We start from the raw sequence: 57,671 nt of genomic DNA on the forward strand, positions 1-57,671 counted from the left end.
TCCTGCCCCCGCAACCAAAATCCAAAACACAAATTCAATCATCATATCAAATACAAGATATGAAAATAAATCCCGGCGCTCAAAACGCCCGGGCGATCAATCCGTCTGCAAACGCGGAATGCCACGATCACCGCTAATCTAGAGCGCGACCTCGTCAAACAACCAACGGTTTATGGCAGGCCTTCCCTTGCATGCCGGAACAAACTGTCCAGCCTACCGTTCCTCGATTCGGATGGATGGCACAAACGTACAGCCGTACGACCGCCACATCCGCTTTCATTACCGATAGGAGCGCGACATGGCAAAAAACAAAGTGGGCAAGCTGGACACCGTCGCCATTGGCGATCAGAAAATATTGCGCGGAACGGGTGGTGAGCTTCACCAGACAGCCGGCGGTGACATTCCGACATTGACCACCCAGCAGGGCACGCCGGTCGCAGATGACCAGAACTCGCTTCGGGCCGGCCAGCGCGGTCCTACACTTCTCGAAGACCAGCATTTCAGAGAGAAAATCTTCCACTTCGATCACGAGCGCATTCCAGAACGCGTCGTCCATGCCCGCGGTTTCGGTGCCCATGGCTATTTTGAAGCCTATGAATCGCTCTCGGATCTCACCAAGGCTGACATCTTTCAGCGCAAGGGCGAAAAGACCGAATTGTTTGCCCGTTTCTCAACTGTTGCCGGCAACAAGGGGTCGCCGGATCTGGCGCGCGATGTGCGCGGCTTTGCCGTCAAGTTCTACACCAAGGAAGGGAACTGGGATCTGGTCGGCAATAATATCCCGGTCTTCTTCATCCAGGACGCGATCAAATTCCCCGACCTCATCCATTCCGCCAAGCAGGAGCCGGATCGTGGCTTCCCGCAGGCGCAGACCGCACACGATAATTTCTGGGACTTCATTTCGCTGACGCCTGAATCGATCAACATGGCGTTGTGGATCATGTCCGACCGCACCATTCCGCGCTCGCTGCGGTTCATGGAAGGCTTTGGCGTTCATACCTTCCGCTTGATCAATGCCGAGGGCAAGTCCAGCTTCGTCAAGTTTCACTGGAAACCGAAGCAGGGTCTGCAGTCGGTGGTGTGGAACGAGGCCGTGAAACTGAACGGTGCCGATCCCGATTTCCATCGTCGCGACATGTGGAACTCCATCAAGATGGGAAATTATCCCGAATGGGAACTTGGCCTTCAGGTGTTCGACGAAAAATTTGCAGACGAGTTCGAATTCGATGTCCTCGACCCGACCAAGATCATTCCGGAGGAACAGGTGCCGGTGAGGATTGTCGGCCGAATGGTCCTGGATCGCTGCGTCGACAATTTTTTTGCCGAAACGGAGCAGGTGGCTTTCCAGACCGGAAATCTGGTGCCCGGCATCGACTTTACCAATGACCCGCTGCTTCAGGGACGGAACTTCTCCTACCTCGACACCCAATTGAGCCGTTTGGGATCGACCAATTTCAACCACCTGCCGGTCAACGCTCCGCGTTGTCCCTTCCACCATTTCCAGCAGGACGGTCACATGGCGTTCCACAACCCGACCGGGCGTGCGAACTACGAACCCAATTCCTGGGGCAAGCAGGGGGGACCGCGCGAAAACCCGGAAAAGGGCTTCCAGTCTTATGGCGAAGACATGGAAGGCGCAAAGGGCCGCTACCGGTCCGAGACATTTGCCGATCATTACAGCCAGGCGCGACAATTCTACGTCTCGCAGACGCCGGTCGAACAGGGACACATTGCCGATGCCTTTGTCTTCGAACTTTCGAAGGTCGAAACCATGGCCATCCGGGAGCGCATCGTCGCACATCTGTTGAACGTGGATGAGGATCTTGCCGGCAAAGTGGCCGACGGTCTCGGGTTGAAATCAATGCCGAAGCCGGCCGATGCGGCTCGCCCGACGATTACCGATCTCAAGACCTCGGACACGCTGTCCATTATCCTCAACGGGCCCAAGAGCTTCAAGGGCCGCAAGCTTGGCGCGCTGGTTACCGATGGTGTCGATATCGATCTCGTCGATGCACTCAAGACGGCGGTTGAAAAAGAAGGCGGCCAGATCGAGTTCGTCGCTCCGAAGATCGGTGGCGTGAAGGCCAGCGACGGTACGCTGATCGAGGCGGGCCAGAAGATCGATGGTGGTCCGTCAATCCTTTACGACGCGGTTGCGATACTCGTCTCCAAGGATGGCGCTGCGGCTCTTGCCAAGCAGCCCGCTGCCCGTGATTTTGCCGCAGATGCTTTCGCGCATTGCAAGTTCATTGGCTACAGTGAAGAGGCCAGGGCCTTGCTCGAGAAGGCCGGAATCTGGAGCGATATCGATGACGGATGCAAGATGCTGTCGAAGAAAAGTGACGGGGCCGCCTTCATCGATATGTGCCGAGACCTTCGCTTCTGGGACCGCGAGGCAAAGCTCGCGTAACGTGGAGTTCGAAAAAGACCAATCCCGGCCGCTCCAATATTGGAAGGCTAAAGGGCCTTGGCGAATTGCGCGGCGCAGTTCGGGCAATCACGCTTCGGATGGATTGTAAGGAGATGAAGCTACCAAGTCCCGCACACTCGAAACAACTAGGCTGGAATTTTCGGCGTGGTCGTTCGGGCTGCGGGAACTGACAAGTTTTGCCGCGAAGTATCGCGCCAGGATGTCATGGCGACGCTCTATGTCGCCTGGTGTGCGGGAATACTGTAATTCGGCGCGGCACCGCATTAAAGTCATGGCCTGTCCGAGCGCCGCAAAGCGTTGATCGGACAGGCCATGACTTGGTGCCTGACGGGGACGTCGAGTTGTTCGATCAACCCCAACCGGACACATTGTGTGCGGACCTCGAACATCCCGCTTGAGACATTTCGCTAGCTTACTGGTTCAAAAAGCTTGCCATAGGTCTCGCGCAGGACATTTTTCTGCACTTTCCCCATCGTATTGCGTGGAAGATCGGGGACGAAGATGACGCGTTTCGGCTGCTTGTAACGGGCAAGCCTTTCCTGCAATGCCGCCAGAATATCCTTCTCCTCGACTGTCTCGCCGGGCTTGCGCACCACAACGGCAGTCACGCCCTCGCCGAAATCGGGATGGGGAACACCGATAACGGCGCTTTCAAAGACGCCCGGCAGTTGATCGATCTCGGTTTCGACTTCCTTCGGATAGATATTGTATCCGCCTGAGATCACGAGATCCTTGCCGCGACCGACAATGTGGACATAGCCTGCCTTATCGACCATGCCGAGGTCGCCGGTGATGAAGAACCCGTCGGCACGGAATTCGGCAGCGGTCTTCTCGGGCATGCGCCAATAGCCCTTGAACACGTTCGGACCGCTCACTTCGATCATACCGGTCTCGCCATCGGGGACCGGCTTGCCGTCCTCCGGATCGGAAACCCTCAGTGAAACGCCTGGCAGCGGAAAGCCCACTGTGCCCGCCACCCGCTCGCCCTCATAGGGGTTTGAGGTATTCATGTTGGTTTCGGTCATACCGTAGCGCTCCAGAATACGATGGCCTGTCATGGCCTCGAACTGGCGATGGGTTTCCGCCAGGAGGGGTGCGGAGCCGGAGATGAAGAGACGCATATTGGCGGTGCGCTCTTTGGTCAGTGCCGAACTCTGGATGAGGCGGACATAGAATGTCGGAACGCCCATCATGCAGGTCGCCTTTGGCATCAGCGCGAGAACCTGCTCGGCATCGAATTTCGGCAGGAACACCATGGATGCGCCTGCGAGCAGGATGACGTTGGAGGCGACGAAGAGACCGTGGGTGTGGAAGATCGGCAAGGCATGGATCAGCTTGTCGTCGCTGGTGAAACGCCAGTAATCGCGCAGCGTCGCCGCATTCGACAGAAGGTTGTCGTGGCTGAGCATGGCACCCTTCGATCGTCCCGTGGTGCCGGACGTATAAAGGATGGCAGCAAGATCGTCGGCACCGCGTGAAACATCGTCGAAACTGTCCGGCTCTGAGCGGGCCAGATCGATCAGGCTGCCGCCACCATTGTCATCCATTGTTTCGACGACTGCACCTTTTGGCACTGCAATCGACTGCAAGCCTTCTTTTGCGCCCGGCGCGCAGACCACCAGGCGCGGTTCCGCGTCGCCGATAAAGTAGTCAAGTTCAGCCAGCGTGTAGGCCGTGTTGAGCGGCAGATAAACGGCACCGGCCCGCACGCAAGCGAGGTAAAGCATCAGCGCTTCCGGGCTCTTTTCCACCTGCACCGCGACCCGGTCGCCCGGTTTTACGCCGAGTTTCGTAAGCGCGCCGGCAAAGCGGGCGGAGAGGGCGAGCATGTCACCATAGGTCCAGCGCTGACCGGGTGCCGTCTCGATGAACGAGGCCTCGGGGCGGATGCCTTTGCGGATCGCGTCAAAAAGGTGATTGCTCATGCGCTGAACTCCTTGCTGCCTTTTTCATTCTGGCTGTTTGCCGGGGTGGTGCCGCCCATCGGAAGAGGGTTTTTCGGGCCCTTGTCCGCCGGCACCAGCTTGCGCACCGGACCAGCGGCCACGACCTCGCTTCGTGCTGCAAAGGCCTCGTGATTTTTCTCGATGTCGTCGAATTTGTAGAGATAGTTGACCATAAGCCCGTGGGACTGGCGCATGGCGCGCGGCGAGCGGTCCGCCAGGACGTTAATCCGCTCCAGCCGCGCGCCATTGCCGAGGTGGAAACGGGCGACCGGATCGATCACCCTTCCACGGGAATTGCGCGCTTTCAGGAAATACCAGGCAGCCGCAGCCGTCAGCACAGGCTGAACGCGGGCCTTCAGTTCCTCGTTATCAGCCCAGCCACTTTCATCGAGAGCTTCGAGCTTTGTCTTATCGGCTGCCGTCAGGGCGTCGGATGTGTCGGCACGTCGTTCCTCAGCCAGCCAGGCGGCAAAGCCTGGGACCGGGGAGAGCGTGACGAAAGTGTCCAGCCCCGGCAAGTCGCGCTTCAGATCCTCCACCACCTGCTTGATCAGGAAATTGCCGAAGGAAATGCCGCGCAGGCCATCCTGACAATTGGAGATCGAGTAAAAGACGGCAGTGGTCGCGTCAGCTTCCGCGATCGGTACGCGATCCTCGCGCAGCAGGTCGCCGATATTGTCCGGGATATCGCGGGTGAGCGCCACTTCCACAAAGATCAGCGGATCATCGGCAAGCTGTGGATGGAAAAATGCGAAACAGCGCCGATCCTTCGGCGCCAGCCGAAGCCGCAATTCCTCCCAACCGCCAATATGGTGCACGGCCTCGTAGCGAATGATCCTTTCCAGGATATCAGCCGGTGTCGACCAGCTGATCGGCTTCAACATCAGGAAGCCACGGTTGAACCAGGAGCCGAACAGATGGGCAAAATCGGAATCCACGGCCTCCAGATCGGGCCGCTCGCTCTTCATCTTGAGGAGCGCTTCACGCATCCGCACAAGGCTCTCGATGCCATGGGGTGCCAGATTGAAGCGGCGGATAAGCTCCTGCCGGCGAGGTTCTGCCGCTTCATGAAGCGTCAGCAGAGCTGAAGGCGTCGGGTCGTTTCGATAAGCGTCTATCGCTTGTTCCAGCTGTTCGGTTCTCGGGCCAAAGCGGGACAGCAGGCGCTGCATGAAATCCAGTTGCTCACTTGGGTTCAGTCGGCGCCAGGATGTCAGAATATCGTTGGCGAGCGCCATGCCGGAGGCTTCGCCGCGCCCTGACAGCAACGCCTCGCAAAGGGCCTCCATCGTGTCGACCGGATTATTGCCGTCGACGCGCGGGCTTGAGGACAGCAGTTTGCGGCCGCGATCGGCAATGGCCTGAAGCATGTCACCAAGGAAGGATGTCGTGTTCATTAGATACCTCCGAGCATTCGATTTGGTAGCCAGGTGGCGATGCCGGGGAAAATGCAGAGGATGAGGATCGCCAGAAACATCACGAGCACGTAAGGAAGCGCGCCCCAGAGGATATCCCTGGTCGGGATTTTGGGTGCGATGGCGTTGATCACAAAGAGGTTGAGGCCAATCGGCGGCGTAATCAATCCGACCTCCATATTGATGGTCAGCACGATTGCAAACCAGTAGGGGTCGAAGCCTGCCTGGGTGACGATCGGAAAGAGCATAGGCGCGGTCATCACGATCACAGCGACTGGCGGCAGGAACATGCCGCAAACCAGCAGAAAGACATTGATGATGGCCAGCAGTACCCAGCGATTGACGTCGAGGTCTGCAATGAACGCCGCAACCGACTGGGTGATGTAGAGCGAAGACAGGGCGAAAGCGAAGAGTTCGGCTGCCGCCATGATCATCATGATCATCACGCTTTCGCGCATGGCAGAGGAAAAGATGTGCGCAACCGGTTTGAAGCGGAAAAGACGGTAGGCAATGATGACGACGAGCAGCGTTAAAAGCGCGCCGGCGCCGGCGGCTTCGGATGGCGTGGCCACGCCGCCATAGAGCACATAAAGCGTGCCTGCGATGATGAGCAGAAAGGGCAGAATGCGCGGAAGGGCGGAGAAACGCTGCTTCATGGTATAGCGTATACCGGCACCATCGAAGACGTAACCCTTGCGCTTGCAGTCGATGATGGCCCAGGTCATGAACATGGCAGTCAGCATGACGCCGGGAATGACACCTGCCATGAACAGGCGGCCAATAGAGGTTTCGGTGGCGATGCCGTAGACGATCAGAGTCACCGAAGGCGGGATCAGGATGCCCAGCGTGCCGCCAGCCGCGATGGATCCTGTGGCGACGGAATTCGGGTATCCACGGTTCACCATTTCCGGAATGCCCATCTTGCCGATCGCAGCGCAGGTGGCGGGCGATGAGCCGGTCATGCCGGAAAAGATAGCGCAGGCACCGATATTGGACAGAACGAGGCCGCCCGGCACACGGTTCAGCCAGCGGTCGAGTGCTGTGTAGAGGTCGGAGCCCGCCGGCGATGACGCGACAGCGGCCCCCATCAGCACGAACATCGGGATGGATACATATGCGAGATTGGCGATGCCGGAGAACATGGTGTCACCGAGCACGTAGAAGATATCGAATCCGCTCTGAAAATAGAGCGCTGTGACAGCGGCAAGTCCGAGCGCAAAGGCAATCGGCATGCCGGTGCCCAGAAGCACGAAGAGCGAAAGGATCAGCAGTGATCCGGCGACGGTCGGGCTCATCGAATGGCCTCCTTGGACGTGGTGGCTTGCGCGGGGATCTCGGCGTCGGACATCATATGCGGTCCGCTGACAGGGATTGTGCCCTGCGTATCGAAGACGAGGCCAAGGATACGTGCCACATATTGCAGACACAGCAATCCAAAGCCGATGGGCAGGGCCATCAGCGGGATCCAGAGCGGCGGTGCCCAAATACTGGAATGCTTCCAATTTCCAGCCCAGGCATCATGGAACTGTATCCACCCGGCGACAAACATGATCGCGCAGAAAAGAAGCCCGAAGACGCTGCCGACGATTTGCAGGCGGGACCTGGTCTTTCGGGACACCATGACCTCAACCACATCGACGCCGACATGACCTCCGGTCAAAAGCACGTATGGTGCCCCCAGGAAGATCGCCACCGTTGCCGAAAAGACGACGAAGTCGGTTTGCCAGATCGTTGGCCAGGCGAAGACATAGCGCATCAGGATCATCTGGCAGACGACCAGCATGGCAGCGATGATCAATGCGGTGGAGATCAGCGCGAACAGACGCGAGATCTGGCTGATGGCCCAGATATAGGCCTTTACCATGGCAGTTTCCTCAGAAGTGTCGGGATCGTGGGCGGCAGAAGGCTGCCGCCCCGCAGGTTTGCCATCACTCGACAGCGAGCGCCTTTTCGATCAGCTTGTCGCCGCCTTCGACCTTTTCGGCGAATTTCTTGTAGGCCGACTGCTTGGCGATCTCGAGCCAGGCGTCATAGTCGCTCTTGGACATTTCGACGACCTCGACACCTGCATTCTTGTAGGCATCGATCATAACCTGATCGCCCTTGCGCACTTCCTCGTTAAAAAACGCTTCCGCTTTTTCACCGGCTGCGAGCAGCGCCTTCTGCTGTTCAGGCGTGAGCTTGTCATAGGTCTGCTTGGACAAGAGCACCGGCTCATACATGAACCAGAGTGCGTTTTCGCCCGGCGCAGTCAGGCACTTGGCCTGCTCGAACAGGCGGTAGGACACGAAGCTTGCCGACGATGTGTTGGCGGCATCCAGAACGCCGGTCTGCATGCCGGAATAGATTTCCGAGGATGGCATCGAGGCAATCGAGGCCCCGGCTTCGGCCAACATTTCCTCGAAGGCAGGACCTGCAGCTCGGATGACCTGACCCTTGATCGTGTCGGGCGAGGTAATACAGTTCTTCTTCGATGCAAAAGCCCCGGAAAGCCAGGCATCTGAAATCACCATGGCGCCCTGATCTTCGATGATCTTCTTGATATCAGCCATGAACGGTGAATCATTGAGCCGCATGGCACGGTCGAAATTGCCAACGAGACCCGGCATCAGCGTTGCCGAAAATTCCGGATGGCGACCGGACGCATAGTCCAGCGGGAACGATGTGAGGTCGAGCAGACCGCGGGTGAGGGCGTTCCACTGATCATTGGGCTTGTACAGTGACGAGCCCGGAAAGACCTGAATCTTCAGATCGACATTGGCCGCTTCGACTTCCTTGGCAATGAGCTGAACCATCTCGTCGCGAATATCGCCCTTGCCACCGGGAAACTGGTGCGAGGCCTTGAGAATGGTTTCCGCCTGGGCCGAGACGGCACCGAACGTAATTGCGGCCATGGCAACGCCAAGACCCAGCATGCGTGTGAGCTTCTTCATAGGTTTCCTCCCTTGAACCGGCCTCCCCGCCGGATTGGGGCAATGTTGAAACCATCTTGCGCACGATGTCAATCGTCTTGTATACGAGAAGAGTAAATCTTGTACGCGAGGCTGGGCGTGAGCGAACAAAGCACTTTTCACAAACTACGGGACGATATCGAGAATGGTATCGTGACGGGCGAGTTCGAACCGGGCGACCGTCTGGATGAGACGCAACTCGCCACACGCTTCGGCGTGTCCCGCACACCCATTCGCGAAGCATTGATGCAATTGAGCGCCATCGGTCTGGTCGAGATCAGGCCGCGCCGCGGTGCCATCGTTGTCGATCCAGGCCCCCATTATGTCTTTGAGATGTTTGATGTGATGGCAGAGCTCGAGGGAATGGCCGGAGCCCATGCGGCGCGCCGTCACTCGGCGGACGATGCGCACGTGCTGCGCGCGGCCCATGCCCGATGCAGGGACGCGGCGCTCAGCGATGACACGGACAGCTATTACTACGAGAACGAAGTGTTCCACCACGCGATCTATGATGCCAGCCATAGCGGGTTTCTCAGGGAGCAGTGTGTCGCCCTTCACCGGCGCCTTCGCCCTTACCGGCGTCTGCAGTTGCGCGTGCGCAACCGCATGAAGGTTTCCCTCGAGGAGCACGGCAAGATCGTCGATGCCATTCTCGAGGGCAATGACGAATTGGCGCGCACGCTTTTGCGCGGTCATATTGCCGTTCAGGGGGATCGCTTCAGTGACCTTGTCGCCAATATCGAGCGGCTGAAAAGCCGAACGGCAACGGATCCAGCGTCGACCGGCAGGACACAGGGCGGCTGAAGCGGCATAGACCGTCAACGCCAAATGACACAAGGCCATTGCATCGAAACAGATGCGTCCTGCCTGGGCCGCCGGATCGACAATTGTCGCTGACTGGTAAACTGAACGTGACAACACGGACGGGTCATATCTGTCTTGCCTCCCACAGCAGAAGCGCTACACTCGCTGTGCGAATGGACGGAAAGCTTTGGGAGGAGCGGTACGTGAAACGGATGTGGCCAGACGAATATGCCTTTCTGCTGGACGATGCAGAGGAAGTTGACCTTCATATTCCCCCGGTGGAACAAAGCGATGGTCCAACCGAAAAGGCAATAACCAGAAAGGCCTTGAAAGTTCGCATCAGCCAACAGGATTTCGAGAAAATCTGGCCCCTTTCAGAGGCTCGCTATCGACTTTCCGGACGTTTTTCGAGCAAAGCGATCACGTTGATCACCAACAACCCGCACTATCAGAAATGGCATCCGTCCGAGGGTGGCAGTGTCGAGAGCGTGTCCGACAGCGGTCAGAAATATACGACCCATTATGTGATGGTGCATTTTCTTCTGGATGATGTCAGGGAGAGCGTCGCCGCTTGAAATCGGCGCGGTTGTGTCTTGCCCTGCCGCAGGCCTGCATTGGCTCTCACGAGCCAGTGCCGGATGATCCGGGATGACTAGCGTTTGACTGGCCGGCGTTCCACTATCCACTGCTCAACGTCAGTATCGTGCGCAGGCGTGACATGGGAAGCCCGGCGTGGCATAGGGAGCCTCCTTTTTTCATCAGGCCCCCTTCATGATCCGCATTGAGAACATCAGTAAGTCCAACAGCCACCGCATCCTTTTCATTGAAGCTTCGGCAGCACTGAACAGGGGTGAGAAGATCGGACTTGTCGGGCCGAATGGCGCGGGCAAGACGACGCTCTTTCGCATGATCACCGGTGAGGAACAGCCGGATGAAGGCCAGGTCTCCATCGATAAAGGCGTAACCATCGGTTATTTCAACCAGGATGTCGGCGAAATGTCCGGCATGAGCGCCGTGGCCGAAGTCATGGAAGGGGCGGGGCCGGTCAGTGTGGTGGCAGCCGAGCTGCGCTCGCTGGAGGCCGCCATGTCGGACCCCGACCGCATGGATGAGATGGATGCCATCATAGAGCGCTATGGCGAGGTCCAGTCGCGTTACGAGGAGCTGGATGGTTACGCCCTGGAAGGCCGGGCGCGCGAAGTGCTGGCCGGCCTGTCCTTCAGCCAGGAGATGATGGACGGCGATGTTGGCAAGCTCTCGGGTGGCTGGAAGATGCGCGTTGCGCTGGCCCGCATCCTTCTCATGCGCCCCGACGTGATGTTGCTCGACGAGCCGAGCAACCATCTCGATCTTGAAAGCCTGATCTGGCTCGAGGATTTTCTGAAAGGATATGACGGGGCGCTTTTGATGACTTCGCACGACCGCGAATTCATGAATCGTATCATTGGCAAGATCATCGAAATCGATGGCGGATCGCTCAATTCCTATTCCGGCGACTATGCCTTTTACGAAGCGCAGAGGGCGCAGAACGAGCGCCAGCAGGAAGCCCAGTTCGAGCGCCAGCAGGCAATGCTTGCCAAGGAGATCAAGTTCATCGAACGGTTCAAGGCGCGCGCTTCGCATGCAGCCCAGGTTCAAAGCCGCGTCAAGAAACTGGACAAGATTGACCGCATCGAGCCACCGCGAAGACGCCAGACTGTGGCCTTCGACTTCCTACCCGCACCTCGGTCCGGCGAGGACGTGGTCAACCTCAAAAGCGTGCACAAGGCCTATGGTAGCCGAAGTATTTATGAGGGGCTGGATTTCATGGTGCGCCGGCGTGAGCGCTGGTGCATTCTGGGGGTGAACGGTGCCGGAAAATCGACGCTGCTGAAGCTTGCCACCGGCACAACCGAGCCGGATGATGGATCGGTAAACCTCGGGGCGAGCGTGAAGCTCGGCTATTTCGCGCAGCATTCGATGGACCTTCTCGATGGCGATCTCACCATTCTGCAATGGCTGGAGCAGCGGTTCCCCCGGGCGGGGCAGGCACCGCTTCGCGCCCTTTCGGGCTGTTTCGGTTTTTCCGGTGATGATGTCGAAAAGCGCTGCCGCGTGCTGTCCGGCGGCGAGAAGGCCCGTCTTGTCATGGCGGCCATGCTGTTTGATCCGCCGAACTTTCTCGTGCTCGACGAGCCGACCAACCACCTCGATGTCGATACCAAGCAGATGCTGATCAAGGCGCTTTCGGCTTACGAGGGCACGATGCTTTTTGTATCCCATGACCGCCATTTTCTGGCAGCGCTTTCCAATCGCGTTCTGGAACTGACGCCGGATGGTGTTCACCAGTATGGCGGTGGCTATACCGAATATGTGGAACGCACCGGGCAGGAAGCTCCGGGGCTACGCGCCGCAGGCGGTTAGGCTGATTGCCTGTTTGGCTGCAGGTATTGTCTCGTTATATGGGCCGAGCATCATGTCCGGATTCGCGGTGAACGGAGGCATGCACGAATCATCGTGAATGGCGTTCGAAGAGCGCTAGTCAGCTGTGAATGGGGTGATGGCACAAATCGACGGCGATACAGCAAGGCTCACCGTGCAGGAAGCGTCGGCGGCATCTCCAATTCCGGATAAGTCGGATGACGGAGAGCTTCGACGATGAGCCGGTGGTCGATAATATTGTCGGAGCTGCGGCGATGTGTGCCGACGAGGGCGTGTTCGCCAACTAGTGACGTGGGGTTCGGTGAGACGATCGTTGATGACGCCAACATCGCCTGAGCGTATGACAGTGTGGATGCCGTAGCCTTATCGGATGGTTCCATAATTCGTATTACGCGAGCGGATAGTGTAGCGGGGGTACATTCCATTTTCAAATGCAACGAAGACAATAATGGCCATGGTTTCAGGAGGATGGAATGGCCCGCTCTTTTGTTCAGTTGAGTTTGGACGAACGTCGCATCATTGCGCGGATGCATGAGAAGAAGATCAGTCAGGCTGAGATCGCACGAGCCCTTCGTCGCGACCGTTCGACGATCTGCCGGGAGCTGCGACGCAATTTCTGGCACGACCGTGAGGCTCCGATTGCCGAAGGATACTGGCACGTCACGGCACATGGGATGGCGGTCGACCGGCGTCGTAAATACCGCAAGCTACTGCGCGATCCTAGTCTGTGCGCTGCCGTAATAGATCGGCTCAAGGACGGCTGGTCGCCAGAACAGATTGCCGGTCGGCTACGGCTTGCCGGTGGTGTCGCCACGCGGCTGTGCCATGAGACAATCTATCAATACGTCTATTCACAGGAAGGCCAGGATCAGCAATTGGCGCGTCACCTGCCCGAACGACGGCGCAGACGGCGACCGAGATATGCACGCAAACCCAGAAGCCTCATCTTTCCAATGGAATGCGCCATTCGCAACAGACCTGACAGCATCAATTCCCGAAGTGAGTTCGGTCACTGGGAAGCGGATCTGATGATCTTCAGAAAGGAATATGGCGCCGCAAACATCGCCACCGTCGTGGAGCGCAAGAGCCGTTACACTCTGCTGTTTCGCAACAATGACCGGCGCTCGAAGCCGATCATGAACCAGTTGATACGGCATCTGGCACCCCTGCCCGTTCAAGCCAGGCAAAGTCTGACATTTGATCGAGGGTTGGAGTTCGTATCATGGCGTGAGCTCGAGCACGGCATGGGAACGGCCGCCTGGTTCTGCGACCCCCAAGCTCCATGGCAGAAAGGCACGGTCGAAAACACAAACAAGCGTGTTCGACGTTACCTGCCGCCGGAAACGATCGTGCTGGATGTCAGCAATCAGGAGATCCGCTCCTTGTGTGACACGCTGAATAACACGCCGCGCAAATGCCTGGGGTTTCACACGCCGAAGGAGATGTTCAGCCAGCATCTATTGGCTCTCCAACGGTGATGCGTGTAGATTTCCAACAAGTGTTGCATTCAAGATGGAACCAACAAAAGTTAGAATGTCCTGTTTCTGCAAAGTTGGAATGTCACACTCCCCGGGTTTCAATGATGCCTGGGAGATAGCAGATGGGAATGATAGCGATGAGCGATCGCGACCCGCAGCGGTTCGTGATCTTGTCAAAATCGAAAAGCCGTTGCTGCGGGCTGAAATTGGCCGACCGCAGCCCTGCCCGTTTTCGTGCTACCCACTCTTTACCGTAGCAACCCGAAAACGAATGCTTGGCAGACTTTCGTTTTCTCGTAAAATGATGGCGAAACGCATCTGCAAGGAAAGTATCGCCATGTTGCTGAGCAGCCGACAGACGGAAATCGTGGCGCTTGCCAAGGAACAGGGCCGGGTTCTGGTCGATGACCTCGCGACATTGTTTCAGGTGACGCCCCAAACCATCCGCAAGGATCTCAACGACCTGTGCGATGGAAAGGCACTGACCCGCATCCATGGCGGCGCGCTGTTTCCAAGCGGCAACGAGAACGTCAAATACGAGGCGCGCCGCTCCATTGCCGCTACGCAAAAGCAGGCCATCGGCGAGGCCGCCGCAGCCCTCATTCCCGACAACTCCTCTCTCTTTATCAATATTGGCACCACGACAGAGGCGGTTGGCGAGGCTTTAGCAGACCACAAGGAACTGATGGTCATTACCAACAACATCAATGTTGCCAACAGGTTGCGTGTCTTTCCATCCATCGAAGTGGTCATTGCAGGCGGTGTTGTGCGCGGATCGGATGGCGGCATCGTCGGCGAAGCGGCAGTTGATTTCATCAAGCAGTTCAAGGTCGATTTTGCGGTTATCGGGGTGTCGGCGATCGACAGCGATGGCGCACTTCTGGATTTCGACTATCGCGAAGTGAAGGTCGCGCAGGCGATCATTGCCAACGCCCGCCACGTCATTCTGGTCTCCGATGCGTCGAAGTTCGAGCGCACAGCGCCCGTCCGCATCGGTCACTTAAGCCAGGTCCACACCTTTATCACCGATTTCTGTCCCGTGGCATCGGTTCGGCGGGTCTGTGTGGATAATGAAGTACGGCTGATCGAGACCAGCGGCGTCGATTCCACAGCTGATTGAAACTTTCATTTTATGTTTCGTTTGACATTCGTTTTCATTTCAAATTAAATATAAATATGTTCGCAAGCGCAATAGAATGCTGCAATGCGAAAGTGGGTGGGGAATGTCCAGCGATACTGAATTCGATCTTTTCGTCATAGGCGGCGGCATCAATGGCTGCGGTATTGCGCGTGACGCGGCCGGTCGCGGCTACAAGGTCGCGCTTGCCGAAATGAACGATTTCGCATCGGGCACATCGTCCGGTGCCACCAAGCTGATCCATGGCGGTCTGCGCTATCTCGAACATTTTGAATTTCGACTGGTCCGCGAAGCGTTGATGGAGCGAGAAGTGCTGTGGGCCATGGCGCCACATGTCATCTGGCCGCTGCGTTTCGTGCTGCCCTTCCAGAAGGGCGGTATCCGTCCGGCCTGGTTGATCCGGCTCGGTCTGTTTTTGTACGATCATCTGGGCGGCCGTAAACTTTTACCCGCAACCAAGACGCTGGACCTGCGCCACGATGCGGCAGGAAAGCCGTTGAAACCCCTGTTCAGCAAGGCATTCGAGTATTCCGATGGCTGGGTCGATGATGCCCGCATGGTGGTGCTCAATGCCCGCGATGCAGCGGATCGCGGTGCAACCATTCTCAATCGCACAAAGGTCGTGTCGGCCCGCCGTGAGGGCGCTGTCTGGCAGGTCACGGTGCGCAATGAGCATAGTGGTGAAACGACGGTTCACACGGCGCGCATGCTGGTGAATGCGGCGGGTCCGTGGGTGGATAATGTTCTCGCCGGCACATTCGGGCGCAACAATGTCCATAATGTCCGCCTGGTGCAGGGCAGTCATATCGTCGTGAAGAAGAAATTCTCCGATCCGCGCGCTTACTTTTTTCAGAACCCCGACAATCGCATCATCTTTGCCATCCCCTATGAAAAGGATTTCACCCTGATCGGCACCACGGATCGTGACTATACAGGCGATCCGAAAGATGTGAAAATCAGTGGAGAAGAGGTGAGCTATCTCTGCAATGCAGCAAGCGAGTATTTTGCCGAACCGGTTCGCCCTGACGATATCGTCTGGAGCTATTCGGCAGTGCGCCCGCTTTACGACGACGGTGCTTCGAAAGCCCAGGAAGCGACGCGGGATTATGTGCTGAAGCTCGACGCACCCGCAGAGGGTGCGGCCCTTCTCAACGTATTCGGCGGCAAGCTGACAACCTATCGTCGGCTGTCCGAACACGCGATCGAGAAGATCGCCGAGATGATCGGCACCAAGGGCTCGCCGTGGACAGAGGGAAGCGCGCTTCCAGGTGGCGATTTCCCTGCAACGGGCTATCGCCAGCAGGTCGACAAATTGATGAAGGCGCATCCGTTTGTTGGTGAGCTTTACGCCGAACGACTGGTGCGATGCTACGGAACGAAGGCACGGGAGATCCTGGGAGATGCGGCCAGTGCCGCAGATCTCGGTCGGCATTTCGGGGGCACGCTCTACGAGGCAGAAGTCCGATATCTGATGGACAAGGAGTGGGCGCGCACGGCGGAGGATATTCTCTGGCGGCGCACCAAACAGGGATTGTTCCTGTCGGCTGAACAGGCCGCGGAACTGGGAGACTATATGAAGGCGCAACACGCTGCCTGACCGGCTCTGCCGGTAACCTTGAAATAGACCGACGGTTTGGAGGAGGCCCGAGGAAAACATGCTTGAATTGCGCAATGTGTCGAAGATGGCAGGCGGTGGATATCATATCCACCCAACCGACCTGACGTTTCAGCGGGGTACGCTGAACGTGTTGCTCGGGCCAACGCTGTCCGGCAAGACCTCGCTGATGCGACTGATGGCGGGGCTGGACAAGCCGACCGACGGCAGCATCCATTTCGACGGCGAGGATGTCACCGGCATGCCGGTTCAAAAGCGCAATGTCGCGATGGTGTACCAGCAGTTCATCAACTACCCGGCGCTCAGCGTTTATGAGAACATTGCCTCGCCGATGCGTATTGCCGGGGCCGACAAGGCAACCATCGATCAGGAGGTTCGCAAGGCCGCCGAACTGCTGCGGCTTACACCTTATCTGGATCGCACGCCTCTCAATCTGTCCGGCGGCCAGCAGCAGCGCACAGCGCTTGCCCGCGCTATCGTCAAGAAAGCCAATCTGGTGCTGCTCGACGAGCCTCTTGCCAATCTGGACTACAAGCTCCGTGAAGAATTGCGCGAAGAGCTGCCCAAGCTGTTTGCCGAATCCGGCGCGATCTTCGTCTATGCGACAACGGAACCGTCCGAGGCTCTTTTGCTGGGCGGGCACACGGCGACCCTCAGCGAGGGGCGGGTGACGCAGTTCGACGAAACCATCAAGATCTATCGCAATCCGGTCGACCTGCTGACGGCCAAGACCTTTGCCGATCCACCGCTCAACACCCTGGAACTGGTCAAGTCCGGCGATGTGTTGACGCTGAATGGCGCAACCGTCATGCCCCTGCCCGTCCATCTGACGGGTATTCCGGACGGACCGGTGACGGTTGCGTTTCAACCGCATCACCTGTTCCTGAAACCGCGTGACGGCTTATCCACCGCCTTGAGCGCGCGCACGCTGGTCTCGGAAATTGCCGGTTCGGAAAGCTTCATTCACCTGGAATATGCCGGCGCCCGCTGGGTGATGCTGGCGCACGGCATTCACGACATCGACGCGGACCAGACCATCGAGGTCTATCTCGATACACGCCACCTGATGGCATTCGACCAGCGGACAGGCCGTTCGCTGGCCGGTGCCGGTCACGAAGCGGATTAAGGGAGAGAACCATGGCTCGCATCAATCTCGACCACATCCGCCACGCTTACAGCGCCCAGGCAAAAGCTGCCGGCGATTATGCGCTGAAGGAAGTTCATCACGAATGGGACGATGGCGGCGCCTATGCGCTGCTCGGTCCCTCCGGCTGCGGCAAGACCACCTTGCTCAACATCATTTCCGGGCTGTTGCAACCCTCGGACGGCCGCATTGAGTTCAACGGTGTGGACGTCACCCATCTGTCCACCCAGCAGCGCAATATCGCTCAGGTCTTCCAGTTCCCGGTGGTCTACGACACCATGAGCGTGTTCGACAATCTCGCCTTTCCCCTGCGCAATCGTCAGGTTCCGGAAGCGGATGTGACCAAACGCGTCAATGAAATTCTGACGATGATCGATCTGGCGGACATGGCAAAGCAGAAGGCGCAAGGGCTGACTGCAGACCAGAAGCAGAAGATCTCGCTTGGTCGCGGTCTGGTGCGCGCCGACGTCAATGCCATCCTGTTCGACGAGCCGCTGACTGTGATCGACCCGCATATGAAATGGGTTTTGCGTTCGCAATTGAAGCGCCTGCATCGGCAATCGGGCTTCACCATGGTCTATGTGACCCATGACCAGACGGAGGCGCTCACCTTCGCCGACAAGGTGGTGGTGATGTATGATGGCGAGATCGTGCAGATCGGCACGCCGGCGGAGCTGTTTGAGCGGCCAAGCCACACCTTTGTCGGCTACTTCATCGGGTCGCCCGGCATGAACTTGATGCCTGCCCGAATTGATGGCGCAAGCGCCGTCGTCGGCGACCAGACGATCGCCCTGCCCTCAAGGCCGAAAATAACCGGCAAACCCAAGACAGAGCTGGGCATTCGCCCGGAATTCATCAGGCTCGGTCATGAAGGCATGCCAGTGACGATCCGCAAGGTTGAAGACATCGGTCGACAGAAGATCGTGCGCGCAGAATTCTGCGGCGAGCCGCTCGCCATTGTTCTTAGCGAAGACAGCGACATACCGGTAGACGCGAGGGTGACCTTCGACACCGATGCAATCGGAATCTACGCCGATAGCTGGCGCACTGGGATGGAGGGCTGATCATGGAAAAGACCTGGAACAACAAGGCCTGGTTCATGGTGCTGCCGGTGCTGGTGCTGGTGGCATTTTCGGCGGTCATTCCGCTGATGACAGTTGTCAACTATTCGGTTCAGGACACGTTCGGCAATAATCAGTTCTTCTGGGCCGGCACGGACTGGTTCGTCGATCTTCTGCACTCCGATCGTTTCTGGCAGGCGCTGGCGCGCAACCTGTTTTTCTCGATCGTCATCCTGGCAATCGAAATACCGCTTGGCATTCTCATTGCCCTCAACATGCCGAAGAAGGGCTTGGGCGTGCCAGTCTGCCTGGTGCTGATGGCGTTACCGCTTTTGATCCCGTGGAATGTGGTCGGTACCATCTGGCAGGTTTTCGGTCGCGTCGATATCGGCCTTTTAGGCTACACGCTCTATTCGCTCGGCATCGACTACAACTATGTCGGCAATGTCGGAGATGCCTGGGTCACGCTGATCGTCATGGATATCTGGCACTGGACGAGCCTTGTCGTTCTGCTCTGCTATGCCGGACTGGTCTCCATTCCGGATGCCTATTTCCAGGCGGCCAAGATCGACGGCGCCTCGCGCTGGTCCGTCTTCCGTTACATCCAGTTGCCGAAGATGAAGCGCGTGTTGCTGATCGCGGTACTGCTGCGCTTCATGGACTCCTTCATGATCTATACCGAGCCATTCGTGGTGACCGGCGGCGGGCCTGGCAATTCGACCACCTTCCTGTCCATCGATCTGGTCAAGATGGCCGTTGGACAGTTCGACCTTGGACCGGCTGCTGCCATGTCGCTTGTCTACTTCCTCATCATCCTCCTGCTGTCATGGGTCTTCTATACGATCATGACCAGCAGTGACGAACAGTCTTGAAGGGAGGCGAGATCATGAGTGCTCACGTGCAACAGACCCAAGCCGGCCAGACGCAGGGACGGAACCTGTCCTGGCTCATCCCGACAATCTATATCCTGTTCCTTTTGCTGCCGATCTACTGGCTCCTCAACATGAGCTTCAAGACCAATACCGAGATTACCGGATCGTTTTCGCTTTATCCGCACAATCCGACGCTCGGCAACTACGTGGTGATTTTCACTGATCCGTCCTGGTACAAGGGCTACATCAATTCGATCATCTATGTGGTGATGAACACGGTGATCTCCGTGGCCGCCGCCTTGCCTGCAGCCTATGCCTTCTCGCGCTACCGCTTTCTCGGTGACAAGCATCTTTTCTTCTGGCTGCTGACCAACCGCATGGCACCGCCGGCCGTGTTTGCCCTGCCCTTCTTCCAGCTCTATTCAGCCTTCGGACTGATCGACACCCATATTGCTGTTGCCCTGGCGCACTGCCTGTTCAACGTACCTCTGGCGGTTTGGATCCTCGAAGGCTTCATGTCGGGCGTGCCGAAGGAGATCGATGAGACGGCCTATATCGACGGCTACTCGTTCCCGCGCTTCTTTGCCCGCATCTTCGTGCCGCTGATCGCATCGGGCATCGGGGTCGCAGCCTTCTTCTGCTTCATGTTCTCCTGGGTAGAACTCCTGATCGCCCGTACGCTGACGACGACGGATGCCAAGCCGATTGCCGCGATCATGACCCGTACGGTTTCTGCATCGGGCATGGACTGGGGCGTGCTGGCTGCTGCCGGTGTGCTGACCATCATTCCCGGCGCCATCGTCATCTATTTCGTCCGCAACTACATCGCCAAGGGCTTTGCCCTCGGGCGGGTGTGAAGAAGGGAGGCTCTTATGGATTTTTCATGGATGGCCTGGACGCTGCCCACGGCCCTGTTCTTCATCGGCATCTTCTCGCTGATCGCCGGCATGGCGGTCTGGGAATATGTCTCGCCGGGCGGCAATCCGCGCGTCGGTATCTTGCGCTTCGAGACGACGCGGGGCGACCGCCTGTTCGTGTCGCTGCTCGGCGCCGCATTCATTCATCTCGCATGGCTGGGCCTGGGAGGCCCCAGCCTGTGGTGGGCTCTCGCCTTGTCGGTGGTTTACGCGATCGGCGTTTTCCGCTTCGTCTGAGGCAAGCCAAGGCTGCTGGCGGCATCTTCCGCCATCCAGAACTTAAGAAATGGCAATCGCACACTTTGGGAGGAAACCTATGCGAAAGCACCTACTCACATCGACAGCAGCCATGCTGCTGGCCCTTACCGGCTCGGCCTTTGCCGGCATGGACGAGGCAAAACAATTCCTGGACGCCGAGATCGGCGATCTGTCGACGCTCTCGCGCGCCGACCAGGAAAAGGAAATGCAGTGGTTTATCGATGCCGCGAAGCCATTTGCCGGCATGGATATCAAGGTCGCATCCGAAACGCTGACCACGCATGAATATGAATCCAAGACACTGGCCGCCGCATTTACTGCCATCACCGGCATCAAGGTCACCCATGACCTGATCGGTGAAGGCGATGTGGTCGAGAAGCTGCAGACGCAGATGCAGACCGGCGAGAACATCTATGACGCCTATGTCAACGATAGTGACCTGATCGGTACCCATTGGCGCTACCAGCAGGCCCGCTCGCTCACCAAGTGGATGGCCAATGAGGGCAAGGATGTCACCAATCCGATGCTCGATCTCGACGATTTCATTGGCCTGAGCTTTACCACGGCACCGGATGGCGATCTCTACCAGCTGCCCGACCAGCAGTTCGCCAACCTCTACTGGTTCCGGTATGACTGGTTCAACGACGAGAAGAACAAGGCCGACTTCAAGGCCAAATATGGCTACGACCTCGGTGTACCGGTCAACTGGTCGGCTTATGAAGACATCGCCGAATTCTTTACCGGACGCGAGATCGACGGCAAAAAAGTCTATGGCCACATGGACTACGGCAAGAAGGACCCGTCGCTTGGCTGGCGCTTCACCGATGCCTGGCTCTCCATGGCTGGTAATGGCGACAAGGGCCTGCCGAACGGCTTGCCGGTCGACGAATGGGGTATCAAGGTGGACGAGAACTCCCGTCCGGTCGGCTCCTGCGTTGCCCGTGGTGGTGACACCAATGGCCCTGCAGCTGTCTACTCCATCCAGAAATATCTCCACTGGATCAAGGCCTATGCTCCGGCAGCAGCCGAAGGCATGACCTTCTCTGAATCCGGTCCGGTTCCGGCCCAGGGCGAGATTGCCCAGCAGATGTTCATGTACACGGCGTTTACCGCAGACATGGTCAAGGATGGCCTGCCAGTGGTCAACGAGGACGGCACTCCGAAGTGGCGCTTCGCTCCAAGCCCACACGGCGTCTATTGGAAGGACGGTATGAAGCTCGGCTATCAGGATGTGGGTTCCTGGACACTGATGAAGTCCACCCCGGACGACCGCGCCAAGGCCGCATGGCTCTATGCGCAGTTCGTGACATCCAAGACGGTCGATGTGAAGAAGAGCCATGTCGGCCTGACACTGACACGTGAATCGACGATCCAGGACAAGAGCTTCACCGAGCGCGCACCAAAGCTCGGCGGCCTGATCGAGTTCTATCGTTCGCCAGCTCGTGTTCAGTGGTCGCCAACCGGCACCAACGTGCCTGACTATCCGAAGCTGGCTCAGCTTTGGTGGCAGGCCATCGGCGATGCATCCTCCGGGGCAAAGACCGCGCAGGAAGCCATGAACTCGCTCTGCGAAGAGCAGGAAAAGGTCATGGCGCGTATCGAACGCTCCGGTATTCAGGGTGATATCGGGCCGAAGCTCGCCGAAGAGCATGATCTGGAATACTGGAACAAGGATGCGGTCGCCAAGGGCAATCTTGCACCGCAGCTGAAGATCGAGAACGAGAAAGAAAAGCCTTTGACTGTCAATTATGACGAATTGGTCAAGAGCTGGCAGAAGTAATTCCACTCAAATTGTGAGTGAGAATGGACCGGGGCGCTTCGCTGAAGCGCCCCGGTTTGCGTTTGGCGACAACCCGCTTCACGACGGAAGCGTGGGCAGAAAGGCAACATCTTTGGATGTGGAGCCACTGCGATCGCGTCGCTCCAATTTGCGTCGCATACACTTTGTTGCCATCACAGCTTTGTTACCTTATCTTCAGATTGAAATATTCGAATTCTGCAAACAAGCAGGTATGCAGGCTTGGAATTCCATGTGGTACCGCGAGCTTGATACTGCAGTGGGTCCAAATGTGACGCCGCAAATATCAGCAACGGCACAACCACTTTTTACAGCGATGAAGTGTGCAACTCGCCGTGCGCGATCGGATGCAACTGTCCGTCAGCCAACTATTCTCACTAAACGAATTTGCGACAAAGCCGTATTTTATGCCCCATCTGAGAAAACATATCATCGAATCAAACAGTACAATTGACGCGCAGACCGTTGTCGAAAAAGTGTTCAGGCCAATCAATCTGGATCTTCACCAACCCTCGGACACGTTCGACCTGAAGGTGGAATTGGCAATTGTTCAGAACATGACGTTCTGGCGTTCAGCTTCACAGTCTGGCTACGGCGTCCGTTACGGATGCCCAAACCAGTATCATTTCGAAATTCACTTCATCGAAGCCGGCAAATTCACGTTCCGCGCCAACGGTGAAGAAATTCACGCATCTGCCAACAGCGCTGTGCTCCTAAAGGATACCAAAAATGTCGAAGTGATCGCGAGCCAGGGCTCCAGCAAGATCGGAATTGCCGTTCCCTTCAATCGTTTGACCGCTCTTTTAGGGAGCAAGCACTCCAGTAAAGCGGCACTACTTGGCAACTTTCTCTCCCAAGTCGGGATCAGCGTTGCCGGCATTGAGGTCATCTTGCAAATCGCCATGCTGCTGATCGGCGATATCGACCAATCGCATCCTTTTCTCGAAGCCCCGACTGGCGCGCTTCTGCTTCGAGATGCGTTGATCATGACTTTTGCAAGCTTTTGGCCTCGACGCGAAGATTCACTGGCCCCCACGGTTGCATTGCCACGACATCTCGAGCGTGCCGTCGATTGGCTCGACCAACATGCAGGCGAGGAATTTTCGATCGAACAACTTGCTCGGCGGTCAGGCGCCAGCATCCGCACTTTGCAGAATTCGTTCCGGCAGTATCTGTCCACAAGCCCCAATGCCTATATCCAGCAAATTCGGCTGAACCGCGTGCGCCACGAACTCCTGTATGGGAATGAGAGCCAAACGATCGAACAGATCGCATCGCGCTGGGGCTTCAGCCATATGGGATATTTCGCGGCCCGTTATCGCGGCATGTTTGGCGAATCGCCATCTGCCACCCGCAGAGAACGCGCGAACGACCAGTAAGCACGCTTATCGGCATCACAAAAACGCAAGCTTATCACGAACGCGCATATTCTTGGTGTGAAGCTCAAAAACAATATAGGCTTAAGTCTGCGTTAAGATGCAGTGCCGCCTATTGTTGCATATTCCAGCCTTCATCATGAAGGCTTTCCCCGCATGACGCGGAAATAATCACATTTCTCATAATAAATCTGTCCTGCCCTGCAGTTAATCCTGCCTGGCCCAGGAGAAGCTATGCATATATTCGCAATAGACGATAGCCCATCAGTTCTTTCATTTATGCAGATATGCATCGAGGCTATTGATGCGTGCAAAGTCCTCACATTTCTGGACCCCAATCATGCGCTCAATGTCCTGAGAACGCAGCAGGCGGATCTTATTCTAGTCGACTACAATATGCCGGGACTGAACGGTATCGAACTGATTTCACAGGTTCGCCTGCTGCCACGCTACAGTGACATTCCGATCATCATGCTGACGTCGGAAACCGATCCGGCCATCAAGCTTGCAGCGATCGAAGCCGGTGCAACGGAATTCCTGACCAAGCCGATCGACAAGGCGGAGCTGACTATCCGTGTGCGCAATCTTCTCGGCCTGCGGATTGCCCAGCGGGCACTCGCGCGCCGCGCAGAAGATCTGGAAACTGAAATCGATGCTGCCAAGAAGCGGATCGCCGACCAGGAAAGGGAGATCATCTGGCGGCTGTCGAAAGCCATGGCATGCCGTGACGGCGAGACGGCCCTCCATCTCGAACGGGTCGCAGTCATTACAAAGATGATCGCAGAGGAACTTGGGATCGATGCAGACGCCGCTGAGAAAATCTATGTGGCAAGCCCGCTGCACGACGTCGGCAAGATCGGTGTCTCGGATGCGGTGCTGCAGAAACCTGGTCCTCTTGATGACGACGAGATGGCTCAGATGCGCGAGCACGCCGCCTTCGGAGCAGAGATCCTCGGCGGTAGCGCCTCCGACATTATCCGTACGGCAGCCACCATCGCCGAAAGCCACCACGAGAAATGGGACGGTACGGGATATCCGCACAAGCTGTCGGGGGAAGAGATTCCCTTGGAGGGACGTATCGTTGCCATCGCCGATGTCTTCGACGCTCTCTGCTCTGAACGTCCCTACAAGAAGGCGTGGCCGATAGACGAAGCCCATCGCGAGATCCTGAGATGCAGCGGAACCCATTTTGATCCGGTCTGTGTCGCTGCCTTCGATCGCAGATGGGAACAGATACGTCCTCTCTACAGCAAGTCTGCGGGTGTCGAGCAAGCTGAATTGCTGATCAAAGATGCCCGTCACGACACCCCTTCAAAAAGCCAGAAACTGGGAACTGCAGCATGACCGAAGCCATTACGACGCTCCGTCTCGAAGGGGCATTGACGATTAAGACGGTTGCTGAAACGCGCGATCGGCTGATCGCCGCTTTTAGCGAAGCCCGCACAGCCAAGCAGCCGTTGGAAATCGATATTTCCGCGGATTGCGAATGCGATCTCACACTCCCGCAGCTTCTGCTGTCAGCAGAAAAAACGGCTGAGAAAGAGGGCATCGCACTTCGAATCCGCACAGCCGTCAACGGCGCATTTGCTGCCACTCTCGAACGGGCGGGCATTACCGCTGCCATCGACAGTGGCTCACTATTGACCATGAATGGAGACCAGAGATGAGTGCAAACATTCTCACAGTAGACGATTCCGCCAGCATTCGAATGACCACGCGGATCGCACTCACAAACGCCGGCTATTCCGTCACCGAGGCGGTTGATGGCGCGGACGGCTTGGAGAAAATGAAGGCTGGCAGCTTTGATCTGATCGTCACCGATCTGAACATGCCCAACATGGATGGCCTGACGATGATCCGGAACCTGCGGCAGCTCCCTGCCTATATGGGTACGCCGGTGATCTTCCTCACCACCGAATCCGACGGGGAAATCAAGCAGCAGGCAAAGGCTGCCGGCGCGACCGGTTGGCTGACCAAGCCATTCGACGCTGAAAGCCTCACCAAGATTGCGCGCAAGGTTCTCGGCCGATGAACAATCTCGACCCCATTGCGGTTTTCCGGACGGAAGCTGCCGAACAGCTGGAGGTGATCGAGGCGGGTCTATTGGACCTTACGCGTAACCTCGGCGACAAGGCGCAGATAGACGCGGTGTTCCGCGGTCTGCACACCCTCAAGGGATCGGGCTCGATGTTCGGTTTCGACCAGCTTGCAGCCTTCACCCATCATTGCGAAACGGCATTTGACCGAGTGCGCAAGGGCGAAGCCCCGGCAACGCATGAACTCATCTCCGCGGTGCTCGACGCCCAGGGCCATATGCAGGCATTGCTCGACCAACCCAATGGCGAGCATGATGCAACGAGCTCGCGACTTCTCGAGCAATTGCAGCAGGCAGTCGGTCGCGAGGTCACAGGCTCCAGGCAGCCATCTGTCTCCGTTCAAAACAAGGCTGACACGCCCGAGCAGGCGTCGACGCGCACCTGGCAACTGGACTTCCGGCTGCCCGCCGATTCCATGATCAACGGCACCAATCCGCTGGGGCTGCTCGACGAATTGCGTGACCTTGGCGAATGCACGCTGAGTGTGAGCGCCGAAGCGCTACCGCTTTTGGAAGCGCTCGATCCGAGAGAACTTCATCTCGGCTGGAGCGCAACCATCGTCACCGACAAGCCGCGCTCCGACATCGAGGATGTCTTCATCTTCGTCATGGACGACATGGTCATGGAGCTGAAGGACGTCACGCCGGAAGCCGTAGCCGCAACACGCGTTGTTGAAGATGCTCAGCCGGTGACAGCGCAGGCCGACACCAGCGGCATGTCCCCGAACGAGCAGCGCATGCCGGCAAACGATGCCAAGTCCCAGAGGCAGGCTGACAATGTTCGTGTTCCGGCACTTCGTCTCGATGAGATGATGGACCGGGTCGGCGAGTTGGTCATCGCCCAGTCGCGTCTCAGCCAGATGGCAGGCTCGGTTGTTGATCTGGGCCTCCGCTCCGTTTCTGAAGAAATCGAGCGACTGGCCGGTGAACTGCGCGACACGATGATGGTCCTGCGCATGATGCCGGTCGCCAGCCTCTTCAGTCGCTTCCGCCGCCTGGTGCACGATCTTGCGCGCGAAACCGGCAAGGAGATCGAGCTTGTGACCACCGGTGAAAGTACCGAGGTCGATAAGACTGTGATCGACAGGCTGGCCGATCCGTTGGTCCATCTTGTGCGCAACTCCATCGATCACGGACTGGAATTGCCAGAAGACCGTATTGCCGCCGGCAAGCCTGCAGCCGGGAAAGTCACGCTCTCGGCTCATCAGACCGGCAGCGAAGTGGTCATCACCATCAAGGATGATGGCCGCGGTATCGATCGGGCGCGCGTGCGGACCAAGGCGGAAACCAGCGGACTTATCCAACCCGGTCAGACGCTGTCGGATCAGGAATTGCTGCAGCAGATCTTCCAGCCGGGTTTCTCGACAGCCGAGAAGGTGACCAATCTTTCCGGGCGCGGCGTGGGCATGGACGTGGTCAAGAAGACCATCGAAGCCCTGCGCGGTTCCATCGACGTCAAGAGCGAACAGGGTGCAGGCTCCGAAATTGCCCTACGCATCCCGCTGACACTGGCCATTATCGACGGACTGCTGGTGCGGGTTGGTAACGGAAACTACGTCATTCCACTGTCTGCGGTTGAGGAATGCCTCGAGCTTTCCATCGAAGAAGATCTCCGTTCGCGCGGCCGCAGCTTCATCTCGCTTCGAGACGACCTCGTGCCGTTTCTGCGTCTGCGGGAATTGTTCCGGACCGGCAGCCAGCCGGACCAGTACCAGAAGGTCGTGGTCATCTCGACCGGCCGCGAACGCGTCGGTCTGGTCGTCGACCAGATCATCGGCGACCACCAGACGGTGATCAAATCCATGTCGAAGCTGCATGATCAGGTGTCGTCATTCTCAGGCGCAACCATCCTTGGCGATGGCAATGTCGCGCTTATCCTGGATGTCGCGCATCTGATCGCAGCCGGCCAGCAACAGGAGGCGCAAATGCGTGCAGCAGGATGAGTGAGAAACAGATCCAGACAGACCACCGCGCAGTCTTCATGGGCGCAGACGACCTATCGGTTCTCACCTTCACCCTCAACGGCGAAACCTTCGCCATCGAGGCGACAGTGGTTCAGGAAATCCTCGATCTTCTGCCGGAAACCAGTGTGCCCGGCAGCCTGCCCTTCGTTGGCAGCGTGATCAACTTCCGCGGCAAGGTCATTCCGCTGGCCGATATCCGTGTTGCCTTCGGAATGGAGGCCGGCGACGTGACGATCGACAGCCGGATCGTTGTAACCGAACTCGACCTCGACGGCGAACTGGCTCTGATCGGCATTCGCACCGACAAGGTGCACGAGGTCACAAGGCTTCCGGTATCGGCAAGCGAACCACCACCAATCGTGGGGATGCGGTGGCGGCCCGATTACATTCATGCCCTCGTGAAGAGGGACGGCGAATTCATCATTCTTCCAAACCTGCAGGCGATTTTCTCGTCGCAGCGCGGATCCAACATCAAAGCGACAGCTTGATAGAACGCGAGGGGACTATGCGCTTCACAATCAAACTCAAACTCTTCCTGGCCTTTGGCTTCATCGTCACAATGCTGGTCGGCACGGCCATCTACAGCGTGTCGAGCCTGGCCAACGTCAATGATCATTGGAGCGATACGTTGCATGGGCCGGCAGAACGCCTGAGCGCTGCTCAGGATCTCAACATCGCTCAGCTGCAGCAGATCCGGCAGCAGAAAAATATGCTGTCGTCGAATTCCACGGCCGAGACGGAAAAATATATCGCCAATAGCGATAGTGCGCGCACAGAATTTGACGAGACATTTGAGGTCATCCTTAGCAAGGCCACAGACAAGGGTATGGTTCTCTGGAACAAGCTCAAGGGGCTCACCTCTGACTTCCGCAAGCAGGACGATCAGATCCGCAATTACATGCTGGCCGGCAATCCGGAGGCTGCCCTTCGTGTGTCCTCCACGACGGCCCGCGCAACGACCTCGGAGATTGACGCACTCCTGACGGAGGTCTTCGACCTTGAACGAGATCGCCTGATCGCTGCAGATAAAAATGCAACCGACGAGTATACGAATATCCGTTCGATCGTCGTCGGTGTTGCAGTCGTTGCATCGCTTGCAGCGCTGGGGGCCGCGATCTGGATCATCATTTCCATCAGCAAGGGCATCAATACTGCGGTTACGACGGTGCAGCGTGTTGCGGATGGCGATCTCACAAGCTTTGCAGAGATCAGGACCAGTGATGAAATCGGCATGCTGCTGGGGCACGTCAATTCCATGATCGAACGTCTGCGCGGCGTCGTCGGCGATGCTCTGTCGGCTTCGGACAATGTTTCTGCCGGTAGCCAGCAGCTCTCATCGGGTTCCGAGCAGCTCTCGCAAGGGGCAACGGAACAGGCATCGTCTGCCGAAGAGGCATCCGCCTCGATGGAAGAAATGGCGGCCAACATCAAGCAGAATGCTGACAATGCTGCCCAGACCGAGAAGATCGCCCGCCAGTCTGCAATCGATGCAGAAGAGAGCGGTCAGGCCGTCGACAAGGCCGTCACTGCAATGCGCACGATCGCCGAAAAGATCTCTATCGTTCAGGAAATTGCCCGTCAGACCGACCTGCTTGCCCTGAATGCGGCTGTCGAGGCTGCCCGTGCCGGCGAACATGGCAAGGGCTTTGCCGTGGTGGCTTCTGAAGTGCGCAAGCTTGCCGAGCGCAGCCAGTCGGCCGCAGCGGAAATCTCCGGCCTGTCCGGTGAGACCGTGACGGTTGCCACCCAGGCCGGCGAAATGCTGACGCGTCTGGTGCCGGATATCCGCAAGACCGCGGAACTGATTTCCGAAATCTCGGCGGCCTGCCGTGAGCAGGACATCGGTTCCAGCCAGATCAACGAGGCGATCCAGCAGCTCGACAAGGTGACCCAGCAGAATGCCGGTGCATCCGAGGAGATGTCTGCGACTTCGGAAGAACTGGCGGCACAGGCAGAAGAGCTTCAGGCATCGATTGCCTTCTTCAGGGTCGATGGTGCGTCCAAGCAGGCGACCGGCAAACAGGTCAAGCAGTTGAAGACGGTTGCGGCCAAGATGGCTAGCCATCAGCCAGCCAGACGCCCGGCTTCTAAGCCGAGCGTATCGAACGCCAAGCCGCAGGGCTTCGCTCTCGACATGGCCATGGGTGGCCCCGACAGCGACGACGACGACTTTCGCCAGAGCGCGTGAGGCGGGGTCCAGTCTTTGAAAACGTTCGGCGCCACCAAGAGGCGTCGAACACCCCGGCACATGATGTTGCTGGGTTAGAGGCCTCATAAGGCCTTCAGAAGAGTGAGTGTCTTAGTCTTCAGACGTGCGACGACGATCCGTCGAATGAAACCTAGCCAAACTACTGTCATCAAATCTCAGGATTTAGTTCCATGCGCTTTACTATCAAGCTTAAACTGGCACTCGCTTTTGGTCTTCTGATCGTCATGTCGACAATCATGTCGGTTATGGCAATCACAAACCTCTCGTCGCTCAACACAGCGATTACCGACATCATCCAAGGTCCCGCAACAAATCTCCGTAATTCCAGTGACCTGTCAGATGCAGTCCTGAATGCGATTCGCAACGAAAAGAATGCAGTCCTCAATACGGATCCTAAGTTGATCGAGGTCTTCGTTCAGGAAGTTGCTGCGAACCAAGAGAAAATTCAAACCTTGGCTGCCGAAATCGGCAAGGATCGCGACCCAGGCATCAAAGAAAAAATACAGCAATTTCTTGGGCTCGTCCCAGCATGGAAAAAACTGCAAGACAGCGTGATCGCATTGGCAGTTGAAAACACCGAATTCAGCAATCGGCGAGCTTCAGACATAACGATGAGCGAAGGACGAGATGCCGCAGCTGCTGTGCTGGCGTCCCTCGGCGCGTTGAATGAACAAATTGCCGCTGACCTGCGCTCGACGGATAATGCGACCAACGAACAATATTCTTGGTCCCGCAATCTCTTGATCGGCTCTCTCGCTTTGATGTTCGTTATGTCTACTGCTATCGCTCTGTGGATCGCACTGGGCATTAACAGCGGTCTGAAAAAGATCCAGGCCGTTATTAACGGCGTTGCTATCGGCGATCTCGACCAGAATATCGAGATCAAGACGAACGACGAAATCAAGGATCTCGTCGATACGGTCAATATCATGACCGGCAATCTGCGCGTTACCGCTAATCTTGCCGATGAAATTGCCAACGGCAATCTGACTGTTGCCCCCAAGCCTTTGTCGGACAAGGATACGCTTGGTCTGGCACTGGAAAGCATGGTTGAGCGTCTGCGTGGGGTTGTTGCTGACGCGCTGTCGGCTTCGGACAATGTTTCTGCCGGTAGCCAGCAGCTTTCCTCGGGTTCCGAGCAGCTCTCGCAAGGGGCAACGGAACAGGCATCGTCTGCCGAAGAAGCGTCTGCTTCGATGGAAGAAATGGCGGCCAACATCAAGCAGAATGCTGACAACGCTGCCCAGACCGAGAAGATCGCCCGTCAGTCGGCGGCAGATGCTGAAGAAAGTGGTAAGGCCGTCGACAAGGCCGTCACTGCCATGCGCACGATTGCCGAAAAGATCTCCATCGTTCAGGAAATTGCCCGTCAGACCGACCTGCTTGCCCTGAATGCGGCTGTCGAGGCTGCCCGTGCCGGCGAACATGGCAAGGGCTTTGCAGTCGTTGCTTCTGAAGTGCGCAAGCTTGCCGAGCGCAGCCAGTCGGCCGCAGCGGAAATTTCCGGCCTGTCCGGTGAGACCGTGACGGTTGCCACCCAGGCCGGCGAAATGCTGACGCGTCTGGTGCCGGATATCCGCAAGACCGCCGAACTGATTTCCGAAATCTCGGCGGCCTGCCGCGAGCAGGATATCGGCTCCAACCAGATCAACGAGGCCATCCAGCAGCTCGACAAGGTGACCCAGCAGAATGCCGGTGCATCCGAAGAGATGTCGGCGACTTCAGAAGAACTGGCGGCACAGGCAGAAGAGCTTCAGGCATCCATCGCCTTCTTCAAGGTCGATACCGGCACCAACAAGGACAGCAGCCATCAGGCGAAACAGCTGAAAAACGTCGCGCAAAAGATGGCTTCAAACCCGACTGCAAAGCGTCCGACGCCCAAGCCCGCTCAGATGCAAAAATCCTCGGGCTTTGCGCTGGACATGAACATGGGTGGTCCAGACAGCGACGACGCCGACTTCCGCCAGACGGCATAACCGCGCCGCAGAAACAAAATCAGATAACCGGCCCACGTCAACTTTCAAGACGTGGGCCGGAGCCCAACCGCCACCGATCGGTGTCCTGCTATTCGTCATAGTTGCGACAACCGATCTCACAGCGGAGCCGATCTCAAGGAGAGCGCCTCATGGCCAATGCAGCATCTGAATCGCAATATGTGACCTTCAGCCTCGAAAATGAATGCTTCGCCGTTCCAGTCGAGGTGGTACGGGAAATTCTCGATCACGAGGACCCTTTCAAGATCCCCCACGGCCCCGATTATCTTCTCGGCCTGCGCGAAGTGCGCGGTCAGGGCGTGCCGGTGATCGATCTTCGCCTTCGTCTTGGCATGTCGCAGACACAGAAGACACCCCATACGCGGATCCTCGTCATTGACGTGACAATAGACGGACGTTCGCTGACGCTCGGCCTTGTGGCCGACAGGGTGTTCGAAGTCACCTCATTCCGCTGTGACGCGATCGAGGCGGCACCCGATATCGGCGTGCGCTGGCCGTCAGACTATATTGCCGGCGTTGTTCGCCGCAGCAGCGATTTTGTCGTGATCGTCAACCTGACGAAACTGTTTGCGGGAACAGATGCACACTCATTGGGTTCGGTTGCTGCAAACCCGATGGAACCCGCATGAGCACTATGGCTTCGAGAATGTCATCTGCTGCCGCATCGGTCCGAGAGTCAAACCACGTTTCCTTGCGAGATCCGGCCATCGAAGGGCTAAGTGCGCGCAATTTCGAGCTCCTCTCGCGCTATATCTATGACTATAGCGGGATCAAGATGCCGATCGGCAAGAAGACGATGCTGGAAGGCCGCCTGCGCCGTCGGTTGCGCGTGGTCGGCATCGATAGCCTCGACCGTTATTGCGACTATCTGTTCAAGCATGACGGCATCCAGAGCGAGGCCATTCACCTTATCGATGTGGTCACGACCAACAAGACCGACTTCTTTCGGGAGCCGAAACACTTCGAGCATCTGATCGATAACGCGCTACCCAATCTCGTATCCAAGGGACACCGCCGCTTGCGTGTGTGGAGTTCGGCCTGCTCGATCGGTGCCGAGCCCTACACACTTGCCATGGTGATTGAGGATTTCATCAAGGCCAAGGGCGGACCGGATTATTCGATCCTTGCCACCGACCTCTCCACCGATGTGTTGCAGGTCGCCCGGCGCGGTGTCTTCTCGACCGCCATGATCGACCCCGTCGATACCGAGCGACGAAAACGGTATGTGATGGAGCCGCTAGACCGCAATCGCGGCGAAGTACGCATCCATCCCAAGCTGCGGTCGAAGGTGGGCTTTGCCCGGCTGAACCTCATGGATTCGTCCTATGTCGTGGGCGATGCCATGCATGTGATCTTCTGCCGCAACGTGCTCATCTATTTCGACAAGCCGACGCAGGAAAAAGTGCTTCAGCGGCTTTGCGACAAGCTTCTGCCCGGCGGCTATCTCTATGTCGGTCACTCCGAAACCATCACCGGCTTTGATCTGCCCGTAAAGCAGGTTGCCAATACGGTTTTCCAGAAAGTCTGAGCGCTCAAATGGCGAAAAAGATACGTGTGTTGATCGTCGATGATTCCGCGAGCGTCCGCCAGGCGCTGACGCGTGTCTTGGAAGCCGATGGCGATATAGAGGTGATGGGGGTTGCCTCGGATCCCTTTGTTGCAGCGCGCCGCATTCAGGAAGAAGTGCCCGATGTGGTAACGCTGGATGTGGAAATGCCGAAAATGGATGGCATCACCTTCCTGCGTAAACTGATGGCGCAGCATCCGATCCCTGTCGTGATGTGCTCGTCTCTGACAGAGGCTGGATCGCAGACGCTGATGCAGGCGCTGGAAGCCGGTGCGGTGGACATCATTCTCAAGCCGAAGATCGGTGCAGCGGATCACCTTGCCGAAGCCGGCGAGATGATCCGCCAGACGGTCAAGGGGGCAGCTCTTGCCAGAGTGAAATCCGATCGCCGGCGAGTGGCCTTTGCCGGTGCCACGGAAGCCAAGCTGACGGCCGATGCCGTTCTGCCGCCGCCAACCGGACGGGCAATGGCAAAAACCACCGAAATGGTCATCTGCGTCGGTGCCTCCACTGGTGGGACCGAGGCGCTGCGTGAGCTTCTGATGGCGCTTCCGGCCAACGCGCCGGGTATCGTGATTGTTCAGCACATGCCGGAAAAGTTCACATCCGCATTCGCCTCACGGCTCAACACGCTCTGCCAGGTCGAGGTCAAAGAGGCCGAGCACGGCGATCCCGTCTTGCGCGGCCATGTGCTCATTGCCCCCGGCGGACAGCACATGCTGCTGGAGCGGCAAGGGGCCCGCTACATGGTGGCAATCAAGGAAGGCCCCCTTGTGTCGCGCCACCGTCCTTCGGTGGACGTGCTGTTTCGCTCTGCCGCCCGCTCTGCCGGTTCGAATTCCATGGGCGTGATCATGACCGGGATGGGCGATGACGGCGCGCGCGGCATGGACGAAATGCACAAGGCCGGTGCCTTTACGCTGGCGCAGGACGAGGCGACATCCGTGGTCTTTGGCATGCCCAAGGAAGCGATTGCCCGGGGTGGCGTCGACCGGGTGGTGCCCTTGGAACAGATCGCGCGGGAAATCCTGGCCGCCGATCGCCGCCATCTCGCCTGAACAACAATCAGCCGGACGGACGTTCCGGCCGGGAACGCATTAGTAAGAGTAACGAGGGTTCAAGATGAACACCAAGAGATCGCACAAGGCAGCAGAGATATTCGCGCCGACGGCACATATCAGCGCCAAGCTGCAAGAAGCACTGGTCCAGATCGAACAGCGCTTCCTCGATGGCGGAACTGTGCTCGTCTCCGTGCTCGATGTCTTTACCGATCTGTTAGGTGCGCTTGAAGGCATTTCGAATGCGTTGAAGGAGGACGAGGCAGCCGAAGCCACCGGCGAACTCATGCGCACCGGCGAACTGATCGCCGCCCTGCCGGCGCAACAGTTGGAACGGCATCAGCGTTTTGCCCATATCAGCGAACACGGCCAGTCACTGGCAGACGAAGTGGTGGCAATGGAAGATACCCTGCGCTATCTGCGCACCTTTGCCGTCACCGCAAAGATCACGGGCGCCGGAATTGCCGATTTCGCCGGCTTTGCCGAAGAAATTGTCGAGCGCATCCAGTTTGCAAGCTCTGAGGTTAAGGGCTTTGCCGAGCGGATCCATGCGTTGCAGGAACTAATCAGTCACGTCCATATCGGCACCGGGGCGATCGCATCGCCCCGGCACGACATCTCCGCCATCGTCGGTGATCTCAGGCAAAATGCGGAAGCCATCCAGACCCAGCGCACCGCACTTGCCGATATGGCCCGCCAGGTGACGGGTCTTGCCATGAAGGTTCAGGGCCGGCTTGCAAGCACTCTGTCCTCTCTGCAGATCGGAGACGTGACGCGCCAGCGGATCGAACACTGCCAGGCAGCCTTTGAGATCGCGAACGACCATCTTGCCCGCGACGGTGCTGCCTATCTTTCGTCCGATGATCGCAATCGGGTTGTCTTGCTGGCGATCCGGCTCGTGCGCGATCAGCTTGAGGCGATTTCCGTCGACTTCAAGGCGCAGTGCGCGGCGATCGTTCAAAATATCGGTGCCTTTACCAATGACGTGACGGCTTTGATGAACCTGCAGCAAGCCATGCTGCCCGGCAACACAAACACGTCCAAACGTTCGGCCATGGGGCGCGTGCAGGAAAGCCTCGAGACCGCGCGCACTGTCGTGGGGACCATCGAGCAATCCGCAGGTGAAGCCTCACGGCTGAGCGGTGCAGCCAGTTCCATGGTCAAGCACCTGGTGGAAAGTGTGGAAACGATCCAGATCGTCAGAACCGACATCCAGTATATGGCCCTCAATACCAATCTGCGCTGTAGCAAACTGGGCGAAGAAAGCCGTGCCATCAATGTGGTGACAAACGAGTTGCGAGCCTATTCGGCAAGGCTCGATGATGTGACCGACCGCGCCCTGGAAAATCTGAAACAGCTCAACGAGCAGGCGCTGGGTCTGCGCCAGATGCAAGGCGACGACGATGGCGATGCGGGTCCGGATCTCGTGGCGCGCATTGAGATCGCGCTCGCCCATGTCACACTGGCCGGAGAGACCCTCGATGCGAAAGTCGGCGATCTTGTCGATCGTGGTCAGGACGTCGCCATCAAGGTGGCGGCAGCGACCGCGGGGATGGATTTCCATCAGGAGCTGACGACAATCTTGCGCGATTGCTCATCGCTTGCCGCAGCGGCGCTCCCCTATGAGCCGCATTGCGACGGTCTGGAAGACATCTTGGCAGGTGTCTCTGCCGAGATCTTCTCCACCTATACGATGAAGTCGGAGCGCGATGTCCACTCGGTCATCTTCGGCACGCCATCCGGGACTGAAGACAAGGCGGCTCCTGCCGCAGCCCAGAGCATGTCGGACGACGATCTGTTCGACGATGCCCTTTTTTGAGAGCATCGGTTAGGCTTCAGTATTGAATTGACTGTGGTTCAGGCAACCAGTCGAGCGGCCTCGGCCAGATGGGCCTCGTTCGTGCAATATCTGAGCACGCGGGCCAGCACTTCGCGACCGAGAAGCTGGGCATTTTCCTGCGCACGCGGGAGATTGCTGACCTTGTCTGGATCCATCGTGTAAAGCGTTTCGCCGCAGCTGAAGACATCGCGGAAGGCCGCACGCTCGACAATCGGCGTGCCGATCAGATGAACGCGTTTCTCTTTCAGCAGAGCTTTCACACCCTGCAAGGCGCGCGTGGTGATGATCGGATTGATACGTGTCAGCACCACTGAATGCGGAATTCGGATTCCTGCCTTGTCTTCCAGATAATGCAGCAGATCGATCACGTTGGCAGCGCCTTGTGCATCCATGGCCGAGCCCTGAGCCGGGATGAGTACATAATCGGAATAACCGAGTGCCTGGGCCAGAAGCGGGCTTCTGGCGCCCGGGAGATCGAGCAGAACGAAGTCGACATTGTCGCGGTAGTTGCGAATATGCCGTTCCAGATTGGCGCCGGAGACATAGGGAACAACCTCAAGCCGTTCGGGGCAGTTCTTGCCCAACTGCTCATGCCAGCGCGAGATCCAGTGTTGCGGATCGACATCGAGTACTGCGACGCGCAAGCCCATCCGTGCCAGTTCCGTGGCGATCAGAAGAACCGCCGTCGTCTTGCCTGCGCCACCTTTGGTGTTGGCGAAAGTCACTATGGCCATATCCGGTTCCATTCCTGGGGCTGGCTGCGCGCGCAGCCGTTACGTATTCTAAGACCCCTGAATCATGCAGGAAATATGGTTAACCAATGGTGAAACGGGCAGGCCAGAATACGGAATTACCGCGGGGAACTCAGCACGCTAATGCTATTCGAAAGTGTCGGGGCGGACTTCAATTCGACAGTGCGGTATTTCAGGCAGAGACGCCCCTGCCCTTCTCGGCTCGCAGAAGAATGAATCCACCGACCAGCGAGAGAAGCGCCATGCCGAACCAGGTGATGGCATAGGACAGATGGCTGTTGGGGAACTGAATGACCGTCAGTCCCCCAATGGGTGATCCATCGGCTTTGACGCGTGGGCTGGCATCTGCATCGATGAAGAAAGGCGCGACGTTGGTCACATCCAGATGTCCTGCCATTGCCACCACATCGCGCGAATACCAGCGATCGTCATCCGGATTGTTGGATCTGAGCAAGGTCCCGTTCGGCTCGTTCAGGCGCAGGAGCCCGGTTACGGTCACGGGGTCTTGCGCGACGGGCCGGCGCGACTGCGCATCCTTGTCGTCTAGCGGGACAAAGCCGCGATTGACGAACACGGCAGCACCGTCTTCCCTAATCAGCGGCGCAAGGACCCAGTATCCTGGACCGATAGCCGTCGATGCATAGACCAGGGCTTCCTTGCCTTGGGCAAATCGACCGGTCACGCTGACATGGCGATATTCGTCATCGGCCGCAGTGATCGAGGCCCAGTTCGACGGGTCGGGCAATGCTGATGCAGGCGCATGAACGCGGGCATCGACACGGGCGATGAGATCACGCTTCCACTGAAGGCGCTCCACCTGCCAGATGCCAAGCGCCACAAAGATCGCAACGAAGAAAAGCGAAAGACCAGCCAGAACAAGCATGCGCGATCTACGCGGGCGCGTTGGCGATGCTGTTGGCTGATCGGGAGTGTCTGTCATGGTTGTCTCGCGACCTCTTCCCGTCATTTGCAGACGGGAAGAGCGTTGATGCGAATAGCTATGGCCCTTTAGGGAAGGTTTTTCATCATCTCGGGCGACATGGGCATCATGTTGGTGTTGAGGTGATGCATGACCCAGAGCGATCCGGTCAGGCCGATCAGAACCAGCACGACCGTGAACATCAGCGCCATCATGTTCCATCCACCTTCGGACTTGGTGTCCAGGTGCAGGAAGTAGACCATGTGCACGACGATCTGAACGAGCGCGAAGGCCATGACCAGAGTGGCCGTCAGTGTGCTGCTGGCAAAGACCTCGCCCATGACCAGCCAGAAGGGGATGGCCGTCAAGATGACCGACAGCACGAAGCCTGTCATGTAGGACTTGAACGAACCATGGCTGGCATGATCGCCGTGATGATGATCGTGGCTGTGATCAGCGGCAGTATCTGAATGGGTTGGTGCGCTCATCACAGGACTCCCATGAGGTAGACGAAGGAAAAGACGCCGATCCAGATGACGTCAAGGAAGTGCCAGAACATCGAAAGGCACATCAAGCGACGCTTGTTCTCCGGGATCAGGCCATAACGGGATACCTGAACCATCAGAGTGACCATCCAGACGAGGCCGGTGGTGACGTGAAGACCGTGGGTACCCACCAGTGTGAAGAAGGCTGACAGGAAGGCGCTGCGGCCAGGCCCTGCCCCTTCATGGATCAAGGTCGAGAACTCGTAGAGTTCGATGCACAGGAAGGCCAGACCAAACAGACCGGTTAGAGCCAACCAACCCAGAACCGCATTCTTTGCACCCTTTTCCATCTGCAGCATGGCAAAGCCGTAGGTGATGGACGAGAACAACAGCATGGCAGTGTTGACGGCCACCAATGGAAGCTCGAACAATTCCTTTGGATTCGGGCCTCCGGCATAACTGTGGCCGAGCACGGCATAGGTTGCAAACAGCATCGCAAAGATGAGGCAGTCGCTCATCAGATAGATCCAGAACCCGACCATCGTGCCGGATTCCGGGTGATGCTCGGTGGTCATGTAGAAGTCCGGCTTCTTGCCGTTTTCAACGATCACGTCAGTCATGGATCAAGCCTCCGCCGCAAGGATGCGGGTGCGTTCTCTTTCAACGCGATCCACTTCCTCTGCAGGAATGTAGAAATCGCGCTTGTAGTTGAAGGTGTGGGCGATGGTAACGCCGACGATGGCAACGAAGGACAGAACTGCCAGCCACCAGATATGCCAGACCATGGCAAAGCCGAAGGCAACGCTCAGACCGCCGATAATCACACCTGTTGCCGTGCTCTTCGGCATATGGATCGGAATGAAACCTTCCTCAGGGCGTTTATAGCCGTGCTTCTTCATGAACCACCATTCATCGTGATCGTGAACGATCGGTGTGAATGCATAGTTGTAGGAAGGCGGTGGCGATGATGTCGACCATTCCAGCGTCCGGGCACCCCATGGGTCGCCGCTCACATCCTTCAGCTGCTCGCGATTTTTGACGCTGACAACAATCTGGATGAGGAAGGCAGCGATGCCGAGTGCGATCAGGAAGGCACCAAAGGCTGCGATAATGAACCAGATCTGCAAGGACGGGTCGTCAAACTGGTTCATACGGCGGGTCACGCCCATCAGCCCCAGAACATAGAGCGGCATGAAGGCGAAGTAGAAGCCGGTCAGCCAGAACCAGAAGGACATCTTGCCCCAGAACGCATCGAGCTTGAAGCCGAACGCCTTGGGGAACCAGAAGTTGATGCCGGCGAAGACGCCGAAGACAACGCCACCGATGATCACGTTATGGAAGTGGGCGATCAGGAACAGCGAGTTGTGCAGCACGAAGTCGGCCGGTGGAACGGCCAGCAGAACGCCGGTCATACCGCCGATGACGAAGGTCACCATGAAGCCGATGGTCCACAGCATGGGCACTTCATAGCGAATGCGCCCGTGATACATGGTGAAAAGCCAGTTGAACATCTTCGCGCCCGTGGGGATCGAGATGATCATGGTGGTGATGCCGAAGAAGGCGTTGACGCTGGCACCCGATCCCATGGTGAAGAAGTGGTGCAGCCAGACCATGTAGGACAACAGCGTGATAACCACCGTCGCGTAGACCATGGATGTGTAGCCGAACAGGCGCTTGCCCGAGAAGGTCGAGACCACTTCGGAAAAGACGCCAAACAGGGGAAGAATGAGGATGTAGACTTCCGGGTGGCCCCAGATCCAGATCAAGTTCACATACATCATGGCGTTGCCGCCCATGTCATTTGTGAAGAAGTGCATGTCCGCATAGCGATCAAGGGTCAGGAGCGCCAGAACGGCTGTCAGAACGGGGAATGCGGCAACGATCAGAACGTTGGTGCAAAATGCAGTCCAGGTGAAGATTGGCATCTTCATCATGGACATGCCGGGAGCGCGCATCTTCAAGATGGTGGCGATCAGATTGACCCCGGACAACAGCGTTCCGATACCGGCGATCTGCAGACCCCAGATATAATAATCGACCCCGACATCCGGACTATAGATGATGCCCGACAGCGGAGGATAGGCCAGCCAGCCGGTCTTTGCGAACTCGCCGATAAACAGCGAAATCATCACAACCACGCCGCCAGCCACGGTCATCCAGAAGCTGAAATTGTTGAGGAACGGAAACGACACGTCGCGGGCACCGATCTGCAACGGCACGACGAAGTTCATCAGGCCGGTAACGAAAGGCATGGCCACGAAGAAGATCATGATCACGCCATGGGCGGTGAAGATCTGGTCGTAGTGATGCGGCGGCAAAAAGCCTTCGGAACCATTGAAGGCAATGGCCTGCTGCAAACGCATCATCAGCGCGTCGGCAAAACCGCGCAACAGCATGATGATGGCGAAGAAGATATACATGATGCCGATCTTCTTGTGGTCGATCGACGTGAACCATTCGTTCCAGAGGTAACCCCAGAGACGAAAATAGGTAAGCGCGCCCAGGACCGCGATACCGCCGAGAGCCACCACCGCAAAGGTGACGACAAGAATTGGCTCGTGCAGCGGGATCACATCCCATGTCAGCTTGCCAAATATAAATTTCATCAAATCCGGATCTGATAGCATCGGATTTCCTTAATGCTGAACGTCTTTTCCATATCCGGGCGGTGATGCACCGGACGCCATTTTTTCCGCATGGGCCGAAACCCACAAGGCTTCGCCATCGTGTCAGGGCAGGTAACGCTTCCGTTCATCGATGGCTGCCGATTGCTGAGGCAAGTTTTCCGGTGCGCGGCAAATCATGCCCGCATCGATCATCGCCATTTCACTCATGCACATGTTGGATGGATCTGCGCACATGTTGAGGATGGCGGTGTAAAGCTCGGGATCGGTGCCGCCATAGTAATGGACCGGCTCCTTCTCGCTCGGCTTTTCGAGTTCCAGATAGACATCGCGTGTCAGTTTCTGGTCGTCGTTTCTGACCTTGTCGACCCATTGATCGAAATCGGCCTGCTCAAGCCCTTTGAATTTGAAACGCATGTTGGAAAAGCCTGCGCCGCTATAGTTTGCGGAGAAGCCGTCATAATCGCCCGGTTTGTTGATGACCGCATGCAGCTTCGTTTCCATACCCGCCATGGCATAGATCTGTCCGGCAAGGGCGGGCACATAAAACGAGTTCATGACCGAGGATGCCGTGATCTTGAAGTTGATCGGAACATCGACCGGAGCCGCGAGTTCATTCACGGTAGCAATACCGAGATCGGGATAGATGAACAGCCACTTCCAGTCGAGCGCGACAACTTCCACCGTCAGCGGCTTCACATCGGCCGGGATTTCCTTTGTCGCGGAAATACGGTCGAGCGGCCGGTAGGGATCAAGCGTATGCGTGCTGATCCAGGTGATGGCGCCAAGGGCAATGATGATGGCCAGCGGAGCAGACCAGATGATCACCTCGAGCTTCGTGGAGTGACTCCACTCGGGATCGTATTTGGCTTCCGTGTTCGACTGTCGATAACGCCAGGCAAAGAACAGCGTGAGGAATATGACCGGGACGACCACAATGAGCATGAGGATTGTCGATACGACAATCAGATCACGCTGCTGCGAGGCGATATCGCCAGATGGCGCCATGACGACGAGATTGCACGAGGAGAGAATCGCCGCGAGGGACGCTACAACTGCCAATCTGCAAAGATTTTTGAACGGAGTGCGCAAGCTTTCATTTCCAAGTTGTCTGCCCTCCCAGGAACCAGATCATAATTGATCGCAATCAAATTACGATGAGGTAAGATGCCGCGCCCCCAAAAAAATGCCGGGACCAAGTTGGAAGATCAGCGAGACACGAATGCAGAAGGCATTTTTCAACACGTATGATAATTTTCTTATAAGCGATTTGACGGCCATTGGCCACCGGCGCATACTACGCAATCAAATGCTGCGGTTAACGGGATGTGTGGTATCGGGTTCGCCACAACTGCTTTCACACCGATAATGGCAGCGCCGAAATAACGGAGACGACATGAGCGCAGGAATTTTTACGATGGATCAACCCACATCGTCCGATATGGAACGCGATGCCCGCTCAATGCATGCGGATACCGGCTCGAATCCGGGCAATATTGCGCTTGGCGTCATCATCGGACGGTCCTCCGAGTTTTTTGACTTCTTCGTTTACGCAATCGCCTCGGTGCTTGTGTTTCCAGCGCATTTCTTTCCCATGTATGACCGCCTCACCGGGATTTTGCTGTCTTTTGCAATCTTCTCGCTGGCCTTCATTGCACGACCTATCGGCACGGTTGTCTTCACAGCGATCGACCGGGTCTATGGACGCGGCACCAAACTGATCGTGGCACTCTTCGTTCTGGGCGGTTCCACGGCCGCCATAAGCTTTCTGCCAAGCTATGATGTCATCGGCAGCCTGGCGATTATTCTCCTCATCATCTTCAGGCTCGGCCAGGGCTTCGCACTTGGCGGCGCCTGGGATGGACTTGCCTCGCTTCTGGCGCTCAATGCACCGCATAACCGGCGCGGCTGGTATGCCATGATGCCGCAGCTCGGAGCCCCGCTCGGCTTCATTCTTGCCAGTGGCCTGTTTGCCTTCTTCTATGCCTCTTTGAGCTCGGCAGACTTCCTCGACTGGGGCTGGCGCTATCCGTTCTTCGTCGCCTTTGCCATCAACGTGGTCGCTCTCTTCGCTCGCTTGCGGCTGGTGGCGACAACGGAATTCGGCTCCATGCTCGACCGTCTGGAACTGGCACCCGTGCGCACCATAGACCTTCTGCGCAACCATGGTCTGGACGTGCTGATCGGTACGTTTACGCCGCTTGCAAGTTTTGCCATGTTCCATCTGGTCACTGTGTTTCCGCTCAGCTGGATCAGTCTTTACTCCCAGCACGAGATCACCAGCTTCCTGTTGGTTGAAATGGTTGGTGCGTTGATCTGTACCGGTACGATCATCTTTTCCGGCGTTCTTGCCGACCGTATCGGCAGACGTGGCCAGTTGGCGGTTGCCGCCGTCATCATCGCCATCTTCAGCGTCACTGCACCCTTCATGCTGGCGGCCGGCACCTGGGGTGAAGATGCCTTCGTGCTGATCGGCTTTGCTGTTCTCGGCCTGTCCTTCGGTCAGGCGGCCGGTGCCGTGTCGTCGCGGTTCGGACGGGAGTATCGCTATTCCGGTGCCGCCCTCACATCCAATCTGGCATGGGTGATCGGCGCCGGCTTCGCACCGCTTGTGGCCCTGGGCGTCGCCAGCACATTTGGCGTCCAATATGTCGGCATCTATCTTCTGTCGGGTGCGCTCTGTACGCTCGGCGCACTGGCTGTCAGCCGCAAGCTGGAACTTTCGGAAGATTGATCGGCGTCCGGCCAATTCCGTTGGCCAATACAATCCGGAATGATAGACGGCCCGGCATTCGCCGGGCCGTTGCCGTTTTAACGAAACAAGCTCGCACGGCTATTATTTTGCCTTGGCAACCGCCATCAGCGACAGGATCTCGAACAACATCTGCGCGCCGGCATGTGCGGTGTTGGTCGTCGCGTCATATTGTGGTGCGACCTCGACGACATCGCCGCCGATGAGATTAAGTCCGGTCAGGCCGCGTAACAGGGCCTGCGCCTCGCGGGTTGTCAGGCCGCCCACTTCCGGCGTGCCGGTCCCGGGTGCAAAGGCTGGATCGAGGCTATCGACGTCGAAGGAGAGGTAGACCGGCATGTCGCCCACAAGGGTCTTGGCCTTTGCGATCGCCGCATCGATGCCCATCGCGGCGAATTCTTCGGCGTGAATAACCGTCATGCCGGAATCATAGGAGAACTCCCACAGCATTTCCGCAGAGCCGCGGATACCGATCTGGATGGTGTGGCGCGGATCGAGCTTGCCTTCCAGAACGGCATGACGGAACGGGCCGCCGTGATGGAACCGGTTACCCTCGAACGGGCCGCCGGTGTCGCAATGGGCGTCGATATGGATCATTGCCACCGGACCGTATTTAGCGCCAAGGGCCCGCAAAATCGGCAGGGAGATCGAATGATCGCCTCCGACCGAAAGCGGAAGAACGCCCTGGGCAACAATTGCCGCCACCGCCTTTTCAATATCGTCGTGGCATCCGGGCAGATCGTAGCGGCTGCGGAAATTGACGTCGCCAACATCGGCGACGTTGAGGTCGAAAGTCGGCGCGACTTTCAAGACGTGGTTATAAGGCCCGATGCGTTCGATGCTGCGAAGTGCGCGCGGTCCAAAACGGCAGCCATTGCGGTTGGAGATCGCCAGATCCATCGGCATGCCGATCAAGGCCACGTCGAGATCGGAAAAATCGGGGGCATTCCAGTCGATATTGCGCGCCGGCGCATCGAGCAGTGTCGGAAAGCCGGCATAGGGAGCGACACGCTTGCCGCTCGGATCGATGACGCGGTCGGCGACGGAGGCAAAGTGTTCGTCATGGATGATGGATTCTGCCGCACCGGTATAGCGCTTCTTCAAATAATCCAGATGATTGTCCGACATTGTCGTTCCTTGGTTCTTGGCAACTGCAGCAAATTAACAGCGACGCTGGCATCGTCTGAGCCGATGATGCGCAGCGCGGCGTGACACGCAAGGTCATTTTCTGAAAATCACGCTGCGATGTTGCAGGCAGCTCAGCTTTTATAATCCCGCTGCTGAAACGGGATCTCTTCGATACGCTGGCGGATCATGGCGATCAGGTGCTGTTCGGCGCGGTTGAGTCTGGTGCTTGGATTGGTGACCACGTGAATGTCGATTGCCGGCGGGGCATCATAGGGAGGCAGGCGCCATAAAAGGCCGGCTTCCACATCCTTTTTGGCGACATGGATCGGCAAGGGACCAATTCCCAGACCCGCCAGGATCATGCGTCGCACTTCCTCCAGGCTGGAGGAGACGCCGACAACCCGGTCTTCCAGTTCGGCCTCGGCCCTCACCAAAGCCACCGGGCGCAAGGCGTCCGACAACCTGTCGGTGCGAAACGACACCGATGTCTCTCCGCGAAGATCGGACATGCTGAGACCCTCGCGGCCGAACAGGCGATGCTGCGGGCCGCAGAAGAAGCCGAAATACTCGCGAAAGAGACGGGCATAATTCAGTTGCGGCTGCTTTTCGTGGACCAGACAGATGCCAATGCTTGCCTGCCGCTGCCGCACGGCCTGAATGACGTCATGGCTTGTCATGACATCGATGCCGAGTGTGGCGCCCGGATAGCTGCGGTGGAAGGTGGAGAGCACCTCGTCCAGCACCGGCGAAACGACATGGCTTGCCATTGCGAGTGTCACATGGCCGGACACTTCTTCATCCATATCGCGAATGAGGATGCTGAGACGCGATATGCTGCCGAAGATCTCGACTGCCTCGTCATAGAGCAACTGTCCGGCAGGCGTGACTTCGAAGCGTCCCGGCGCCCGGACGATCAAACGCTTCGCCAACCGTTGCTCGAGGCGTTGAAGCGCATTGGACACAGTTGGCTGTTTCAGGCTGAGGGCGTTGGCAGCAGCGGTAATGCCCTGCTCCTCAACGATGACCAGAAAGGTGCGGATCAGGTTCCAGTCCAGATCCCAGACCATGCGGCCTTCCTTGGTGGGCGCAGCGCTCAGGCGATTGATCACGTGACATTCCCCAAATCTATATCAACAATTCTCATTATCTATTTTGAGAATGTCACTTTTTCGGGCCAAACTCCAGACAACAAAAAAGAACGGGAACAGTGGTCGTGCTCGCACGGTCATGCCAAATCAGACGGAACTTCAGGATGAGCGATAAGGCGTATACGGCACGCCCATGGATATTGCTGTCTCCAGCACTGGCTGCGGTGGCCTTTTTGCTGGCCGTGCCGGTGATGTTCATCATTGTCTATTCGTTCTGGCTGCGATCCGCAGCAGGTGCCGAGATTCCAGGCTTTTACCTCGACAATTGGCACGAGGTGTTTAGCGATCCCTTCTACCGGGACATCCTGTTCAGCACCTTGCGCATCGCTGCCATCACCACGGTTTTCTGCGCTCTGCTTGGCTATGTGCCCGCCTATTTCGTCGCCATGTCGCAAACCAGATTCAAGACGCTACTCCTGTTGCTGCTGATCCTTCCCTTCTGGATCAGCTACATCATCCGAACCATGTCGTGGATCAATATTCTGGGAGCCAGCGGCGCGCTGAACCGGATACTCATCTATTTCGGCCTGATTTCGGAGCCTGTTCAGTTTCTCTACAATGAGTGGGCAGTCATTCTGGGACTGGTGCATTTTCTGCTGCCCTTCATGGTGCTCAACGTCTTTGTCAGCATCGATGGCATCGACCGCAATCTGCTCGACGCCGCGCGGTCGCTGGGAGCTTCCGGCTTCCAGTCGTTCCGGGAAGTCACCCTCCCCTTGTCGCTGCCGGGGCTGGCGGCCGGCGGACTGCTCTGCTTCGTCTTGTCGGCTGGCACCTATATCACGCCGCTCATTCTGGGCGGACCGCGTGATGCCATGTTTGCCAATCTGGTGTTCGAGGCGATCATAACGCAGCTCAACTGGCCGCTCGGCTCTGCACTGTCGATCGTGCTTCTGGTCGTCCTCGGTGCCATCGTCGCCGTCTACAACCGCCTGGCCGGGCTTGGCCAGATCGCAAAGTCATTCGGATGAGGGGAAGCATCATGTCGGGCTGGTCCTTCATCAGGCTCTATACCATTCTTGTCTATCTCTTCATGTTCCTGCCGGTCGCAGTGGTCGTGTTGCTGTCCTTCAATTCCAGCCAGTTCGGCGCCTTTCCCATGGAAGGTTTGAGCTTCCGCTGGTTCGTGCGGCTGTGGGAAAATGAGGCGATTGTGCGAGCCTTCCGCGTCTCCCTCATTCTGGGCGCGCTGACGGCCGTCATCTCCACCGTCATCGGTATTCTGGCGGCCCTTGCATTGGTGCGCTACCGCTTTCCCGGCAAAGGGGCTGTCACCACACTCCTGATTGCACCGCTTCTGATCCCCGAAGTGGTTCTGGCCGTGGCCCTGCTTCTGTTCTTGCGCTGGCTGCAATTGCCCAAGAGCTTCGTGCTTCTGCTGCTCGGCCACGTCATCTTCACGCTGCCCTTCGTCGTGCTTGTGGTGCAGGCAAGGCTGGTGGCCATGAAGCCTGAATATGAAGAGGCAGCGCGCAGTCTCGGGGCCAATCCGGTGCAGACCTTCTTTGCCGTGACGCTGCCGCTTCTGCTGCCAGCCGTTCTGGCCGGAATGCTGTTTGCCTTCACCATGTCCTTCGACGACGTCACCGGAACCATGTTCTGGAAACCCGGTGGGGTGGAAACCGTGCCGACGCAGATCTTTGCCATGCTGCGCAATTCGATATCGCCAGAGATCAACGCTTTGGGCACGGTGATGATCGCTTTCACCATCCTGATGCCCGTGCTTGGCATGGCCATCGCCCGAAAACTCACCGCCAACCGTAGATGACAATCGCATGGAGCCATGGTCCGCAGCTCACCGAACAAGAGCGGGCATATTTTGCAAAATGGAGTATTCAATATGGATGATACCAAGCGCTATGAGCGACTACTCGACCGTTACCGCGATGGCAGTGTCAGCCGCCGCAGCTTTCTCGGTCTGATCGGCGCTTCGGCTGCCGCCTATGGCGTCATGGGCAGCCCTTTCACCAAGTTCGCGCATGCGGCAACGCCTGATCAGATCCGTTTCGACGGCTGGGGCGGCGTGGTGTCGGAAGCATTCCGCAAATATGCGTTCGATCCCTACACGGCCAAAACCGGCATCAAAGTGGTCGACGGCACCTTTGGCGGCGCCGATGAGTATATCGCCCGCATTCGTTCCGGCCAGCCGGGTGAGTTCAATCTGGCGCATCTGTCCGGTGTGTTCGACTATTCCCGCTATCACGAGCTTGGCCTGACATCGGAACTGAACGAAGCCAATATTCCGAACCTGTCCAATGTCATCCCGGCGCTGCAGGACGTGTTCCGCAAGATCACCGACGGCAAGCTTTCGGCTGTTCCCTACGACTATGGCACCACCAGCATTGCCTATAACCGCAAGTTCATCTCCGATGACGAGGTCAAGGAAAAGGGCGCCAAGATCCTGCTCGACGCCAAATACAAGGGCAAGATCGGCGGCTGGAGCGATTGGAAGACCCGTATCTGGTACGGTGCGCTGCAGACCGATCAGGACCCCAACGACATCAAGGACATCGATGCCGTATGGGATGCGATCCGTACCAACCGCGATCTCGTCCTGAAATACTGGACCTCGGGCGCGGAACTGATGAGCCTTCTGACGGAAGAGGAAATCTACGTGACCGAAGGCTGGTCGGGCCGCATCAAGGCCTTGCAGGACCAGGGCCACGACATCGGCTATTTCGATCCCAAGGGCGGACTGGGCTGGCAGGAATGCATCTTCGTCATCAAGGGCAGCCCGATGGAAGCCTGCGAGGAACTGGTCAACTTCATGCTGGAGCCGGAAGTGGCGATTGCGGTTGCCGAAGGCCAGTTGTACCCGCCGTCCCTCGACCCGCAAAAGGTCGAACTGACCGACAAGATCAAGTCGCTTCCAGCCTTTGATCCGACCGGTACGCTGGCAGGTCTCAACTTCTTCAACGCCGATTACTGGAACGGCCATGAAGCGGAATGGTCCAAGACCTATTCGCGCGTCGAACGCGGCTACTGAGCAAAACCTCCGGAACGCCTCTTCGGGCGTTCCGGAATACATAGTATTCGATGGAGTGATCCGCATGACGGAAATTGCAGGCAAGGCCGTGGAACTGCGCGGTATCGTCAAGCGCTTTGGTGCCGTTACGGCCGTGCACAGGATGGACCTGTCGATTGACGAGGGCAGCTTTGTCACCCTGCTCGGCCCTTCGGGTTGTGGCAAGACCACGACCTTGCGCATGATTGCCGGTCTGCTCGATCCCAGCGAAGGCGAGATCACGATCAAGGGAAAGAGTGTCACCCGGACCCCGATCCACAAGCGCAATCTGGGCATCGTGTTTCAGAACTATGCCCTCTTTCCCCACAAAACCATTTACGACAATGTCGCGTTCGGTCTGAAATACCGCAGCCAGAGCCAGAGCGATATCGATACCAAGGTGCGTCAGGCGCTGGATCTCGTGCAGTTGCCGGACCTGTCCAACCGCTTCCCACGCGAGCTGTCCGGCGGTCAGCAACAGCGCATCGCCCTTGCCCGCGCCATCGTCATTGAGCCCGACGTATTGTTGCTCGATGAGCCCCTGTCGGCGCTCGATGCCAATCTTCGCGAGGACATGCGGGTGGAATTGAAGCGCATTCAGGCGCAGCTCGGCATCACCACCATTTTCGTCACCCACGATCAGTCCGAAGCGCTGGCCATGTCCGACAAGATCGTCGTCATGAGCAAGGGGCATATCGAGCAGATCGGCGATCCGGAGGAGGTGTATGTCAATCCGGCCTCGGCCTTCGTTGCCCGCTTTCTCGGCAACTCCAATCTGGTGGAGGGCAAGATTACCGCCCGCACCGGCAGCGACGTGAATGTGGCGATTGGCGGCTTTGGGAGCTTGAAGGTGCCGGTTGGACGCTCCCGCGACATGGCAGACGGCGAACGGTCGATGGTGGTGGTGCGTGCCGAACGGCTCTATCTCGACCAGTCCGGAGCGGATGTTCCGCCCGATGCAATCTCGCTTCCGGCGGAAATTACTGCGGTGGACTATCAAGGCCAGGCGGCGCGCTATTTCGTCGCTGTCGGCGGCAAATCCCTGCAGGCCATCAATCCGATTGAAACGCACCCCTATCGTCAGGGAGACAAGGTGCGCGCAGTCATTCGCGGTCGCGACTGTGCCCTCGTTCCCTTTGAGGCAAACCTATGACCAGCAGGCAGCATGCTCCGTCCAACCTCTTCTATCAGACCCGCCAGCGGCGCCCGACCGTTGGCGAGGCACGCGGTATCTACATCTGGGATGCGGATGGAAAACGCTATATCGACGGATCGAGCGGCGCGATGGTGTCGAATATCGGCCACGGCAACGAACACGTTCTGGCTGCCATGCGATCCCAGATGGACAAGACCACCTTTGCCTATCGCCTGCATTTCGAAAACGAGCCGGCAGAAAAGCTGGCGCAGATGACGGCTGCGCGCATGCCGGACGGCCTCAACAAGGTGTTCTTCGTTTCCGGCGGGTCGGAGGCCGTGGAAAGCGCGATCAAGCTGGCGCGCCAGTATGCGCTGGCCGTTGGCGAGGAAAGCCGCTGGAAGATCATATCACGCTATCCATCCTATCATGGCTCCACACTGGGGGCTCTGGCACTGACCGGCATGGAAAACATGAGCGCGCCATTTGCGCCGATGCTGCGGGAAATGCCGAAGGTACCGGCCCCTACCTGCTATCTCGATCACGACGATCTTTCGATGGAAGACCGTGGCCTTCGTTATGCTGAGATGCTGCGTGCCGAGATCCTGGCGCAAGGACCGGAAACTGTGCTTGCCTTCATTATGGAACCGGTCGGCGGGGCTTCGACTGGCGCACTGGTTGCGCCAGACAGCTATTACAAACGCGTGCAGGAGATCTGCCGCGAGTTCAACATCTTGCTGATCCTCGATGAGGTGATGACCGGTGCCGGGCGCACAGGTCGTTTTCTCGCAGCCGAACACTTCGGTTTGCAGCCCGATATCATCGCGCTCTCCAAGGGCTTTGCAGCGGGCTATGCGCCACTGGGTGCCATGGTCGCGCATGAGCGTTTGGTGGAGCCTGTGCTGGCAAAAGGCGGGTTCATTCATGGCTATACATATGCCGGAAATCCGCTGGCCTGTGCCGCAGGCGTGGCCGTGCTCGAAGAGGTCGACCGCCTGTCGTTGTGCCAAAACGCCGAAGACATTGGCGACCGTCTGAAGGCCGAGTTGACCGGGCTGAAGGCTCGATACCCCTTTATCGGCGATGTCCGTGGAAAGGGCCTGCTGCTGGCCTTCGAGCTGGTCTCGGATTTGGACACCATGGCACCGCTGCCAAAGGCCATGGATGCGCATATTCATCTGGTGGAAGAGGCCTATTCGCGTGGCTTGATCCTCTATTCGCGCCGCACCCGCGGCGGTGTCGAGGGCGATCATTTCCTCGTCTGCCCGCCGCTGATCCTGACGGAACCGCAGATCGGTGAAATCATGGAAATCCTGACGGACAGTCTGGATGCCTTTGCCGACAAGTTCGATCTCCCACGGGGAAATCGCATGTCATGACGGGCAAGATCATCCTCACCTGCGCACTGACAGGATCCATTCACACGCCGACCATGAGCCCGCATCTGCCAGTCACGGCAGACGAGATGACCACGCAGGCGCTGGCGGCGGCTGAGGCCGGAGCATCCATTCTGCATCTTCATGCGCGGGACCCGGAAACGGGCATGCCCAGTGCCCGCCCGGACGATTTCATGGGGTTTTTGCCGCGCATCAAGCAGTCGACGGATGCCGTTCTCAACATCTCCACCGGCGGGTCCTCTCAGATGACGCTGGAAGAGCGTCTGGCACCGGCCATGGCCGCGCAACCGGAAATGTGCTCGCTCAATATGGGCTCGATGAATTTCGGCATTTTTCCTTTGGCAGAGCGATACGAAGACTGGAAGCACGGCTGGGAGCAGCCGTTTTTGCGCGCCACCAAGAATGTGGTGTTCAAGAATACTTTTGCCGATATCGAACATATCCTGACCGCGCTTGGCGACGGCTGCGGCACGCGCTTCGAATTCGAGTGCTACGATGCCGGGCACATCCAGACGGTGGCCTATTATCTCAAGCAGGGCATGCTCAAACCGCCGATCTTCATCCAGTTCGTGCTGGGAATTCTGGGGGGCATCGATGCCAGCCCTGAAAGCCTGATCTTTCTGAAATCGACTGCTGACCGGCTTTTGGGCAATGCCTATCAATTCTCGGTTTTGGCGGCTGGACGTCATCAGATGCGGCTCGGTGCCATGGGGGCCGTGATGGGTGGAAATGTGCGGGTCGGGCTGGAGGACAGCCTGACCACCGGCGCCGGACGGGAGCTCGCCCCTGACAACGCCCATCAGGTGGCGCGCATCCGTCGTATCGTCGAAGATATGGGCCTGGACGTCGCGACACCGCAGGAAGCGCGAAAGATGCTCGATCTCAAGGGAGGCGACCGTGTTGCGTTCTAAGATTGTGCCGACGCTTTGCCACGCAGGCCATACCTTTTACAGGCAGATAAGCTCATGAAAACCGTCTTTCACGATGAACAGCGCCACCACGATCCGAAACATTTCCTGTCGTCGGGCGCACAGCAACCGAACCCGGAAGTCCCCGAGCGTGTCGAGCGCCTTTTGGCCGGTGCAGGTGCTGCAGGCCTCAAAACGGTGGCCCCGATCGATCACGGCCTGTCGCCCATTGCCGCCGTCCACTCACCGGAATATCTCCAGTTCCTGCAAAATATCCATGAGCGCTGGATGCGGATCGAGAATGGCTCTGCCGAGGTGATCCCCAATATCCATCCCGACCGCCGCGATCTGACTTATCCAGCTTCTGCCGTCGGCCAGGCCGGATATCACATGGCAGATACGTCGTGTCCGATTTCTGCCGACACATGGAACTCGGCCTACTGGAGCGCACAAACGGCAACACATGCAGCGCAGATGCTGCTGTCGGGAGAGGAAGATGCCGTCTATGCCTTGTCGCGACCGCCCGGCCACCATGCCTTTGCCGACCTCGCCGGTGGCTTCTGCTTTCTCAACAATTCAGGCATTGCGGCACAAAGTCTTCGCAAGAGCCACGACCGTGTCGCCATATTGGACGTCGATCTGCATCACGGCAATGGAACCCAAGGCATGTTCTATTCCAGAGCCGATGTCCTGACGGTCTCGATCCATGCCGATCCGGTCCGATTTTATCCGTTCTTCTGGGGCCATGTCGCAGAGCGCGGCCAAGGCGCGGGCCTCGGCTACAATCTCAACCTTCCGCTGGCCCGCCATTCCGCAGACGACGCATTTCTGGCAGCACTGGATACAGCCCTTGTGCGCATTCGCGCCTTTGCGCCCGGCGCTCTCGTCGTCGCTCTGGGGCTGGACGCCTTCGAAGGCGATCCCTTTGGCGGCTTGTCGGTCTCCACCGGCGGCTTCTCCAAGATCGGCGAGCGTTGTGCTTCGCTCGGCCTGCCCACCGCGATTGTGCAGGAGGGTGGCTATCTCTGCGATGCGCTTGGCGACAACCTGACATCCTTCCTCAATGGATTTCAGCAAGGGCGAAACGGCTGATCAGCCTTTAAGAATGCTGCGGCGCGATCTGTGCAACGATCAGACTGGACAGGGCTTCCACCAGTGCCGCATCCGCGCCGCGTCGGGGGACCAGTACGAATTCCACGTCTTCCAGCACCGGAAGCCGTTCTCCGGTTATTTCCCTGAGGCCCGACGGTGCCATGCTGCGGGGCTGGACCAGCACGCCCATGCCGGCACGGGCGGCAGCCGTCAGGCCACTGAGGCTGCCGCAGGTGCACACAATCCGCCAGGGCACATTGCCGCGATCAAGTGCCTCCTGAGCCACCCGTCTGGTAATTGAGGGTGGTGGAAATGCAATGAGTGGCAGGACATCGCTGCGCGACAGGATAAAGTCCGGGTCCCTTGCCAGCCACACCAGCGGCTCGCGATAAAGAAGCCGGCCGTGGGTTTCGCCCAGATGACGTTTGGCAAGCACCAGATCGAGATCCCCTGTCTCCTGCATCTGATAGAGCGAAGCGCTGAGCGCCACGGTCAATTCGAGGTCGACCAGCGGATGCTGGCGGATGAAATCTTCGAGGATTGATGTCAGTCTGCTGGCAACCACGTCCTCGGACACACCAAGCCGTAACTGTCCGCGAAGGCGGCCCTCGCCGAACCGGGCAGCAATCTTGCCATCAAGATCCAGCATCGCCCTTGCATAACCCAGTAACGCTTCGCCTTCCGCCGTCAGCTTTACCCGGTGGGTATCGCGAAAGACGAGTTTGCGGTCGAGTGATTTTTCCAGGCGCTGAATGTGTTGCGTGACTGTCGACTGACCGATCCCGAGCCGCGCGCCGGTTTCTGTGAAGCTGCCGGTTGTATGCAGGATGACAAAGCTGTTCAGATGGGCAAGATTGAGCATGTTATCGGCTTTCGTGATAACTGTTAGTGTTTGCGTTGTAGGTCGTGATAAGCGAAATGAAAAGTTCAATATGAGGAACTGTCCCCGATGAGTCGCTTTGCGCCCGACCGCTTCACGATCTTGCTGATCTGCACTGTCATCCTGGCATCCATGCTGCCGATTGATGGCGTCTACGCCGAATGGTTCGGCGTGGCGACGGATATCGCCATCGGATTGCTGTTCTTCCTCCATGGCGCGCGCCTGTCGCGCCAGACGGTCGTGGCCGGCGCCCTGCATTGGCGCTTGCATCTGACGATCCTGCTCACGACATTTGCGATCTTCCCGGTTCTGGGCCTGATGATCGGCTTTATTCCGCAAAGCATTCTGGCGCCGCCACTCTATATGGGCATCCTGTTCCTCTGCGTGCTGCCATCAACCGTGCAGTCGTCGATCGCATTTACCTCAATGGCGGGCGGCAATGTGCCGGCGGCCGTCGTTGCCGCGTCCGGTTCCAATATCCTTGGCATGTTCCTGACGCCGCTTTTGACAGGTCTGCTGTTGTCGACCACAGGCAATGGCGGCTTTTCCTGGGATGCACTGGAAAGCATCATGCTGCAATTGCTGCTGCCTTTCGTCGTCGGTCAGCTTCTTCAGCCCTGGATTGGCGACTGGATCCGCTCGAAGAAGAAAATTCTGGCACCGGTCGACCGCGGTTCCATTCTGATGGTGGTCTATCTTGCGTTTTCCGAAGCGGTGATCGAGGGCCTGTGGCACACCTTTACCATCACCGACATCGCAACCGTGATTGTCGTCGACATGGTTCTGCTCGCAGTCGTCCTAGCCGTCACCATGTATGGCAGCCGACTTCTCGGCTTCAACAAGGAAGACGAAATCACCATTACCTTCTGCGGGTCGAAGAAATCGCTGGCAAGCGGGGTCCCGATGGCCAATGCCATCTTCGCCAACCAGTCATCTTCTGTTGGTGCGATCGTTCTGCCGCTGATGCTGTTCCACCAGATCCAGTTGATGGCCTGCGCGATCATTGCCCAAAAATATGCAAAACGGCTTGTCCACGATGATCCGGTCCCGGCACCAGCTCAATAACGCCGCGATACGCGCCTGCTGACAGCTGTCTTGATTAGACCTAAGGTGCGTCCGGTTGAGGATTGGGCGAAGCGCTTCAGGGCTCATCGCCTGCAGGGTGCAAGTCGCGGAGGGATCATGAAACTTGCCTTTATCGGATTTGGCGAAGCTGCACGGGCATTTGCGGATAGCTTGGCCGAGCAGGCAAGCGTGGAGATCACCGCTGCCTATGATGTTCGGCAGGTCGAGGCGATGAGCGAGGCCTGCAAAGCGAGGGGCATTTGTTTTTGTGCAACCCCCGCAGAGGCAATCGCCGGGGCAGACTGGATCATCAGTGCCGTCACGGCCGACCAGAGCCTTGATGCCGCAAAGGCCATTGCCGACAGCCTGCTGCCGGGCCAGACCTTCATCGACATCAATTCCGTTTCCCCGGACCGCAAGCGCGAAACCGCCTTACTGGTGGAGGGGAAACAAGCCGGCTATCTCGACATGGCCGTGATGGCACCGGTGCATCCGCGGGGTCATGCGACGCCAGTGCTGATTGCCGGAAAGCTGGCACAAGACATGGCAGCCGATCTTCAAAAGCTTGGCTTCAAACTGGAGATTGTAAGCCAAGAGCCCGGTGCTGCCACCGCGATCAAGATGGTGCGGTCCCTGTTTGTGAAGGGACTTGAGGCGCTGACGGTCGAGACGCTGCTGGCAGCCTCCGTTTCCGGTTGCTTCGACCGCGTCTTCTCGTCGCTCTCGAACAGTTATCCGGGGCTGGGCTGGCCGGATGTCGCGACCTATAATTTCGAGCGCACGCTGCAACATGGCGCACGCCGCGCAGCCGAAATGCGCGAAAGTGCTGCAACGCTGACGGCACTTGGCCTGACCGGCGCGCTTGCCGATTGCATAGCAGATGTTCAGGCCGCCATGGGGGGCGTTTCGGCCACATCGCTCAGCGATGCACCGCTTTCCGAGGCAATTGCCGAGATTGCCCGACTTCGCCTCGTAAAACGCGAAGGCTGAACGGCCCGAGACAATCCCGGACCGTTTCAAGTTATCTCAGTCGTTGATGGTTCAGACCGGAACAGAGAGAACGCAGACACAGTCGCCCGGCTTTACCAGGCCCGGTACATGTCGCGCTGTCAGGATACCGTCCATCTTGGCGCGAACCTCGATCGGTTCGATGCCGGTTCTGGCAATGGGCGACACACGGGCGATGACCATGCCCTGCTGGACCTGGTCACCCAGATCGACGAGCAATTCGATCAAGCCGCCGTCATCGGCAAAATAGAAGCAGTCATTGCCCGGCATATCCAGCCATTGGGTCTTGTTTGCCTCAACCTCACCCTCCAGAATGCCGGCGGCCTTCAAGAGGTTGTTGATGCCGCGTTTGGCGATCGCTGCACTTTTCGCCGTCGCTGTGCCGGCACCACCCAGTTCCGTGGTGATGAAGGTTTTGCCCATGTCTTCGGCGGCAGTGTCATACATGCCGACGGAATCGATCTCCAGCATCTTCATCGAGTAAGGTGCGCCGAAGGCTTCTACGAATTCGAAGGATTTCGCCTCCTGCATCTTGTCGGGCAGGATATGCGCGGCACAAAAGGGCAGGAAATCCAGCGTGCGTCCACCCGAGTGGAAATCAAGCACGATATCCGCCAGCGGCAGCAATTCGCGCTGGAAATAGTCAGCGATCTTCTCGGTCACCGTTCCATCCGGGCGACCCGGAAAGCTGCGATTGAGATTGCCCTTGTCGATGGGCGAGGTGCGCGTGCCGGCGGCGAAGGCGGGATAATTCATCGCCGGGACGATGATCACACGTCCGGTGATATCCTCCGCCTTCAGGGTGCGCGCCAGTTCATAGAGCGCAATCGGGCCTTCATATTCATCGCCGTGATTGCCGCCGGTCAGAAGGGCCGTTGGCCCCACGCCATTGTTGACCACTGTCAACGGGATCATCACCGATCCCCAGGCGGAGTCATCGCGGCTGAAGGGCAGACGCAGGAAGCCGTGCTGCACACCGTCGGTGTAAAAATCGACGGTGGCAACAATCGGCGAAGGACGCA

50 protein-coding genes (1 of these 50 running past the window's edge) are annotated in these 57,671 nt (G+C 57.8%); 35 read left to right on the plus strand and 15 right to left on the minus strand.

Features of this window, described 5'->3' with window-relative positions; all coding sequences use genetic code 11:
- Window positions 1-298: 298 nt before the first annotated feature.
- The gene (locus ACQQ2Q_RS18980; RefSeq protein ID WP_428188696.1) at window positions 299-2,410 is read left to right on the plus strand and encodes a catalase; all 2,112 of its coding nucleotides are present in this window, start codon (window positions 299-301) and stop codon (window positions 2,408-2,410) included.
- Between the two features lie 428 nt (window positions 2,411-2,838).
- On the opposite strand, the gene ACQQ2Q_RS18985 is transcribed toward ACQQ2Q_RS18980, so the two are convergent.
- From ACQQ2Q_RS18985 to dctP, 5 genes are all read right to left on the minus strand, one after another.
- Window positions 2,839-4,356 carry a malonate--CoA ligase gene (locus ACQQ2Q_RS18985; RefSeq protein ID WP_428188697.1) on the minus strand — a complete coding sequence of 506 codons (1,518 nt, stop codon included), beginning with the start codon at window positions 4,354-4,356 and terminating at the stop codon, window positions 2,839-2,841.
- Complete coding sequence (locus ACQQ2Q_RS18990) at window positions 4,353-5,774, minus strand: malonyl-CoA decarboxylase (RefSeq protein WP_428188698.1); 1,422 nt, start codon at window positions 5,772-5,774, stop codon at window positions 4,353-4,355. Before ACQQ2Q_RS18990 ends, ACQQ2Q_RS18985 begins: the two co-directional genes overlap by 4 nt.
- A complete protein-coding gene (locus ACQQ2Q_RS18995; RefSeq protein WP_428188699.1) occupies window positions 5,774-7,087 on the minus strand; it encodes a TRAP transporter large permease in 1,314 nt (437 codons plus the stop codon). The genes ACQQ2Q_RS18990 and ACQQ2Q_RS18995 overlap by 1 nt, the downstream gene beginning before the upstream one ends.
- Window positions 7,084-7,656, minus strand: coding sequence for a TRAP transporter small permease subunit (locus tag ACQQ2Q_RS19000; protein WP_428188700.1), 573 nt, complete (start codon window positions 7,654-7,656; stop codon window positions 7,084-7,086). Before ACQQ2Q_RS19000 ends, ACQQ2Q_RS18995 begins: the two co-directional genes overlap by 4 nt.
- Window positions 7,657-7,720: 64 nt before the next feature.
- Complete coding sequence (gene dctP / locus ACQQ2Q_RS19005; protein ID WP_428188838.1) at window positions 7,721-8,707, minus strand: TRAP transporter substrate-binding protein DctP; 987 nt, start codon at window positions 8,705-8,707, stop codon at window positions 7,721-7,723.
- 135 nt (window positions 8,708-8,842) lie between these two features.
- Between dctP and ACQQ2Q_RS19010 the strand changes: the two genes are divergently transcribed.
- The 24 genes from ACQQ2Q_RS19010 to ACQQ2Q_RS19125 all read left to right on the plus strand — a co-directional run bounded on the left by ACQQ2Q_RS19010 (window position 8,843) and on the right by ACQQ2Q_RS19125 (window position 36,331).
- Entirely contained in the window at window positions 8,843-9,547 is a 705-nt protein-coding gene (locus ACQQ2Q_RS19010; RefSeq protein WP_428188701.1) for a GntR family transcriptional regulator, read from the plus strand.
- A gap of 212 nt (window positions 9,548-9,759) precedes the next feature.
- Entirely contained in the window at window positions 9,760-10,122 is a 363-nt protein-coding gene (locus ACQQ2Q_RS19015) for a hypothetical protein (protein ID WP_428188839.1), read from the plus strand.
- 196 nt (window positions 10,123-10,318) lie between these two features.
- Complete coding sequence (locus tag ACQQ2Q_RS19020; protein WP_428188702.1) at window positions 10,319-11,950, plus strand: ABC-F family ATP-binding cassette domain-containing protein; 1,632 nt, start codon at window positions 10,319-10,321, stop codon at window positions 11,948-11,950.
- Window positions 11,951-12,441: 491 nt separating this feature from the next.
- The gene (locus ACQQ2Q_RS19025) at window positions 12,442-13,446 is read left to right on the plus strand and encodes an IS30 family transposase (protein WP_428188703.1); all 1,005 of its coding nucleotides are present in this window, start codon (window positions 12,442-12,444) and stop codon (window positions 13,444-13,446) included.
- A gap of 337 nt (window positions 13,447-13,783) precedes the next feature.
- Entirely contained in the window at window positions 13,784-14,566 is a 783-nt protein-coding gene (locus tag ACQQ2Q_RS19030) for a DeoR/GlpR family DNA-binding transcription regulator (protein ID WP_428188704.1), read from the plus strand.
- 103 nt (window positions 14,567-14,669) lie between these two features.
- The gene (gene glpD, locus ACQQ2Q_RS19035) at window positions 14,670-16,181 is read left to right on the plus strand and encodes a glycerol-3-phosphate dehydrogenase (protein ID WP_428188705.1); all 1,512 of its coding nucleotides are present in this window, start codon (window positions 14,670-14,672) and stop codon (window positions 16,179-16,181) included.
- Window positions 16,182-16,239: 58 nt separating this feature from the next.
- Window positions 16,240-17,325 carry an ABC transporter ATP-binding protein gene (locus ACQQ2Q_RS19040; RefSeq protein ID WP_428188706.1) on the plus strand — a complete coding sequence of 362 codons (1,086 nt, stop codon included), beginning with the start codon at window positions 16,240-16,242 and terminating at the stop codon, window positions 17,323-17,325.
- An 11-nt stretch (window positions 17,326-17,336) separates the two neighbouring features.
- Window positions 17,337-18,407 (plus strand): ABC transporter ATP-binding protein, encoded by a 1,071-nt coding sequence (locus tag ACQQ2Q_RS19045; RefSeq protein WP_428188707.1) that lies wholly within the window; start codon window positions 17,337-17,339, stop codon window positions 18,405-18,407.
- 2 nt (window positions 18,408-18,409) lie between these two features.
- Complete coding sequence (locus ACQQ2Q_RS19050) at window positions 18,410-19,276, plus strand: carbohydrate ABC transporter permease (RefSeq protein ID WP_428188708.1); 867 nt, start codon at window positions 18,410-18,412, stop codon at window positions 19,274-19,276.
- 14 nt (window positions 19,277-19,290) lie between these two features.
- A complete protein-coding gene (locus ACQQ2Q_RS19055; RefSeq protein WP_428188709.1) occupies window positions 19,291-20,133 on the plus strand; it encodes a carbohydrate ABC transporter permease in 843 nt (280 codons plus the stop codon).
- Window positions 20,134-20,148: 15 nt separating this feature from the next.
- On the plus strand, window positions 20,149-20,430 hold the full coding sequence (locus ACQQ2Q_RS19060; protein ID WP_428188710.1) for a DUF2160 domain-containing protein: 282 nt from the start codon (window positions 20,149-20,151) through the stop codon (window positions 20,428-20,430).
- 79 nt (window positions 20,431-20,509) lie between these two features.
- The gene (locus tag ACQQ2Q_RS19065) at window positions 20,510-22,231 is read left to right on the plus strand and encodes an ABC transporter substrate-binding protein (RefSeq protein ID WP_428188711.1); all 1,722 of its coding nucleotides are present in this window, start codon (window positions 20,510-20,512) and stop codon (window positions 22,229-22,231) included.
- Window positions 22,232-22,572: 341 nt separating this feature from the next.
- A complete protein-coding gene (locus ACQQ2Q_RS19070; RefSeq protein WP_428188712.1) occupies window positions 22,573-23,628 on the plus strand; it encodes a helix-turn-helix domain-containing protein in 1,056 nt (351 codons plus the stop codon).
- Between the two features lie 231 nt (window positions 23,629-23,859).
- Complete coding sequence (locus ACQQ2Q_RS19075; protein WP_428188713.1) at window positions 23,860-24,969, plus strand: HD domain-containing phosphohydrolase; 1,110 nt, start codon at window positions 23,860-23,862, stop codon at window positions 24,967-24,969.
- Window positions 24,966-25,292 carry an STAS domain-containing protein gene (locus ACQQ2Q_RS19080; RefSeq protein WP_428188714.1) on the plus strand — a complete coding sequence of 109 codons (327 nt, stop codon included), beginning with the start codon at window positions 24,966-24,968 and terminating at the stop codon, window positions 25,290-25,292. Before ACQQ2Q_RS19075 ends, ACQQ2Q_RS19080 begins: the two co-directional genes overlap by 4 nt.
- The gene (locus ACQQ2Q_RS19085) at window positions 25,289-25,657 is read left to right on the plus strand and encodes a response regulator (protein WP_428188715.1); all 369 of its coding nucleotides are present in this window, start codon (window positions 25,289-25,291) and stop codon (window positions 25,655-25,657) included. Before ACQQ2Q_RS19080 ends, ACQQ2Q_RS19085 begins: the two co-directional genes overlap by 4 nt.
- Window positions 25,654-27,663, plus strand: a complete 2,010-nt coding sequence (locus ACQQ2Q_RS19090; RefSeq protein WP_428188716.1) for a chemotaxis protein CheA — start codon at window positions 25,654-25,656, stop codon at window positions 27,661-27,663. Before ACQQ2Q_RS19085 ends, ACQQ2Q_RS19090 begins: the two co-directional genes overlap by 4 nt.
- Window positions 27,660-28,172 (plus strand): chemotaxis protein CheW, encoded by a 513-nt coding sequence (locus tag ACQQ2Q_RS19095; RefSeq protein WP_428188717.1) that lies wholly within the window; start codon window positions 27,660-27,662, stop codon window positions 28,170-28,172. Before ACQQ2Q_RS19090 ends, ACQQ2Q_RS19095 begins: the two co-directional genes overlap by 4 nt.
- 17 nt (window positions 28,173-28,189) lie before the next feature.
- Complete coding sequence (locus ACQQ2Q_RS19100) at window positions 28,190-29,872, plus strand: methyl-accepting chemotaxis protein (protein ID WP_428188718.1); 1,683 nt, start codon at window positions 28,190-28,192, stop codon at window positions 29,870-29,872.
- A 191-nt stretch (window positions 29,873-30,063) separates the two neighbouring features.
- A complete protein-coding gene (locus ACQQ2Q_RS19105; RefSeq protein ID WP_428188719.1) occupies window positions 30,064-31,869 on the plus strand; it encodes a methyl-accepting chemotaxis protein in 1,806 nt (601 codons plus the stop codon).
- A gap of 149 nt (window positions 31,870-32,018) precedes the next feature.
- Window positions 32,019-32,516 carry a chemotaxis protein CheW gene (locus tag ACQQ2Q_RS19110; protein WP_428188720.1) on the plus strand — a complete coding sequence of 166 codons (498 nt, stop codon included), beginning with the start codon at window positions 32,019-32,021 and terminating at the stop codon, window positions 32,514-32,516.
- Between the two features lie 17 nt (window positions 32,517-32,533).
- Window positions 32,534-33,415, plus strand: coding sequence for a CheR family methyltransferase (locus ACQQ2Q_RS19115; RefSeq protein ID WP_428188840.1), 882 nt, complete (start codon window positions 32,534-32,536; stop codon window positions 33,413-33,415).
- An 8-nt stretch (window positions 33,416-33,423) separates the two neighbouring features.
- Window positions 33,424-34,512, plus strand: a complete 1,089-nt coding sequence (locus ACQQ2Q_RS19120) for a protein-glutamate methylesterase/protein-glutamine glutaminase (RefSeq protein ID WP_428188721.1) — start codon at window positions 33,424-33,426, stop codon at window positions 34,510-34,512.
- A gap of 64 nt (window positions 34,513-34,576) precedes the next feature.
- On the plus strand, window positions 34,577-36,331 hold the full coding sequence (locus ACQQ2Q_RS19125) for a hypothetical protein (protein ID WP_428188722.1): 1,755 nt from the start codon (window positions 34,577-34,579) through the stop codon (window positions 36,329-36,331).
- 38 nt (window positions 36,332-36,369) lie between these two features.
- On the opposite strand, the gene ACQQ2Q_RS19130 is transcribed toward ACQQ2Q_RS19125, so the two are convergent.
- From ACQQ2Q_RS19130 to cyoA, 6 genes are all read right to left on the minus strand, one after another.
- A complete protein-coding gene (locus ACQQ2Q_RS19130; protein ID WP_428188723.1) occupies window positions 36,370-37,086 on the minus strand; it encodes a ParA family protein in 717 nt (238 codons plus the stop codon).
- 190 nt (window positions 37,087-37,276) lie between these two features.
- Window positions 37,277-38,044, minus strand: coding sequence for an SURF1 family protein (locus ACQQ2Q_RS19135; RefSeq protein ID WP_428188724.1), 768 nt, complete (start codon window positions 38,042-38,044; stop codon window positions 37,277-37,279).
- Between the two features lie 68 nt (window positions 38,045-38,112).
- Window positions 38,113-38,511 carry a cytochrome o ubiquinol oxidase subunit IV gene (gene cyoD, locus ACQQ2Q_RS19140; protein WP_428188725.1) on the minus strand — a complete coding sequence of 133 codons (399 nt, stop codon included), beginning with the start codon at window positions 38,509-38,511 and terminating at the stop codon, window positions 38,113-38,115.
- Window positions 38,511-39,128, minus strand: a complete 618-nt coding sequence (cyoC, locus tag ACQQ2Q_RS19145) for a cytochrome o ubiquinol oxidase subunit III (RefSeq protein WP_428188726.1) — start codon at window positions 39,126-39,128, stop codon at window positions 38,511-38,513. The genes cyoD and cyoC overlap by 1 nt, the downstream gene beginning before the upstream one ends.
- 3 nt (window positions 39,129-39,131) lie before the next feature.
- On the minus strand, window positions 39,132-41,135 hold the full coding sequence (cyoB, locus tag ACQQ2Q_RS19150) for a cytochrome o ubiquinol oxidase subunit I (protein ID WP_428188727.1): 2,004 nt from the start codon (window positions 41,133-41,135) through the stop codon (window positions 39,132-39,134).
- A gap of 102 nt (window positions 41,136-41,237) precedes the next feature.
- Window positions 41,238-42,194: a ubiquinol oxidase subunit II gene (gene cyoA, locus ACQQ2Q_RS19155; protein ID WP_428188728.1), complete on the minus strand. Its 957-nt coding sequence runs from the start codon at window positions 42,192-42,194 to the stop codon at window positions 41,238-41,240.
- A gap of 334 nt (window positions 42,195-42,528) precedes the next feature.
- Between cyoA and ACQQ2Q_RS19160 the strand changes: the two genes are divergently transcribed.
- Window positions 42,529-43,866 (plus strand): MFS transporter, encoded by a 1,338-nt coding sequence (locus tag ACQQ2Q_RS19160; RefSeq protein ID WP_428188729.1) that lies wholly within the window; start codon window positions 42,529-42,531, stop codon window positions 43,864-43,866.
- A gap of 102 nt (window positions 43,867-43,968) precedes the next feature.
- On the opposite strand, the gene speB is transcribed toward ACQQ2Q_RS19160, so the two are convergent.
- Together speB and ACQQ2Q_RS19170 are read right to left on the minus strand one after the other, a co-directional pair.
- The gene (speB, locus tag ACQQ2Q_RS19165) at window positions 43,969-45,012 is read right to left on the minus strand and encodes an agmatinase (protein ID WP_428188730.1); all 1,044 of its coding nucleotides are present in this window, start codon (window positions 45,010-45,012) and stop codon (window positions 43,969-43,971) included.
- A 131-nt stretch (window positions 45,013-45,143) separates the two neighbouring features.
- On the minus strand, window positions 45,144-46,121 hold the full coding sequence (locus tag ACQQ2Q_RS19170; protein WP_428188731.1) for a LysR family transcriptional regulator: 978 nt from the start codon (window positions 46,119-46,121) through the stop codon (window positions 45,144-45,146).
- Window positions 46,122-46,264: 143 nt separating this feature from the next.
- Between ACQQ2Q_RS19170 and ACQQ2Q_RS19175 the strand changes: the two genes are divergently transcribed.
- The 7 genes from ACQQ2Q_RS19175 (at window position 46,265) to ACQQ2Q_RS19205 (ending at window position 53,696) form a co-directional block, all read left to right on the plus strand.
- Window positions 46,265-47,131, plus strand: a complete 867-nt coding sequence (locus ACQQ2Q_RS19175; protein ID WP_428188732.1) for an ABC transporter permease — start codon at window positions 46,265-46,267, stop codon at window positions 47,129-47,131.
- 11 nt (window positions 47,132-47,142) lie between these two features.
- Window positions 47,143-47,928 carry an ABC transporter permease gene (locus ACQQ2Q_RS19180; protein ID WP_428188733.1) on the plus strand — a complete coding sequence of 262 codons (786 nt, stop codon included), beginning with the start codon at window positions 47,143-47,145 and terminating at the stop codon, window positions 47,926-47,928.
- A gap of 72 nt (window positions 47,929-48,000) precedes the next feature.
- On the plus strand, window positions 48,001-49,146 hold the full coding sequence (locus tag ACQQ2Q_RS19185; protein WP_428188734.1) for an ABC transporter substrate-binding protein: 1,146 nt from the start codon (window positions 48,001-48,003) through the stop codon (window positions 49,144-49,146).
- A gap of 64 nt (window positions 49,147-49,210) precedes the next feature.
- The gene (locus tag ACQQ2Q_RS19190; protein WP_428188735.1) at window positions 49,211-50,317 is read left to right on the plus strand and encodes an ABC transporter ATP-binding protein; all 1,107 of its coding nucleotides are present in this window, start codon (window positions 49,211-49,213) and stop codon (window positions 50,315-50,317) included.
- Window positions 50,314-51,678, plus strand: coding sequence for an aspartate aminotransferase family protein (locus ACQQ2Q_RS19195; RefSeq protein WP_428188736.1), 1,365 nt, complete (start codon window positions 50,314-50,316; stop codon window positions 51,676-51,678). Before ACQQ2Q_RS19190 ends, ACQQ2Q_RS19195 begins: the two co-directional genes overlap by 4 nt.
- Window positions 51,675-52,607 (plus strand): 3-keto-5-aminohexanoate cleavage protein, encoded by a 933-nt coding sequence (locus ACQQ2Q_RS19200; RefSeq protein WP_428188737.1) that lies wholly within the window; start codon window positions 51,675-51,677, stop codon window positions 52,605-52,607. Before ACQQ2Q_RS19195 ends, ACQQ2Q_RS19200 begins: the two co-directional genes overlap by 4 nt.
- Before the next feature lie 54 nt (window positions 52,608-52,661).
- On the plus strand, window positions 52,662-53,696 hold the full coding sequence (locus ACQQ2Q_RS19205) for a histone deacetylase family protein (RefSeq protein WP_428188738.1): 1,035 nt from the start codon (window positions 52,662-52,664) through the stop codon (window positions 53,694-53,696).
- Between the two features lie 7 nt (window positions 53,697-53,703).
- On the opposite strand, the gene ACQQ2Q_RS19210 is transcribed toward ACQQ2Q_RS19205, so the two are convergent.
- Window positions 53,704-54,558, minus strand: coding sequence for a LysR family transcriptional regulator (locus ACQQ2Q_RS19210; RefSeq protein ID WP_428188739.1), 855 nt, complete (start codon window positions 54,556-54,558; stop codon window positions 53,704-53,706).
- An 87-nt stretch (window positions 54,559-54,645) separates the two neighbouring features.
- On the opposite strand from ACQQ2Q_RS19210, the gene ACQQ2Q_RS19215 reads away from it, so the two are divergent.
- The gene (locus tag ACQQ2Q_RS19215; protein ID WP_428188740.1) at window positions 54,646-55,641 is read left to right on the plus strand and encodes a bile acid:sodium symporter family protein; all 996 of its coding nucleotides are present in this window, start codon (window positions 54,646-54,648) and stop codon (window positions 55,639-55,641) included.
- A 117-nt stretch (window positions 55,642-55,758) separates the two neighbouring features.
- Window positions 55,759-56,631, plus strand: coding sequence for a DUF1932 domain-containing protein (locus ACQQ2Q_RS19220; RefSeq protein WP_428188741.1), 873 nt, complete (start codon window positions 55,759-55,761; stop codon window positions 56,629-56,631).
- Window positions 56,632-56,682: 51 nt separating this feature from the next.
- On the opposite strand, the gene doeB is transcribed toward ACQQ2Q_RS19220, so the two are convergent.
- On the minus strand, window positions 56,683-57,671 hold the 3' portion of the coding sequence (gene doeB, locus ACQQ2Q_RS19225; RefSeq protein WP_428188742.1) for a N(2)-acetyl-L-2,4-diaminobutanoate deacetylase DoeB. 19 nt of this gene lie beyond the right edge of the window; the window shows 989 of its 1,008 coding nt (coding positions 20-1,008); the start codon falls outside the window, past its right edge; its stop codon occupies window positions 56,683-56,685.

It is taken from the genome of Agrobacterium sp. ES01, assembly GCF_050320885.1.
Lineage (GTDB): Bacteria > Pseudomonadota > Alphaproteobacteria > Rhizobiales > Rhizobiaceae > Allorhizobium.

Bases quoted from the DNA above. Each gene is read 5' to 3' on its own strand.
- ACQQ2Q_RS18995 (WP_428188699.1), bottom strand. From the start codon at position 7,087: ATGAGCCCGACCGTCGCCGGATCACTGCTGATCCTTTCGCTCTTCGTG.
- ACQQ2Q_RS19065 (WP_428188711.1), top strand. From the start codon at position 20,510: ATGCGAAAGCACCTACTCACATCGACAGCAGCCATGCTGCTGGCCCTT.
- ACQQ2Q_RS19085 (WP_428188715.1), top strand. From the start codon at position 25,289: ATGAGTGCAAACATTCTCACAGTAGACGATTCCGCCAGCATTCGAATG.
- ACQQ2Q_RS19215 (WP_428188740.1), top strand. From the start codon at position 54,646: ATGAGTCGCTTTGCGCCCGACCGCTTCACGATCTTGCTGATCTGCACT.
- dctP (WP_428188838.1), bottom strand. From the start codon at position 8,707: ATGCTGGGTCTTGGCGTTGCCATGGCCGCAATTACGTTCGGTGCCGTC.
- ACQQ2Q_RS19025 (WP_428188703.1), top strand. From the start codon at position 12,442: ATGGCCCGCTCTTTTGTTCAGTTGAGTTTGGACGAACGTCGCATCATT.
- ACQQ2Q_RS19105 (WP_428188719.1), top strand. From the start codon at position 30,064: ATGCGCTTTACTATCAAGCTTAAACTGGCACTCGCTTTTGGTCTTCTG.
- ACQQ2Q_RS19160 (WP_428188729.1), top strand. From the start codon at position 42,529: ATGAGCGCAGGAATTTTTACGATGGATCAACCCACATCGTCCGATATG.
- ACQQ2Q_RS19180 (WP_428188733.1), top strand. From the start codon at position 47,143: ATGTCGGGCTGGTCCTTCATCAGGCTCTATACCATTCTTGTCTATCTC.
- ACQQ2Q_RS19060 (WP_428188710.1), top strand. From the start codon at position 20,149: ATGGATTTTTCATGGATGGCCTGGACGCTGCCCACGGCCCTGTTCTTC.
- ACQQ2Q_RS19135 (WP_428188724.1), bottom strand. From the start codon at position 38,044: ATGACAGACACTCCCGATCAGCCAACAGCATCGCCAACGCGCCCGCGT.
- ACQQ2Q_RS19220 (WP_428188741.1), top strand. From the start codon at position 55,759: ATGAAACTTGCCTTTATCGGATTTGGCGAAGCTGCACGGGCATTTGCG.
- ACQQ2Q_RS19080 (WP_428188714.1), top strand. From the start codon at position 24,966: ATGACCGAAGCCATTACGACGCTCCGTCTCGAAGGGGCATTGACGATT.
- ACQQ2Q_RS18990 (WP_428188698.1), bottom strand. From the start codon at position 5,774: ATGAACACGACATCCTTCCTTGGTGACATGCTTCAGGCCATTGCCGAT.
- ACQQ2Q_RS19050 (WP_428188708.1), top strand. From the start codon at position 18,410: ATGGAAAAGACCTGGAACAACAAGGCCTGGTTCATGGTGCTGCCGGTG.
- ACQQ2Q_RS19200 (WP_428188737.1), top strand. From the start codon at position 51,675: ATGACGGGCAAGATCATCCTCACCTGCGCACTGACAGGATCCATTCAC.
- ACQQ2Q_RS19000 (WP_428188700.1), bottom strand. From the start codon at position 7,656: ATGGTAAAGGCCTATATCTGGGCCATCAGCCAGATCTCGCGTCTGTTC.
- ACQQ2Q_RS19205 (WP_428188738.1), top strand. From the start codon at position 52,662: ATGAAAACCGTCTTTCACGATGAACAGCGCCACCACGATCCGAAACAT.
- ACQQ2Q_RS19040 (WP_428188706.1), top strand. From the start codon at position 16,240: ATGCTTGAATTGCGCAATGTGTCGAAGATGGCAGGCGGTGGATATCAT.
- ACQQ2Q_RS19030 (WP_428188704.1), top strand. From the start codon at position 13,784: ATGTTGCTGAGCAGCCGACAGACGGAAATCGTGGCGCTTGCCAAGGAA.
- ACQQ2Q_RS19020 (WP_428188702.1), top strand. From the start codon at position 10,319: ATGATCCGCATTGAGAACATCAGTAAGTCCAACAGCCACCGCATCCTT.
- ACQQ2Q_RS19095 (WP_428188717.1), top strand. From the start codon at position 27,660: ATGAGTGAGAAACAGATCCAGACAGACCACCGCGCAGTCTTCATGGGC.
- cyoB (WP_428188727.1), bottom strand. From the start codon at position 41,135: ATGCTATCAGATCCGGATTTGATGAAATTTATATTTGGCAAGCTGACA.
- ACQQ2Q_RS19130 (WP_428188723.1), bottom strand. From the start codon at position 37,086: ATGGCCATAGTGACTTTCGCCAACACCAAAGGTGGCGCAGGCAAGACG.
- ACQQ2Q_RS19110 (WP_428188720.1), top strand. From the start codon at position 32,019: ATGGCCAATGCAGCATCTGAATCGCAATATGTGACCTTCAGCCTCGAA.
- speB (WP_428188730.1), bottom strand. From the start codon at position 45,012: ATGTCGGACAATCATCTGGATTATTTGAAGAAGCGCTATACCGGTGCG.
- ACQQ2Q_RS19195 (WP_428188736.1), top strand. From the start codon at position 50,314: ATGACCAGCAGGCAGCATGCTCCGTCCAACCTCTTCTATCAGACCCGC.
- cyoD (WP_428188725.1), bottom strand. From the start codon at position 38,511: ATGAGCGCACCAACCCATTCAGATACTGCCGCTGATCACAGCCACGAT.
- ACQQ2Q_RS18980 (WP_428188696.1), top strand. From the start codon at position 299: ATGGCAAAAAACAAAGTGGGCAAGCTGGACACCGTCGCCATTGGCGAT.
- ACQQ2Q_RS19210 (WP_428188739.1), bottom strand. From the start codon at position 54,558: ATGCTCAATCTTGCCCATCTGAACAGCTTTGTCATCCTGCATACAACC.
- ACQQ2Q_RS19185 (WP_428188734.1), top strand. From the start codon at position 48,001: ATGGATGATACCAAGCGCTATGAGCGACTACTCGACCGTTACCGCGAT.
- ACQQ2Q_RS19175 (WP_428188732.1), top strand. From the start codon at position 46,265: ATGAGCGATAAGGCGTATACGGCACGCCCATGGATATTGCTGTCTCCA.
- ACQQ2Q_RS19100 (WP_428188718.1), top strand. From the start codon at position 28,190: ATGCGCTTCACAATCAAACTCAAACTCTTCCTGGCCTTTGGCTTCATC.
- ACQQ2Q_RS19120 (WP_428188721.1), top strand. From the start codon at position 33,424: ATGGCGAAAAAGATACGTGTGTTGATCGTCGATGATTCCGCGAGCGTC.
- ACQQ2Q_RS19055 (WP_428188709.1), top strand. From the start codon at position 19,291: ATGAGTGCTCACGTGCAACAGACCCAAGCCGGCCAGACGCAGGGACGG.
- glpD (WP_428188705.1), top strand. From the start codon at position 14,670: ATGTCCAGCGATACTGAATTCGATCTTTTCGTCATAGGCGGCGGCATC.
- ACQQ2Q_RS19190 (WP_428188735.1), top strand. From the start codon at position 49,211: ATGACGGAAATTGCAGGCAAGGCCGTGGAACTGCGCGGTATCGTCAAG.
- ACQQ2Q_RS19090 (WP_428188716.1), top strand. From the start codon at position 25,654: ATGAACAATCTCGACCCCATTGCGGTTTTCCGGACGGAAGCTGCCGAA.
- ACQQ2Q_RS18985 (WP_428188697.1), bottom strand. From the start codon at position 4,356: ATGAGCAATCACCTTTTTGACGCGATCCGCAAAGGCATCCGCCCCGAG.
- ACQQ2Q_RS19125 (WP_428188722.1), top strand. From the start codon at position 34,577: ATGAACACCAAGAGATCGCACAAGGCAGCAGAGATATTCGCGCCGACG.
- ACQQ2Q_RS19115 (WP_428188840.1), top strand. From the start codon at position 32,534: ATGTCATCTGCTGCCGCATCGGTCCGAGAGTCAAACCACGTTTCCTTG.
- ACQQ2Q_RS19015 (WP_428188839.1), top strand. From the start codon at position 9,760: ATGTGGCCAGACGAATATGCCTTTCTGCTGGACGATGCAGAGGAAGTT.
- cyoC (WP_428188726.1), bottom strand. From the start codon at position 39,128: ATGACTGACGTGATCGTTGAAAACGGCAAGAAGCCGGACTTCTACATG.
- ACQQ2Q_RS19045 (WP_428188707.1), top strand. From the start codon at position 17,337: ATGGCTCGCATCAATCTCGACCACATCCGCCACGCTTACAGCGCCCAG.
- ACQQ2Q_RS19075 (WP_428188713.1), top strand. From the start codon at position 23,860: ATGCATATATTCGCAATAGACGATAGCCCATCAGTTCTTTCATTTATG.